Origin of the sequence: Methanosarcina sp. 2.H.A.1B.4, from assembly GCF_000979385.1 — an archaeon.
Taxonomy (GTDB): Archaea; Halobacteriota; Methanosarcinia; order Methanosarcinales; family Methanosarcinaceae; genus Methanosarcina.
On sequence record NZ_JJOV01000019.1, the window covers coordinates 1 to 48144 of the forward strand.

Annotated in this window: 42 protein-coding genes and 1 pseudogene; 23 read left to right on the plus strand and 20 right to left on the minus strand. The window is 42.8% G+C overall.

Going from position 1 to position 48144, the window contains the following annotated elements; all coding sequences use genetic code 11:
- Positions 1 to 110: 110 nt before the first annotated feature.
- A complete protein-coding gene (locus tag EO92_RS03405) occupies positions 111 to 650 on the minus strand; it encodes a GNAT family N-acetyltransferase (RefSeq protein WP_235283157.1) in 540 nt (179 codons plus the stop codon).
- Between the two features lie 261 nt (positions 651 to 911).
- Complete coding sequence (locus EO92_RS03410; protein ID WP_048169302.1) at positions 912 to 2186, minus strand: APC family permease; 1275 nt, start codon at positions 2184 to 2186, stop codon at positions 912 to 914.
- Positions 2187 to 2589: 403 nt separating this feature from the next.
- Between EO92_RS03410 and EO92_RS16615 the strand changes: the two genes are divergently transcribed.
- The 3 genes from EO92_RS16615 (at position 2590) to EO92_RS17475 (ending at position 5777) form a co-directional block, all read left to right on the plus strand.
- Complete coding sequence (locus tag EO92_RS16615; RefSeq protein ID WP_162197440.1) at positions 2590 to 4893, plus strand: PAS domain-containing sensor histidine kinase; 2304 nt, start codon at positions 2590 to 2592, stop codon at positions 4891 to 4893.
- A 305-nt stretch (positions 4894 to 5198) separates the two neighbouring features.
- A complete protein-coding gene (locus EO92_RS03420) occupies positions 5199 to 5504 on the plus strand; it encodes an MscL family protein (protein ID WP_048163347.1) in 306 nt (101 codons plus the stop codon).
- 135 nt (positions 5505 to 5639) lie between these two features.
- The gene (locus EO92_RS17475; protein WP_156161346.1) at positions 5640 to 5777 is read left to right on the plus strand and encodes a hypothetical protein; all 138 of its coding nucleotides are present in this window, start codon (positions 5640 to 5642) and stop codon (positions 5775 to 5777) included.
- Between the two features lie 81 nt (positions 5778 to 5858).
- Here the strand turns inward: EO92_RS17475 and EO92_RS03425 are convergent, their stop codons facing one another.
- The 5 genes from EO92_RS03425 to EO92_RS03445 form a co-directional block, all read right to left on the minus strand.
- Positions 5859 to 6992 carry an ABC transporter ATP-binding protein gene (locus tag EO92_RS03425; RefSeq protein ID WP_235283158.1) on the minus strand — a complete coding sequence of 378 codons (1134 nt, stop codon included), beginning with the start codon at positions 6990 to 6992 and terminating at the stop codon, positions 5859 to 5861.
- A 40-nt stretch (positions 6993 to 7032) separates the two neighbouring features.
- A complete protein-coding gene (modB, locus tag EO92_RS03430; protein ID WP_048169306.1) occupies positions 7033 to 7716 on the minus strand; it encodes a molybdate ABC transporter permease subunit in 684 nt (227 codons plus the stop codon).
- 49 nt (positions 7717 to 7765) lie between these two features.
- A complete protein-coding gene (gene modA, locus EO92_RS03435) occupies positions 7766 to 8494 on the minus strand; it encodes a molybdate ABC transporter substrate-binding protein (RefSeq protein WP_369793112.1) in 729 nt (242 codons plus the stop codon).
- A 233-nt stretch (positions 8495 to 8727) separates the two neighbouring features.
- Positions 8728 to 9558, minus strand: coding sequence for a YihY/virulence factor BrkB family protein (locus tag EO92_RS03440; RefSeq protein WP_048169310.1), 831 nt, complete (start codon positions 9556 to 9558; stop codon positions 8728 to 8730).
- Between the two features lie 287 nt (positions 9559 to 9845).
- The gene (locus EO92_RS03445) at positions 9846 to 10529 is read right to left on the minus strand and encodes a hypothetical protein (RefSeq protein WP_048169313.1); all 684 of its coding nucleotides are present in this window, start codon (positions 10527 to 10529) and stop codon (positions 9846 to 9848) included.
- A 553-nt stretch (positions 10530 to 11082) separates the two neighbouring features.
- Between EO92_RS03445 and EO92_RS03450 the strand changes: the two genes are divergently transcribed.
- From EO92_RS03450 to EO92_RS03465, 3 genes are all read left to right on the plus strand, one after another.
- A complete protein-coding gene (locus EO92_RS03450; RefSeq protein ID WP_048169315.1) occupies positions 11083 to 12009 on the plus strand; it encodes a pirin family protein in 927 nt (308 codons plus the stop codon).
- 580 nt (positions 12010 to 12589) lie between these two features.
- Positions 12590 to 12976, plus strand: a complete 387-nt coding sequence (locus EO92_RS03460; protein ID WP_048169320.1) for a hypothetical protein — start codon at positions 12590 to 12592, stop codon at positions 12974 to 12976.
- Positions 12977 to 12996: 20 nt separating this feature from the next.
- Complete coding sequence (locus EO92_RS03465; RefSeq protein WP_048133245.1) at positions 12997 to 13203, plus strand: helix-turn-helix transcriptional regulator; 207 nt, start codon at positions 12997 to 12999, stop codon at positions 13201 to 13203.
- A gap of 131 nt (positions 13204 to 13334) precedes the next feature.
- Here EO92_RS03465 and EO92_RS03470 read toward each other — a convergent pair whose 3' ends face one another.
- Positions 13335 to 13616 (minus strand): winged helix-turn-helix domain-containing protein, encoded by a 282-nt coding sequence (locus EO92_RS03470; protein WP_048133276.1) that lies wholly within the window; start codon positions 13614 to 13616, stop codon positions 13335 to 13337.
- A complete protein-coding gene (locus tag EO92_RS03475; RefSeq protein WP_048169322.1) occupies positions 13613 to 14395 on the minus strand; it encodes a hypothetical protein in 783 nt (260 codons plus the stop codon). Before EO92_RS03475 ends, EO92_RS03470 begins: the two co-directional genes overlap by 4 nt.
- Before the next feature lie 184 nt (positions 14396 to 14579).
- Here EO92_RS03475 and EO92_RS03480 point away from each other — a divergent pair, with 184 nt between their 5' ends.
- From EO92_RS03480 to EO92_RS03500, 5 genes are all read left to right on the plus strand, one after another.
- Entirely contained in the window at positions 14580 to 15155 is a 576-nt protein-coding gene (locus tag EO92_RS03480; protein WP_235283159.1) for a DUF4013 domain-containing protein, read from the plus strand.
- Between the two features lie 247 nt (positions 15156 to 15402).
- Complete coding sequence (locus tag EO92_RS03485) at positions 15403 to 16116, plus strand: ABC transporter ATP-binding protein (protein ID WP_048169325.1); 714 nt, start codon at positions 15403 to 15405, stop codon at positions 16114 to 16116.
- A gap of 143 nt (positions 16117 to 16259) precedes the next feature.
- A complete protein-coding gene (locus EO92_RS03490; protein WP_156165717.1) occupies positions 16260 to 17510 on the plus strand; it encodes a COG1361 S-layer family protein in 1251 nt (416 codons plus the stop codon).
- A gap of 97 nt (positions 17511 to 17607) precedes the next feature.
- A complete protein-coding gene (locus tag EO92_RS03495) occupies positions 17608 to 18936 on the plus strand; it encodes an ABC transporter permease (RefSeq protein ID WP_048169327.1) in 1329 nt (442 codons plus the stop codon).
- Between the two features lie 316 nt (positions 18937 to 19252).
- Positions 19253 to 19753 (plus strand): phosphate-starvation-inducible PsiE family protein, encoded by a 501-nt coding sequence (locus tag EO92_RS03500; RefSeq protein WP_048169329.1) that lies wholly within the window; start codon positions 19253 to 19255, stop codon positions 19751 to 19753.
- Between the two features lie 243 nt (positions 19754 to 19996).
- Here the strand turns inward: EO92_RS03500 and EO92_RS03505 are convergent, their stop codons facing one another.
- Complete coding sequence (locus EO92_RS03505; RefSeq protein WP_052734256.1) at positions 19997 to 21193, minus strand: Acg family FMN-binding oxidoreductase; 1197 nt, start codon at positions 21191 to 21193, stop codon at positions 19997 to 19999.
- A gap of 355 nt (positions 21194 to 21548) precedes the next feature.
- Between EO92_RS03505 and EO92_RS17480 the strand changes: the two genes are divergently transcribed.
- From EO92_RS17480 to EO92_RS03515, 3 genes are all read left to right on the plus strand, one after another.
- Positions 21549 to 21710 carry a hypothetical protein gene (locus EO92_RS17480; RefSeq protein WP_156165718.1) on the plus strand — a complete coding sequence of 54 codons (162 nt, stop codon included), beginning with the start codon at positions 21549 to 21551 and terminating at the stop codon, positions 21708 to 21710.
- 253 nt (positions 21711 to 21963) lie between these two features.
- A complete protein-coding gene (locus tag EO92_RS16620) occupies positions 21964 to 25749 on the plus strand; it encodes a PAS domain S-box protein (RefSeq protein WP_052734257.1) in 3786 nt (1261 codons plus the stop codon).
- Positions 25750 to 25838: 89 nt separating this feature from the next.
- Positions 25839 to 26555: an endonuclease III domain-containing protein gene (locus tag EO92_RS03515; protein ID WP_048169374.1), complete on the plus strand. Its 717-nt coding sequence runs from the start codon at positions 25839 to 25841 to the stop codon at positions 26553 to 26555.
- Between the two features lie 226 nt (positions 26556 to 26781).
- Here EO92_RS03515 and EO92_RS03520 read toward each other — a convergent pair whose 3' ends face one another.
- The gene (locus EO92_RS03520) at positions 26782 to 26994 is read right to left on the minus strand and encodes a hypothetical protein (RefSeq protein WP_048133254.1); all 213 of its coding nucleotides are present in this window, start codon (positions 26992 to 26994) and stop codon (positions 26782 to 26784) included.
- A gap of 402 nt (positions 26995 to 27396) precedes the next feature.
- Here EO92_RS03520 and EO92_RS03525 point away from each other — a divergent pair, with 402 nt between their 5' ends.
- Complete coding sequence (locus EO92_RS03525) at positions 27397 to 29340, plus strand: histidine kinase dimerization/phosphoacceptor domain -containing protein (protein WP_048169331.1); 1944 nt, start codon at positions 27397 to 27399, stop codon at positions 29338 to 29340.
- A gap of 614 nt (positions 29341 to 29954) precedes the next feature.
- On the opposite strand, the gene EO92_RS03530 is transcribed toward EO92_RS03525, so the two are convergent.
- Complete coding sequence (locus tag EO92_RS03530; RefSeq protein WP_048169333.1) at positions 29955 to 30305, minus strand: DUF2173 family protein; 351 nt, start codon at positions 30303 to 30305, stop codon at positions 29955 to 29957.
- A 693-nt stretch (positions 30306 to 30998) separates the two neighbouring features.
- Between EO92_RS03530 and EO92_RS03535 the strand changes: the two genes are divergently transcribed.
- The 4 genes from EO92_RS03535 (at position 30999) to EO92_RS03555 (ending at position 35065) form a co-directional block, all read left to right on the plus strand.
- Positions 30999 to 31583: a M23 family metallopeptidase gene (locus tag EO92_RS03535; RefSeq protein ID WP_048169335.1), complete on the plus strand. Its 585-nt coding sequence runs from the start codon at positions 30999 to 31001 to the stop codon at positions 31581 to 31583.
- A gap of 443 nt (positions 31584 to 32026) precedes the next feature.
- Entirely contained in the window at positions 32027 to 32494 is a 468-nt protein-coding gene (locus EO92_RS03540) for a DUF3795 domain-containing protein (protein WP_048169337.1), read from the plus strand.
- Between the two features lie 476 nt (positions 32495 to 32970).
- The gene (locus tag EO92_RS03550; RefSeq protein ID WP_048169341.1) at positions 32971 to 33660 is read left to right on the plus strand and encodes a DUF72 domain-containing protein; all 690 of its coding nucleotides are present in this window, start codon (positions 32971 to 32973) and stop codon (positions 33658 to 33660) included.
- Between the two features lie 322 nt (positions 33661 to 33982).
- Positions 33983 to 35065 carry a hypothetical protein gene (locus EO92_RS03555; RefSeq protein WP_048169343.1) on the plus strand — a complete coding sequence of 361 codons (1083 nt, stop codon included), beginning with the start codon at positions 33983 to 33985 and terminating at the stop codon, positions 35063 to 35065.
- 141 nt (positions 35066 to 35206) lie between these two features.
- Here the strand turns inward: EO92_RS03555 and EO92_RS03560 are convergent, their stop codons facing one another.
- The 4 genes from EO92_RS03560 to EO92_RS03575 all read right to left on the minus strand — a co-directional run bounded on the left by EO92_RS03560 (position 35207) and on the right by EO92_RS03575 (position 40805).
- On the minus strand, positions 35207 to 37195 hold the full coding sequence (locus EO92_RS03560) for a hypothetical protein (RefSeq protein WP_048169345.1): 1989 nt from the start codon (positions 37193 to 37195) through the stop codon (positions 35207 to 35209).
- 568 nt (positions 37196 to 37763) lie between these two features.
- The gene (locus EO92_RS03565; RefSeq protein ID WP_048169377.1) at positions 37764 to 38810 is read right to left on the minus strand and encodes a PAS domain-containing protein; all 1047 of its coding nucleotides are present in this window, start codon (positions 38808 to 38810) and stop codon (positions 37764 to 37766) included.
- Between the two features lie 40 nt (positions 38811 to 38850).
- Positions 38851 to 39225: a response regulator gene (locus EO92_RS03570; RefSeq protein ID WP_048133270.1), complete on the minus strand. Its 375-nt coding sequence runs from the start codon at positions 39223 to 39225 to the stop codon at positions 38851 to 38853.
- 773 nt (positions 39226 to 39998) lie between these two features.
- Positions 39999 to 40805, minus strand: a complete 807-nt coding sequence (locus EO92_RS03575) for a YbaY family lipoprotein (protein ID WP_162197441.1) — start codon at positions 40803 to 40805, stop codon at positions 39999 to 40001.
- 255 nt (positions 40806 to 41060) lie between these two features.
- On the opposite strand from EO92_RS03575, the gene EO92_RS03580 reads away from it, so the two are divergent.
- Together EO92_RS03580 and EO92_RS03585 are read left to right on the plus strand one after the other, a co-directional pair.
- On the plus strand, positions 41061 to 42497 hold the full coding sequence (locus EO92_RS03580; protein WP_235283160.1) for a tetratricopeptide repeat protein: 1437 nt from the start codon (positions 41061 to 41063) through the stop codon (positions 42495 to 42497).
- 216 nt (positions 42498 to 42713) lie between these two features.
- Positions 42714 to 44108 (plus strand): DUF2252 domain-containing protein, encoded by a 1395-nt coding sequence (locus tag EO92_RS03585; RefSeq protein WP_235283161.1) that lies wholly within the window; start codon positions 42714 to 42716, stop codon positions 44106 to 44108.
- Positions 44109 to 44197: 89 nt separating this feature from the next.
- On the opposite strand, the gene EO92_RS03590 is transcribed toward EO92_RS03585, so the two are convergent.
- Positions 44198 to 44767, minus strand: a complete 570-nt coding sequence (locus EO92_RS03590; protein WP_162197442.1) for an RDD family protein — start codon at positions 44765 to 44767, stop codon at positions 44198 to 44200.
- 298 nt (positions 44768 to 45065) lie between these two features.
- On the opposite strand from EO92_RS03590, the pseudogene EO92_RS03595 reads away from it, so the two are divergent.
- Positions 45066 to 45314: pseudogene (locus EO92_RS03595) on the plus strand (tetratricopeptide repeat protein); the annotation flags it as partial.
- Positions 45315 to 45487: 173 nt separating this feature from the next.
- On the opposite strand, the gene EO92_RS03600 reads toward EO92_RS03595, so the two are convergent.
- Positions 45488 to 45925, minus strand: a complete 438-nt coding sequence (locus EO92_RS03600; RefSeq protein ID WP_048169355.1) for a CoA-binding protein — start codon at positions 45923 to 45925, stop codon at positions 45488 to 45490.
- 247 nt (positions 45926 to 46172) lie between these two features.
- Complete coding sequence (locus EO92_RS03605; RefSeq protein ID WP_048134524.1) at positions 46173 to 46373, minus strand: hypothetical protein; 201 nt, start codon at positions 46371 to 46373, stop codon at positions 46173 to 46175.
- A 267-nt stretch (positions 46374 to 46640) separates the two neighbouring features.
- On the opposite strand from EO92_RS03605, the gene EO92_RS03610 reads away from it, so the two are divergent.
- Positions 46641 to 47417, plus strand: coding sequence for a winged helix-turn-helix domain-containing protein (locus tag EO92_RS03610; RefSeq protein WP_048169357.1), 777 nt, complete (start codon positions 46641 to 46643; stop codon positions 47415 to 47417).
- 176 nt (positions 47418 to 47593) lie between these two features.
- Here the strand turns inward: EO92_RS03610 and EO92_RS03615 are convergent, their stop codons facing one another.
- Positions 47594 to 47824: a ferredoxin gene (locus EO92_RS03615; protein ID WP_048169358.1), complete on the minus strand. Its 231-nt coding sequence runs from the start codon at positions 47822 to 47824 to the stop codon at positions 47594 to 47596.
- Positions 47825 to 48144 lie beyond the last annotated feature (320 nt).

The window sequence follows — 48144 nt, forward strand, 5'->3', positions numbered from 1 at the left end:
ACAATTGACAGAATCAATAACGGTTAACAGTTTAGGTTGACGCTTATATCCCCTGAGCTAAAGACTCAGGGGTTTTACGCTTCGTAATATAAAAAGACTTTTAACAGGGATCAGGGACTTCCGTTTTCTCTTTGAAGTTCATAAGTTATTATTCCTTCTTCAGGCCCAGCTCCTTTAAAAAGAAAACCGTTCTTTTCCAGCACACGGATCGAAGCCTTCAGGTGGGGATACGTATGAGCTATGATACAATTTATTTTGAGGCTGGAAAAAGCCCACTGCAACATCGATCGGACAGCTTCTGTTGCATATCCTTTGTTCTGGTAGTCAAAAAGCATGGAATACCCTATCTCAAGGATCCCATTCTCATGAACAAGAAATCCCCCATTCCCGATCAGTACAGGCAGTTCCGATCCTTTCTGACTCAGGAGCCAGTAGAAGGTCCAGATTTTTCGGTCTCTTGCCTGCATCCGCCCTATAAACTCTTCAATTACTTCAGGAGTAATCTGGTCAGGGGGCCATTCCTGCGGAACATGCGCATTGAGGGTAGAAGCAAATGCCGGGCGGTCATGCAGCTCCAGAAGATAAAGCTTCATAGTCGCAGGGACCAGAGACATCCTTTCTGTGATAATAGGAAAAAGAATCAGGGGCATGCAATGGATTTGTGTTTTTATAGAGATAATCTTTTTGGTAAGTTACCTCTAAGATCTGGAGATGAGAAAAGAATGTGGGGGATGGGCATCTGAAAGTTTGGAGTGGTTTGGAGTGGGGGTGTAAAAGATGTTGGGGGTATGAAAAGAGTGTTTTTCAGATGCCCTAATCATATAATAATATTCAATATTATATAAAATTATTGATATATTGATTTATCTTAAATTCTCTGGAAGTACTGTGAATTATACTCTGTTTCAGGTTTAGCTTGTCCTTTCTTTTATCACTCTGCCGGAATATCTCCTGTAAACCCCTTCGGCAGCAAAACAGGAAACAATTGTGAGTGCGAGCAGTCCCAGGGTGGACTTTGAATGCACGAATTCATAGTATGTCAGCACCACAAAGAAAATAAAGCTACTGAGGAGGGAAGCCCAGATTATATAGGATTTTGCCCCGGTTTCCTTTAGCAGGTGGAGATGGGAAACGTTAACTGCTACATAAATTATGAGACTGGAAGCGCTGGCAAGCATACCGATTCCTTCAAGCCGGAGAAAGTTTGCACAGAGGATGACAAGCCCCGAAGTGATAAAGAGCCCTTCAGTGCCCCTGTTCCAGAGTTTCCGTTCGAAAAATTCGGGCAGTTCTCCTTCTCTGGCAAGCAGGTAACTTACGTTTGCCCCTCCGTAAAGGGTAGCATTGATTGCGGAAGATGTAGAAAAAAGGGCAGCCAGAGCCATTATCTTGAAGCCAATGTCCCCAAGGAAAGGCTTTGCAGCAGCCGCAAGAGCATAGTCCTGTGCACTTTCAATTTCTGGAATTGAGAGGTTACCCATCACTGCGAAGCTGACGAGCACATAGATAATAATGACCAGCCCTACACTTAAGTACAGGGCTCTCGGGAGATTTTTTTCCGGGTCTTTCAGATCTTCTGCTGCGTTGGTTATCAGTCCGAAGCCCTGGTACGCAAGGAAAACCATTCCTGCCCCGAAAAAGAGATTTTTGGGAGCAGGCCAGGCCGAAACCGAGAGGTTTGTCGGGTCCATATAAAAAATGCCTGCAATAGCAAAAAGCAAAAGGATGCCCACTTTTATTGAAACAATAAAAAGTTCCGATTTCCCCACGGCTTTTGCCCCTACAAAATTAATGACCGTAAAAACAAGGATAATAGCTGTGGCAAAGACATTGTCCCAGACCGAAGCCGAACCTGCCGGCAGGAAGGTTACTGCATAGTACGAAAAGCCTTTTGCATAGAGGGCAAGCCCGAAAACATAGCCCACCCAGAGCAGGAGGTTGAGCCCCCCGCTTAAAATCCCGTCTCCGAACCCCTTCAGGAGAAACTCCACCGGCCCTCCTGCCGAAGGGTACCTGACCCCCATTTTTGCATAGGAATAAGTGCTTAAAAGGGCAACAGCTCCTGCAATGATGAAAGACATGTATACCGCGTTTCCGGAAATCCGGGCAGCTGTCCCGAAAATCGAAAAAATGCCTGCTCCCACCATCGCCCCGACCCCGATTGAAGCCGCCGCCCAGAGCCCCATTGATTTCGTTCCTGCTATTTGAAAACCCCTATCTTTTCTTTATCTCCTCGCTCTTTTATATTTATCCTCGCTCTTTTATTAGTCTCCTCCCTCTTTTTTCTCATTTTTCTTTTAAAAATCAATCCTTTGCGATCAGGCAGCTTATACAGCCTAACTTTTTACAGATCAACTTTTGACAAATAATTTTTAAAAAAATTACATGACACGGTTCATACCAGACCCGTATTTTCCGCATGCAGGGAATTTATGGATTGAAGAATTAAGAAATTGCAAAATAAATAAGATATGTAGAAACAGGCAAGTCATACTTAGAAGTGTACGTCTGTACCCATTTCTGCACAGTACATATATTTTTATATTATATTTTCCGATTTTATATATCAAATTTTATTTTCAGGGTTTTTTGAAAAAAGGTGAATTCATGGGTTTTCTGGCAAAAGATTCAGGTCAGTACAAAGATCCGCACACAAAAAGAGAGGGATCTCCAGGAGACGAGAATCGCCTCATCTATTCGGTTTTCGAGCAGATCCGAATAGGCATTGCAATTGTGGATGCTGAAGGTATTTGCCTCATGGTTAACCCATGGCTTTGCAAAATACTTGATCACCCTGAACCCGAATTACTCGGGCCTGGTTTTAAGAGGGTAATAAATACCAATGGACCTGAACTCAACGCAGGGATCTTTAATGAAATTCCCGACGGAAGTTCAAAAATTCACTATGAGGAAAAGCTCTGTCTCCGAAAAGACGGAGAGAAAGTCTGGATAGGAATTTCAATCACTCTTGCCAGTGATTGTGATAATAGTCCTCAACATTTCATTTTTCAGATTGAGGACCTGACCCACCTAAAGGATACCGAGCTGGCTCTTGAAAATTCGGAACAAAAATTCAAAGTCATATTTGAAAATGCAAATGACGGAATCACCATAAACGAGCCTGGCGGCCGATTCCTGGAAGTAAACCATATTACCTGTGAAAAACTTGGTTATAGCCGGGATGAACTACTTCAAACAAATGCCAAAGATGTTATTAGCTCAAAGTCCTCAAAACTGTTTATTGAGCATATGAAAGAACTTTACCAGTACGGACATACAGTAACAGGGAGTGAGGTTGCCTGTAAAAATGGTACATGTTCGCCTGTAGAGCTGAGTATGAGTTTCATTGAATACAGGGGCAAACCGGCCATACTTTCAATTGTCAGGGACATTACAGAAAGGAAAAAAGCCGAGCAAATGCTGAAATATGAAAGGGACTGTGCACAGAACTACCTCGATATTGCAGGGACAATCATCGTGGCTCTTAATGCCGAGCAAAAAGTTATGCTTATAAACAAAAAAGGTTCAGAACTTCTCGGCTTCCCCAAAGAAGACATTCTCGGCAAAAACTGGTTTGATGCCTTCATACCTGAGAAGTACAGGCAGGCAACAAAAAAGAGTTATGTGCAGTTAATGTCCGGAAACATTGAGCCCGTCAAACACTTTGAAAATTTTATTATGACCAAAAGCGGCGAAAAACGGATAATCAAGTGGTATAACAGCATCTTAAAGGATGAAGAAGGCAGGATTACCGGGACCCTGAGTTCAGGGGAAGATATCACCGAACGTAAAAAAGTAGAAGAAGAAATGAAGGTCAGGAGCGCTGCCATGGCCTCTTCCCTTACTGCCATAATCATAGCCAATCCTGAAGGCTATATTACCTATGTTAATTCGGCTTTCCTGAAACTCTGGGGCTACTCAAGTGAAGAGGAGGTCCTCGGAAGATCGGTCCGAAATTTAGGGTTTTCGGAAGTGAAGGCCACTGGTGTTATAAATACGCTATTTTCCAGAGGGAGCTGGGCAGGAGAATTTGTTTGCAGGAGAAAAGACAGCACCGAGTTTCATGTCCACCTTTCAGCAAGCCTTGTGGTGGATGAGGCTGGAAAAACTATCTGCATTATGGGCTCGTTTCTGGACATTTCCGGGCACAAGGAAGCAGAAAAGATGATGATCGAGGCCAGGATGCGGGCTGAAGATGCAAACCGGGCAAAGAGTAACTTTTTAGCTTCTATGAGTCATGAGCTCAGGACCCCCCTGAATTCAATAATAGGTTTTGCAGATGTATTGAGGGAGAGAACTTTTGGTCCCCTTAATGACAGGCAGGCAAAGTACCTTAACAACATTTCGATAAGCGGGAAACACCTTTTAAAACTTATTGATGATATCCTTGACCTCTCCAGGGTCGAAACCGGAAAGATGGAGCTTAACCCGAAAGAATTCTCCGTGCCCAAAATGTTTGAGGAAATAAAGGTGACTCTGGCACCTCTGGCCTTAAAGAGAAATATCAAAATGGTATGGAAAACAGAAGGGGAACTGAAAAGCATAAGGGCTGACAGGACCAAGTTCAAGCAGATCTTATATAACCTCATAGATAATGCCATTAAGTTCACCCCGGAAAACGGACTCATAAAAATAGATACAGGGGTTTCAAAGGAGAATATATCTATCAGTGTTACGGATTCAGGCCCTGGAATCTCAATAGCCGACCAGAAAAAACTTTTTGAACCTTTTACTCAGCTCGGCAAGTTCGAGTCCAGAGAACAGCCAGGCACAGGCCTGGGACTCGTGATTGTTAAAAAATATGTGGAAATGCATGGGGGAACCGTCCGGGTGGAAAGCAGGATAGGGGCAGGCAGTAAATTCAGTTTCACTATCCCTCTTATCCCGGAATAATTATTTATCTTAAGGGACACTTTTTCCCTGAAAATAAGGTAGATTTTTCTAACCTTTATTTCTGATTTCTAACCTTTATTTCTGATTTCGAACCTTTATTTCTGATTTCGAACCTTTATTTCTGATTTCGAACCTTTATTTCTAAATTCTAACCTTTATTTCTTATTTTCACCCTTATTTTGCCTTAATTCGGATTTCCAACCAGTAATCATTGTTTCCTACAAGTCATTTCTGATCAATGTTTCTTGTCTTCTTAAAAACTTACCCCGACAATTTATATTATTTCATTTATACGGAGGAAAAATATGGGACTTCTAAGTGAATTCAAAGAGTTCCTTTATGAATACAAGGTAATTCCGCTTGCAATTGCCTTTATCATGGGTATCGCATCCACGGCTCTTATAAAGTCACTTGTGGACAACATCATCATGCCGATAATTACAGCTTTTGTTCCTGGAGGGGCCTGGAAAACTGCAACAGTTGAGCTGGGGCCGATAGTGATAAGCTGGGGGGCTTTTCTCGCAGAGCTGGTAAATTTCATTATTATCGCATTTGTGGTCTTTATCATTGCAAAAAAGATGCTTAAGGAAGAAAAGGTTGAAAAAAAATAACTCCCGAAAAGTATGTGTAAAAGAATTGGGGTAAACGATGACCAGCGCAAAGGGAGAAAACAGCACTTATCGTCGTGGATGCACAAAATTTGATATGTCATGAAAAAGGGCTCAGTTCGGAATGGGGTGTGCTTTTTGACAGGAGATACAATACCATATACTCAGCAACTGCACAGCATCTCTGAATGCAGAGGTTCAAAAGTTTTCTATCGAGATGATCTTCCGATGCTCGGGGAAGTCTGTACAGTGGAGGAACTGGAGATTGTTTCCTGACACCTACCAGATTTCTAAAAACTCAATATTTCTTTTTAACCTTTAACTCTTAATTTAGAATGCAACTACTTTACTCACATTTCAGAATGCAACTACTTTACTCATATCCATTTTAACCAGGCATAAATCCCCTGTATTCAGGTTAAGAGCATCAGCAAATTGTGCAGGCAGTTCTGCAGTCAGGGACTTTTCATGCTTTGTAAGTTTAAGTACGATTCTTTTCTTTGGACCCTTGCTGATGATGCTGTGGACATATGCAGGATAGATGTTTTCGTCCTGGTCCTCAGAACCGGAGCCCGGAAGGAGAAGTGTTATATTTTCCGGATGGATCCCCCAGGAAACTTTATCCCCTTCCTTCAGGCTCAGGGGCTTTACCGTGATCCGCATGCCTCCGCTCTTTAAGACTGTGCATTTTGGGCCTGCGTTATGCCCCTCAACCTGCTCCTCAACCCATGCATCACAAAAAATATTTGACATACCGACGAGTTCTGCTACGTGCATGTTCTTCGGGTTATAGAAGATTTCTTCAGGAGTCCCGAACTGCTGGACTTCCCCTCTGTACAAGATAAGAATCCTGTCAGCTAAAAGGAAAGCTTCGTCCAGACTGTGAGTGATAAACAACAGAGGTATCCCGATTTTTTTTTGTAAATGTTTTATTTTTTCTGCAAGTTCGGTTCTTATTACCCTGTCGAGTGCGGAAAACGGTTCATCAAGCAGCAGCAGTTCAGGTTTCGGCGCAAGAGCTCTTGCCAGGGCAACCCTCTGCTTCTGCCCGCCTGAAAGCTGGGAAGGATAGCGGGTTTCCAGTTCTTCGATATGCAGGAGGTCAAGCATTTCCCGGACTCTTTTTTCCTTATTGCCTTTTTCCCACCCTTTAAGCCCGCATTCTATGTTTTTCCTGATATTCATGTGGGGAAACAGGGTATAGGTCTGAAAGACAAATCCAAGGTTGCGTTTCTGGATTGGGAGGTTTATTTTCCGGCCGCTGTCAAAGTAAATTCGATCGTTCACCGAGATATTTCCGCTATCCGGCTGCGTGATTCCGGAGATGCATTTCAAAAGCGTAGTCTTTCCGGACCCCGAAGGCCCAAAAAGCACCACAAGTTCGTTTTTCATTTCAAAATTGACATCCAGAGAAAAAACATTCATTTTTCCTTTTTTTTCGCTACCTTCAGCTTCATGATAGCATTTTTTTAGTTCAACTCTGGCACCCAAGATTATACCTCGATTTATACCTGAAACTTATATCTCAAAATTATACCTCGAACTTTTCTCGGTCGATAAATTTTCCGGTCAGAGAAATGGACAGCAGGGACAAAATTACCAGGATCAGGACCAGCAACTGGGCAAGTTCGTTATTTCCTGCCTGAAAAGCGCTGTATATTGAAATTGACATTGTATTCGTTTTTCCCGGAATATTTCCTGCCAGCATAAGGGTTGCTCCAAATTCTCCTACCGCCCTTGCAAAACTCAGCACCAGCCCTGCCAGTATCCCTTTTTTCGCAAGGGGGAGGGTTATGAGCAGAGCAGTTTCAAGCTCACTTCTTCCAAGGATATAAGCGGCATGTTCAAGCTCTTTATCCACTGCTTCTATGGCTGCTTTTGCGGTTCTTACCATGAGGGGGAGGGAAACCGTATAAGCCGCAATAACTGCCGCCTGCCAGGTAAACATGATCCCGGTCCCCAGAACTTTGAAAATCAATTGCCCGATAAACCCATTTTTTCCCACCAGGACGACAAGGAGATAGCCAATTACAGTAGGAGGGAGGACAAGGGGAAGGGTCACGAATAACTCTGCGAGTCCTTTTCCCCGGAAATCACGCCTTGCAAACACATAAGCTATAATTACGCCACTGCACAGTACGAGAAGAGACGATATGGTAGCTATCCAGAAAGTAATGAGTATTGGGAACCATATCTTGTCCAGCATAGGGATCATTTCTTACGCTTTAATTTTATGCTTTTATCTTATGCTTTGATTTTATGATTTATTCGGATTCGGGGGTGAACCCGTATTCTTCCAGTATTTCCTGTCCTTCTTCTCCAGCTACGAAATCAAGGAACTCCTGTGCTTCTTCTTTGTGCTCGGAGGAGGAAACCACAGCTATCGGATAGCTTACAGGGGTACTTACAGGCACACTGGCAATGATTTTGATGGTTCCGGGCTCTGCGGTCTTTGCGTCGGTCATGTACACAAAACCTGCATCTACCTCTCCTCTCTCAACATATACAAGGACCTGTTTGACATCTTCGGCAAGTATGGTCCTGTTTTCGAGCTGGTTCCACAGGCCTGCTTCGGTAAGTGCGAAGTGTGCATATTTACCTACAGGGGCAGTATCAGGGTTTCCAATGCTGATTTTATCAACTTCGGGGGCTGTCAGGTCTTCTAGTCCTGTTATATTAAGGGTACTGGTTGCAGGGACTATGAGCACAAGGGAATTTTGAGCGAAGTCTTTTCTTGAGCTGTTTTCGATCAGCTCTTCCCCGGAAAGGATATCCATGTGATTCTGGTCAGCCGAAGCAAAAACATCTATCGGAGCCCCACCTTCGATCTGCATGCGCAGGTTTCCGGAACCTGCAAAGTTCATTTTCACGTCTATGCCGGGGTTTTCGGCTTCAAACCGGGATTCCATATCCGTAAAAGCTTCGGTAAGGCTGGCAGCTGCAGAAACGGTCAGTGTATCAGGTCCCTGCTCGGCAGCCGGTGATATCGCCATTGCCAAAATCAATATTCCTAAAACAGCAGCGGCATAAATAACTATTTTGTTTTTTTCCATAATTATTTCCTCTCACCTATTTGATACAATTTTATGAATAAACCGTTGTGTTTTTAAAAACATAACGATTCTTTCTGTATTTTAATAGTATAAGAAGATTCCCGGTGTCGGTCTCAGAAAGGCTTTAAAAGCAAATAAATGATTCTCGGACTTTTTTAACAGAAGCTCACACTTTACAATTTAGAATAGACCTTCGTGAACTCCGCACCAATAGTAATTATAATTGAGATATAATAAATCAGGAGAAATAGCCCTACAATTGACCCGACTGCTCCATAAACGCTTGTAAGGTTGACGTATGTGAAATAAAGACCAAGGGCATATTTGCCTATGGTTATGAGAATTACTGTTACCAGCGACCCTACAAAATCAGGTTTCAGATCAAGCTTTGTATCGGGCAATACCCTGTAGACAAGCATGAAAAACAGAACAAGGATAAGGAAACTGGCTATGGAGCCAGCGTATTGGGCAAGAACCGGGGGGAAGGGGAAAATCCCCTGGAACAATTTTGAAGCTGCATAAAGAACCCCTTCAATAATTATGCTAAGCGCAAGGAGCCCTCCAAAAACAATCACTACGAAAAAAGACACGATTGAATCCCTTATAAAGTCTTTAACCGTACTGGACTCAGCAGGTTCAATATCCCAGGCACTCTCGAGGAATTTCTTCAATTGTCGGAAAACATTGCTTGCACTCCAGAGAAGAATCACAAAACCAATCAATGCGCCTATTGAGAGGGAATTAACTTCCGGGATGTATTCGAAGAGCGCACTAATCATATCAATCACCCTCTGATCAACGAGTCCCTGCAGGTTATCGATTATGTTGTCCTGAATCCGTTTTGACCTTAAAAAAAGACTTCCTACGGATACAGAAAATAACAGAAGAGCAGGAAGGCTTAACACAAAATAATATGCCAGCGCAGCACTGTAAGTCTGTGCATTATCTTCCACCCACTCCTTTATCGTTCCGGTGACCAGCTTTCCTATATACCCCAAATTCATATTTCCCCTTAATTCATAATATATGGCTCTTTTATTAAACATCTCTTATCAAAATTCTGCAAAATATATTTTCTGCAAGTAAACAGAAAATACGGGTCGAATTCAGGATTTTAAGCCGGAAATTGGTTTTTTGATAAAGAACATAAAATATGGTAACTCTGGATTACTTAAAGGATAGGAAGTAACTGTGGATGACCTAAAGGAGAGGGTTTAAAAAATTATTAAATAAGAGAGATTCCTCAAATGGCAAAACTTCAGAGTTCAAATGGAAGAAAACTTCGGGGGCTTTATATAAAATCCCTCAAATTCGGAATATACGCATAAAGTTGCATTGAAAATGAACTGACTTCTCCAGCTTCTTTTTGCCTGAGATACTCCTGGAATTTTTCGATCGCCTCTTTCCGCACATCTTCAGGCATACCGCTGCTTCTTGCCATTGAAACAAATGCATCGGAACCCCTTTCCTCCATTGTTCGGATTAACCAGCATAAAATGTTGTACCTTGTAGTATCATTAGGATGATCCAGCAGCTCAAACATTGTGGAGGCGTCTTCAGAAGAGAGATAATCACAGATGCTAACCGAAGCTCTTGCCGAAATAATCCCTCCCGAGGTTTTGAGGGTAAAAATCAAACTTTCCTTAATCTCATTTCTCTCATCTTCTGAAAAGCTTGTGGGATCAATGCCCTGAAGCCCGACTGTAGAAGCCAGGACATAATACGAGTTTTTCTTTTCTCTCAACCCTTTAAGGAGACAACTTCCCCTGATATCTTCAGGGATCAGGAAAGGGTAAAGAAGCAGATTTGATACTGCCTGAGGGCTGTTCCACTTCTGGAGTATGGAGCGAATCTTCTTAACATCTTTTCTATTTAATTGCCTTAGTTTCGATCTTATTTCCATTAATCCATCCAGATCCTCTGCCTCAAGAAAAGCTTTCAGATCCGGACTTATTCTCATAGAAAAAATACCCATATACTGCATCTCCAAGTGTTATGCCCAAACTGTGAAGTGAAATTTGAATGAAAAACCCTTACACAGTTAGTTTGCATAGCCACATGTTTGAGCATAGATCTACGTAAATGTCTATTTATTGTATAACTTTAATCTTATTATACTTAAGTTTATTCTTTATACCATTTCTTGACTATTTGGTTTAGGGGCTTTATTAATATCAAGCGGTAACCGGATAAAATATAAATTGGTTTATATAAAAGTTTGTACTAAATATTACAGACTTAAAACCAACATTTTTCCAACAAAACCAAATACATCGACTTCAATACTTACGTAGGGGATCAGCGCGGGCAAGGTTATGAGAGTTGGGAGAAGCCTCGCCCGAATTGCGCCTCGGGATCGCAGGAAATAGGAGATTTCCTGGGAGTTGCGACTCTGCAGTACGCTGCCCTTTTCGCTGCGCTCAAGAGGACTAATTATGGTTTTAGTGGTGAGCTTCGCTCAAGAGGACTTAGATTTTTTGTTATTATAAGAAAATTGAGGGATTATTTTTAGAGGGGTGATAATTATAATGGCTAATCCTAGAAGAATAAGGAAAGTAAGGAAGAGTATGCCGACAATTGAGGGGGCAGGAGTACATCTGAAGAGGGCTTTTGGGTTCAAGCATGTGCCTGAACTGGATCCTTTTTTGTTGCTCGATGACTTTCATTCGGAAAAGCCGGAGGAGTATAGTATGGGGTTTCCCTGGCATCCTCATCGGGGTATTGAGACTATCACTTATGTCCTGCAGGGGGAGGTAAGGCATGAAGACAGCCTGGGAAATAAAGGTATAATCCACCCAGGAGAGGTGCAGTGGATGACTGCGGGGAACGGGATTATCCATCAGGAAATGCCACAGGGGGATGAGAATGGGACTCTGTGGGGGCTTCAACTCTGGGCAAACCTTCCTGCTTCACACAAGATGATGAATCCGCGCTACCGGGAGATCAAAAGCAGCCGGGTGCCTGAGCTTTTCATGGAAAAAGGGCTGAAGGTTAGGATTATTTGTGGGGAGGTAAACGGGGTTGAAGGGCCGGTACGGGAAATAGTAACCGATCCCGAATACCTGGATGTGACAGTGCCTGCAGATGAAAAATTTTTTCATATAACAGTTCCAGGGTACACTGTCTTTGCGTACGTGATAGAGGGCAGCGGAAATTTCGACAGGGAAAAAGACCCGTGCGCCTTTGAGTTTGAAGGAGAAAGATATCTTGACCCGGCAGAGGATTGTGTGATAGATAAGGAGACCCTGGTCCTCTACGGGGATGGGGATTCGATCGAGGTTACTGCAGGAGATAGAGGTGTAAGGTTCCTTCTTGTATCGGGAAAACCCATTGGTGAACCTGTTGCCTGGTATGGGCCAATTGTCATGAACACACAGGAAGAATTAAAAATAGCTTTTGAAGAATACAGGAAAGGCACATTTATCAAGCATCCACGAAGCATCAAGCCCCTATGAAGTATCAAGCCCTCATGAAGCCAGAGAAAATCTCGCAACTGAGAAACGAAGCAAGAAAGGCTCCTTCGCAACTTCAAAAGATATCTGGCAGTACATAATGGACAACTTTGGAATGGAATTTAGAGAAAATTATGTTCCAAAATTGCAAATAAAATTGGATTATTAATAAAAAGATAAAATCAGTTACAGGAAAAACACCATCCTAAGAAGTTCAAAAAACAATAGAAAAATAAGCGGGTACATTGACCCGAAAACACAGAAATATTTTTTTGATTTTTTTCCCCGAGTTTACATCTTCTTTCGATCCTGAAACCGATTAGATAAAACTCTATCCTTAAGCAGGAATTCTGAAAATTTTTGTTAGATATAAGGCACATTTTGTTACATGTATATCGCATTATGTTAGCAATTTATAACTTAAACTTCCATTGAAGGCGAAAAATAGAAATAATAGAAGATGTTAAATATATCTAACTTAATGTTTGAAATATCGAATAATATGTTACAAATAAAGAACAGACTTTCGGTAATCTGCGAAAAAAGCATGGAAAAAAGATACTGAAAAAAGAGGATAAAAAGCATGGAAAAAAGATACATGAACAAACTGGTCCCTGGAATAATCATTATGCTTGCCGGGATGCTTTCGGCAGCTTTTCATACGTTTGATATGTCTATCTCTATTTTTTTGATCAACCTGGGTCTGATCCTCTTTATTATAACAGCCTTCAGACTTTTCAGGCTGCGGGGCCTTCCGGACAGGGATGAGAGAACAAAAAAACTGGCAGCTTACGGGATAACTTATTCCTGGCTTCTAACGTTAGTGCTCATTGCAGTGCTCTACTGGGTGGAATACTTCAAACTGGTTGAACTTACTGTAGGAGGCGTGCTTGGTATACTTCTCATTTTCATGAGTATCTCCGCAAATGTTTTCAGGTGGCATTTCATGCAAAAGGGCGATGTTGAGTAAGGACCTCCGGAGGATAAAGAGTGAAAACAAGGATCAAAGAGCTTCGAGCCAGGCATGACCTTACTCAAGAAGCCCTTGCAAGCATGGTAGGGGTTAGAAGAGAAACAATAGTTTTTCTTGAGAAGGGAAAATATAACCCCTCACTCAAGCTTGCATACAAAATAGCCAGCCGCCTGGGAACAACGATTGATGAATTATTTATATTTGAGGACTCGGATCTCGAATGAATACCGGGTTAGAAGGAGCATTAATGATTGAAATAATGGGATCGGATCTAATATGAAATAATGGGATCGGATCTTCTCAGATATTGGAGAAAAGTACGGGGAATTTTTTGATACCTGGAGATCAGGGGCATTTATATCCCGAAATCTCTTAAAAAAGATACGAAGTCCTCATATTTTTCCAGAAACTGTTTACCTTTCTGGGTCAAAGCATACACATTCCTTTTCCCTTTATACTGCTTTAATTCGACCATCCCTTTGGATTCAAGTTCCCCCAGATATTCTTCAAACATCTGGTAGGAAAGATTGGAAAACCTTTGAAGTTTTGTAGGACTGATTGTACTATTGGAGTCGCGGATAACATTAAGAATATCCCGGATAATTTCAAGCCTGCTTCGTTTTTGAAAAGGCTTCATTTCAGAAGAATACGGCTCCATTTTCTTATTCCTTTGAGAATTATTACATAAGCGAGAAGGGTCAATAAATCAAAGCCAGAGCTTATCAGTTCTGCGGACTTTCCTTCGAGAAGTGTTGAAATATTACCCAGGAAACTCAGGGTAAAGAGCAGGATCAGGCCCAGATAATATGGGTTGGTTATTGGTTTTGTTTCTCCACCCGAACGCATATTTGACCTGATCAATAGCAGTATAAACACAAAAATAAAGGCCTTGTAGCCAAAGGCATAATATTCTCCCACAATTACTGAGATGAGTATGTAGACTAACGTATCCATCAGCGTGAGAAACATGAGAAACATGAAATAAAGGAACTTATAGAATCTTTTTCCCAGGGTTCCCTCTACCATTCTCCAGCTAATCGAAGAGAGCAGGTTTACCTTGGCAAACCAGAAGCAAACCCCGGCTAAAAGAAAAAGCGGAATCATGCTAATGGCTAAAAGGTATAAAGACGCTACAGTTGAGGATTTGGCCAGCAGGAACACAAGGTCCAGGACAAGCAGAAAAAAATTAGCGAGCCCGTAGAAAAAAAAGGTATTTTTAAAGTATCTAAGCCCTTCGTATTCCATGAATGAATAGATCTTCGAAGTTTCCCGAAAGATCTGTAGAGCTAAGCCTACCATCAGAGCATATAAAAAAAGATCGAATATGATATCGGACACGCTGGCAGAAGCTACAGCTTCTGAGACCTGATTAAGGAGTTCTTCACTTAAAGTTGCATTGAATAAACCAGCGGTCATCCATCACCTTCAACAGTCCTGTATTATATATATTTTTTGAAAAATGGAGGTAAACTATACTTTTCAACTAGCTCCCATTTTTATATATGTGCCCTGTATAGAAGGCTGTGTTAAAAGAGTCTGTTTGAAAATAAGGAGTTTCTTCTCATAAGTTAAAAGAATAAGCAATTTTTCAGGTGATCATATGGAAACAATTGGTTTTATTGATGCTTTAAAATATCCATTCAACAGACCTAAAAGGCTTCTATACGCTCTATGGATGCTTGTCCCGGTGATCGGATGGCTTGCACTTTTTGGTTACGTTGTCAGAATTGCCAACGAATTTATCGAGGGTAAGTACGAGGAACTACCCCAACTTCACTTCACAGATGATTTGACATTCGGGGTTTCGATGTTCCTGAAATCACTGCCTTTCTACATTGTGTATATCGCTCTGATAACTGGCATAACCATGCTTGACGAAGACATAGCGAATATCCTGGGCCTGCTCATCGGGTTCTTTGTGCTTCCGGTCCTTAATGTAAATTTTTACAGGAAACAGACTGTCGGGTCTTACTTTGATTTCGGGAAACTCGGTTATGTCATGGATAACATCGGCGACTATATTGTTATGATGCTAAAACAGTATGCAATTTCCATTATATTCCTGGTAATTAGTATTGTACTGGTAGGTATACCTGCCCTGTATGTCACAAGCATGATATTTGCTGCAAACTTTTATGGTCGGTTTATTGAGGAACAGGAAGTGCAGGTTCTGTGAAGATTTCCGGTTTTATGCCAGAATTTTTGGCCAAATATATTTATAATTTTTTGGGGGCTTTGTTACAAAGCTCTTATTTCATATTATTATTTACCAGCGTTGCGACCTCTTCTTGTAATTTGTTGCGAATTGCCTCTCCATGTAAGGGAAAATCCCAGCCCTTCTATAGAAGGGCAGAAAAAATGGAGGTTAAATATATTTTTCAACTACACCATATTTTTATATAAGTGAGTATATAGGGATGCGTATGGAAAAAACACTGATCGCCTTTCAAAATGTCTGGAAAACCTATCAAATGGGTGAAGTTGAGGTCAATGCCCTGAAAGAAGTGAATGCAGAGTTCAAAAAAGGCGAGTTTACCGCAATCATTGGCCCCTCAGGCAGTGGAAAGTCCACAATGATGAACCTTGTGGGCTGTCTTGATGTCCCTTCAGAGGGGGAAATTTTCCTGAAATCCAAAAACATTGCCAGTTTAGAGGAATCGGATCTGGCCGCGTTGAGGGGAAAAACAATTGGATTTATCTTTCAGCAGTACAACCTGATTCCGGGAATGACAGCCCTTGAAAATGTGCTTTTGCCCCTGGAAATTCAGGAGATTGACGATGATATTGCGGAAAAAAGGGCAAAGGAATTGCTGACCCTGGTAGGGCTTTCCGATAAGATGAAGAACAGACCCTCCCAGCTCTCCGGAGGCCAGCAGCAGAGAGTCTCGATTGCAAGGGCTCTTGCCAGCAACCCTGATATCATCCTTGCCGATGAACCCACGGGTGCCCTGGACAGTGTTACCGGAAAAGAAGTAATGACGATGCTTTACAGACTGTGGAAAGAAAACGGGAAAACCGTAATCATGGTTACCCATGACATGCACCTCGCACAGTACGCCCAAAGGCACATTGAATTAAAAGACGGAGAAGTGGTTCGGGACGAACCAAACCAGGACCAGTTCTGTCCTGAGTACTGAAGGGAATTACAGAGGAATTAAAAATGTTTCTTGAAAAAATAAGACCTGAATCAGTTAATAGTAAAAAGATTATGAGTCAAACCTTGACTCGTAGAGGAATTGTTAATAAAAACCTGATTTGCAGACAGCTTTTTGGATTCTTCATGGTACTGCTGATAAGTACAACTGCTTTCAGTTCTCCTGCCTTTGCTCTGAGTACTCAGGAGAAAGGAGTAACTGTTGACCTGCTTAACCAGGACCCTGACCCTGTAAAACCCGGAGACATTCTGGAAGTCCGGATTTCTATCCAGAATATGGGATATGAAGCAAACGATAACTGTATCGTTAAAATTGAACCCAAATACCCCTTCAAGGCTCTGCCAGGAGAAGAACTGTCAAAAAACATTGGTACTCTGGGAAAACGATCTACAGATGACCGCGAGAAGGTAGTAAAGTTCAAGGTGGGAGTGGAAAACGATATCAATAAAGGAAAATATCCCTTAAAGGTACTCTTTTATTCAAATGAAGGAAAAGACAAAGTTTCCCTTACAAAGGATCTCATGATCGCTGTTGACAGTGAATCAAATGCTGAGATTGAGTCCATCAGCCTGGAGAGACTGGTTCCCGGGGAAAAGACAAACCTTACTTTCGGGATCAAAAATGTAGGCAATTCTCCCCTGAAAAATGCGATGTTTTCCTGGGACTGTGCAAACGACGTTATCCTTCCCGTGGGTTCGAGCAATGTAAAGCATATCAACCTTATCGATGTGGGGGAAACTGCAAATGTCACCTTTGAAGTTCTTACAAACGTAAATACTGTTCCAGGCCTCTACAAACTGGATATGACTCTTACCTATGATGATGTTGAAGCACTCAAGACCATCACGGAAGCCGGTACACTTGATAACGAGAAACGGAAACAGATAAAAAGCAAGGCGGGAGTCTACATCGGGGGCACCACTGATTTTGATATTTCTTACATGGAAAGAAGCCTCACAGGATCATACACCTTTTCGGTCTCGAACATCGGAAACAACGCCGCAAATTCCGTGAAAGTTTCCATTCCCCAGCAGGCAAACTGGACCATCGCGAACGGCGGCAGCAATTCTGTAGTTCTCGGCAACTTGCAAAAAGGGGACTATACGATTGCGGATTTCAATCTCAAACCAGCTGCATACGGTAAAGAGCTGCCTCTCAAATTTGAAATTAGCTACACCTCAAGTGACGGGCAGAGACAGAACGAAAAACAGGAGCTTTCACTTTATACAACAGAGTCCCCTACAAATGAAAATTCAGGGTCTGAAGAAAGCTCAACTGCTTCATTCTCATATAAATTAGTTCTCATAGTTGTTTTGGGAATTGCAGGTGTCCTGGTATACAGGAAAGTTTCCAAAAAGAGAAAAATGAATGAGTGAATCCCGCGAAATGTGAACACCCAGATAAAATGAGCCATTTAATGATCGGATTCGGGAAGAGACGAATTGAAGATTAATATCCGAAGGCTGTGGTGCAATGAAACCTGCAAAGATACTCAGAATCGCCTTTAACATGGTCAAAGCCAACAAACTGCGTAGCTGGCTAACCATTGTAGGGGTAATCATAGGCATTGCCTCGGTAATGGCCATTGTCACAACCGGGGAATATTTCCAGGAACAGGTAACCAAATCCCTCGAAGAACTGGGAGGCGATACGATCACCATCGTCGCCTCTGTCCCATTTAATTTTGAAGAGGTAGATTACTCCCAGGAAAGTGTAAATGTAGAAAGTGAAAATGAAAGTGATAGCGGAGGCGGTTCTGGAAGTCCTGTGAATTATGAAGAACCGAAAAGCCCGAAACTAACAAAGATGGATGTGTTCACACTCCACCGCATTCCCGGAGTCCAGTATGTCAACGTTAACGTAGATAGCAGCGCTACACTGGAATTCGGAGGAAAGAAGACATACGTCCGCATCAATGGTGTGGACCCGCGGGTCTGGCCTGACATCACCAAGAAAAAGGTAGGAGAAGGACGGATGCTGCAGCCCGGAGACCGTACTTCAGTTGTCATATCCAGTGAACTTGCTGACAATGAAGAGCTGGGACGGAAAATCATGGTCAATCAGATGATCCTCCTCAACGGCAAGTCTTACAGGGTAATTGGGATTCTGGCAGATAAAGGAGGGCTATTTGGAGGCTTTGGATTTGGAAGCAGCATCTACATGCCTTATGAGGAAGTTTATTCCCTTCCAACCGATGAAGACAGTTATTATAGTGAAAAAGAGAAGGATGTCTATGACTCTATTGAGATAAAACTCTATAAAAACGCCGATTACGACGCCACACTAAAAGAAATGGAGGAACTTCTGAGGCTTTCAAGAAGAGTTAATGAAAAGAATCAGGACTTCTATGTTTACTCAGGAAAAGAGGAAATGGAAAGCGTCGGAAAGATTATTAGCGGGCTTACTGCTTTTCTGGCGTTTATTGCAGGCATTTCTTTGCTTGTAGGCTCTACAGGGATTGCAAACACAATGTTTACATCCGTCCTCGAAAAAACTAAAGAAATCGGGATAATGAAAGCAATTGGAGCACAGAACAAAGATATCATGCTTATCTTTCTCTGCAACTCCGCAATGATCAGCCTTGTAGGCGGAATAATAGGAATTTTACTTGGCACAGCTGTCGTACAGGCGATATTGCTCCTGATCTCAATGAAAATGCAAACCCCCTTTGAATTTGCCCTCAGTATAAAAGGGACCATTATCGCAACTCTTGTCTCAATCATCGTGGGCCTGATTGCGGGCCTGGTGCCGGCAAAGAATGCTTCGGAACTGAAGCCAGTGGATGCACTGAGGTATGAATAAGGAACTCCGGACTCATTACGAAATAACCTGGTGCATCGATTCCAAATTCTGGACAATGAGTTGTCCATAAAAGAACCAAAGATGGACACGGATAAAAATGGATTGAGGCCATCTGTGTTTATCCGTGGTTCATTCATGATAAACGGGATCGATGAACCAGGCAAAACAAAACTATTTTGGAATTAACCGACGAAACACAGGAAGGATGCAGAGAAATGAGAATATATATTTTTATTTTTAACTATAGATAAAAGCATCAATAACTCTATATAATTAAAAAAGTATGTGCATGGTAAAATTATATGAAGTGAGAAAAATGGATAGTATAAAATTGTTTAAAAAGGTTACGGATGCGATTACTACAATTATCCTTTACGTACTGCTGCTGGCTTTAGTTGTGGGAATGGCAAAAACCTTACTGGATATTCGCTTCATTATTTTTGAGTCCCTTGAAAGCGGATTCAATCACATGGTAACAAGTGTACTGACAGTTTTTATTGTTATTGACCTTTTCAAAGCTTTTGCTGATTACCACGAACACGACCGGATCAAGCTTACGAGTATAACGGATGCCACAATTTTAATAGTCCTGCGTGAGATCGCTGTGGGCCTTTATGCCCAGAAGTTCGGGTATGAATTTGTTTTGAGCCTTTCTGTACTGCTGCTTGTGCTGGGCATAATGAGAGTGCTTACTATTACATATTCCCCGGAAAAACCCCAGGGATCTTATACTGCTGTGCAGAATGAAGGGCAACCTTCAAAACAGGGCATAAGCGCCGTTATTGATCGATGCAAGCCTGCTTCAGAAAGCAATTAATCTCTTTTGAAGGCGATTCAGCAATTTTCCCTCTGCCTCCCATAAGGCAGATGAGAAAAATATTTATCTTTTTTTTGATTCAGACGGATTATGGGAAATTCAAAAATCAAGTTGTTCTGGCGCACCCAGTGGCAAGCTACGGAGTATTCGACTGAAATAAAACAAAAGGGGAAAAGGGCTCTGCAGGGATCACTACAGAGCGCCAAAAAAACTTTGGAGCACTTCAAAGCCTTATGTAGCTCTTTATACTTCGATGATATCCATCACATCAAGCCGCATCGTCGGAGGGACCTCTTTTTCCGGCACCCCCATCCTTATAAGCATCTGGATTGTTTCGTTTTCCCCGGCGTATTCTTCATGAATCTCCTTATATAGTTCAGCCATTTCCGGATACTCTTCAGTAGCCTGGCTCAGGGGCTGCATGGCATATCCCATGTCTGCGGCTGTTAACAGGAAGCGACTGTAGAGGATACCGGATTCAACCTGGGCCGTGCAGCTGTTGCCTTTTGTGATTATCAGGGCATATGCGGGAGTGTTTTCCACGGCAGATTCGGTCTGGCTGAGGAAAGAATCCCTTGAGGCTTCAGGGCTGTTCATTGAGGGAAAAAGGGATACGAGGCCCTGGAGTACATGAACTTTGAGGGGCGAAAGCCCCTGGCCTTCCATGGTAAAACCGTAGCGAAACTCGTTCTTCTGCCATTCGTTGGGCCTGAAAAGTTCGGAGCCTTCAACCTGGATACGGTCAAGCCCCGCCTCGACCTCAGCCGCCCTGAAAGCAATGTCCCCGAGTTTTTCAAGGTCCTCAGGAGCCTGGAAGATGACTATTGTGACATTTTCCGTGCTCAGGGCTTCGAGTTTCTCCACATCTTCTGCCTGAAGTTTTGTTTCTTTATAAGGAACTCTGTATGTGTCCGGAACGAACATCGCATCATAGAGAGGCGAATTTTCAGTCCCTGCGCCGGTTTCATTTTCCCTTAACTTTTGCAGGGCCACCCTGGCAACAGGTTTACTTCCCAGATTTGCTGCCGTCCCATCAGGCCCGTATTCCCCTTCGGGGAAAATCTGCATGCCAGTTTCATACCCAAGCTCTTCTCCGGCAATCCTCACGTATTCAAGGAAGGTCCCCTGGCTAATTGTCACCTGCCTGCCCGGTGGATCGGCTTTGGGGCTGAGCCTGTCCGAATCGACGTACAGGAGAAAGCTGTCATTTCCCTCAAGGACCACCCTCCAGGACTGCAGGTTATGGGAATTCGGGGCAAGCATCCCGTGGGCCAGGACCTGAACCCTCGGGTCTTCGAACTGCGTGTGATAGGTCCCCGACCAGGGCTCAAGATATTTCTTCGGAAGAAAGGCTCCGTCTACCATAACCAGTGAAAAAATGCCGATTACGAGAATCCCTAAAACTACAATTACAACCTTATGTCTGGTGATCAAAGCCAAAATTTTACCCCCGAATTGGAGTTTTCATTAAAATCGATAAACTTCGAATCATAAGATGCCAGCTCATGATATGCCATATTTTTTTCAATCTCCTCTTTGGGCAACTACCTACCTATGGAATTGCTTCATTTCGAGTTTTGTTCCTTCTTATCATTTTTTACGTTCTCGATCTTAAACGTATGGCTTCTACCCATAGGAGCTTGTTTAAGAAAAGATCTCCCGAACCTAAGTACAAAGAAACAAAGGAAAGGTCACCAGGTATGCACTATTTATTTTTAAAAAAATAAGATATAATACTGCGGGAACCTGTATATATCAAAAAAATATGAAAGTCTTTGTTCATCAGGAGGGAAAAATGGATAGTATAAAATTATTTAAGCAGGTTACGAATGCGATTACTACAATTATCCTCTACGTACTGCTGCTGGCTTTAATTGTGCAGAATGAAGGGCAACCATCAAAACAAGGTATAAGCACCGTTATTGATCGATGCAAGCCTGCTTCTGAAAGCAATTAATCTTTTTTGAAGGCGGTTCAGCAATTTTTCCTCTGCCTCCCATAAGGCAGATGAGAAAAATATTTATCTTTTTTTTGATTCAGACGGATTATGGGAAATTCAAAAATCAAGTTGTTCTGGCGCATCCTGTGGCAAGCTACCGGGTATTCGACTAGAAAAAACATCCGTAGATATATATAAATGATGTACATATTTTTATAGAGATTGAAGTTTTGTACAGGAATATAGAAGGCCATTTTTTCTAAAAACGGATGTGATTTGCATTAGAGACACGCAGGAGTTCATTTTTTCGTTCCTTGATGGTTTCCTTGAAGGGGCTTGCATAGTCAATTCTGAGGGGAAAATTGAGTTTATTAACGCTCTTTTTTTTGGTGCTACCGGATGGGACCGGACAGATCTGATGGGAAAGCAGATCAGTGAGCTTCCGGTCCTGGACAGTAATGGAATTGAGGTTAACCTGTTTAATCGGATAAAACATGGCATGGATGAAAGCTTCAAAGCAAATATCGTAACAAACAGAAACACGATTAAGAAAGCTATTTTCAGCTGCAAAAAGTTGAAGGTTGGGGAACAGCTGAAATACTGTGTTTTTGTGAGGGAGCAGGACCATCCCAAAAGTAACAATGAAACTCTGAAAATAGCAGAAATATGCAATTGCCCGGTATTCGAGCAGTTCCCGATAGGCATAGCCCTTGTGGGAATAGGTGGCAAATGGATCAAGGTAAATTCCACACTATGTGGGATTTTAGGATATTCCGAAGCCGAACTTCTGGAACTGAATTTTCAATCCCTTACTCACCCCGATGATCTTGAACTGGACCTGTGTCATTTCAATGAAATTATAAATAAGTCGGCAGGGGCCTATCAGATCGAAAAACGCTACATAAAAAAAGAAGGAACCCCTATCTGGACCAGGGTTTCAACCTTCATGATCAGAACTCACGAAAACAGGCCTCTATATAGTGTCTCCCATATTGAAAATATAGACGAGAAAAAAAAAGCGGTACTTGCCCTGAAAGAATCCCAGGAACAGCTGAAAGCGATATTCGAAAATGCCAGCGAATGCATCGCTATCATAGAACCCAATGGCTGTTTTCTGGATATGAACAAGATGACATATGAGATTCTGGGTTATTCCAGGGACGAAATGTTGAAAATGGAGCCTCATGACATTGTTGCTCCCGAATCTGCCGGTAAGTTAGCCACAGGTCTCGAGGCACTGACGGAGAACCATGCAATCCTTGATCTTACCGTTACTCGCAAGGACGGGACTCCCATTCAAGTTGAACTGAAAATGCAACTTATCGATTACGGGGAAAAGAAAGCCATACTTATGGTTGCCCTGGACATGACCAAGTGCAAGAAGGCTGAAGAAGCTCTTCTAAACCAGGTACAATTTTTGAAAACTCTGCTTGATACTATTCCTGCCCCTGTTTCTTACAAAGACAGGGACGGAAGGTACCAGGGCTGCAATGAGCTCTTTGCCAGCACGATTCTGGGCCTCCCGGCAGAGAAGATTATCGGCCGCACCGTGGATGAGTTTGCTCAGGAAATCCCGAAAAACCTGGCTTCCATTTACAGGGAAAAGGACCTTAAGTTGCTTGAAAATGGAAGGACACAGTATTATGAGGAAGAGGTCCTATGCGCAAACGGAGAGTTCCGGAATTTTCTCTTCAATAAGGCAGTATATAGGGATATATCAGGTAAATCCACCGGGATTGTTGGAGTGATGCTGGACATAACCAAACGCAAGCAAGCAGAAGAAGCCCTGAGAGAATCTGAAAACAAACTCCGGATTATTTTTGAAAATATCAGTGACGGAATTGCTCTTCATGATATTGAAGGCCGTTTCTTTGAGGTCAATCAGGTAGCATGCGAGCAGAGTGGTTACAGCCGGGATGAAATGCTGCAGATTACCCCGGAAGTCCTGGTAAGATCAAAGAGGATTTATTTTGAGCACCTTGAGGAGATATACCTGAAAGGGAGTGCTATTTTTGAAGTAAATTACATGCATCAGGACGGGGCTGTCATCCCTCTCGAAATAAACAGCCGAATTATCGAATATGAAGGGAACCCGGCTTTGCTTAGCGTTTCTCGAGATATAACCGAGCGCAAGCAGGCTGAAAAAGCCCTCATGGACTATGCGAGGCAGCTTGAGCACTCCAATAAGTTAAAAGAAGAAATGGAACAAATAATCAACAACAGCCCTGTAATTGTCTTTTTATGGAAGTATGAGGAAGGCTGGCCAATAGAGTTTGTATCGGAAAACATTACAAGGTTTGGGTATGAAGTAGAGGATTTAATCTCAACCTCAAAAAAGATTTTCTACACGGACATTGTCTATCCGGAAGACCGTGAAAAAGTGGGGGATGACGTTGCCAGAAATGTGGAAGCTGGCTGTGACGTCTATACCTCTGAATACCGGATCTTTACCAAATCCGGAGAAGTCCGCTGGGTGGATGAAAGAACTTTTATCCAGAGGGACGGAAAAGGCGAGATCCATCTTCAGGGTATCATCCTTGATATAACCGAACGCAAGCAGGCTGAAAAAGCCCTCGAGGAGAAGATCCAATTTTTAAAAATCCTGCTTGATACAATCCCTGCTCCGGTTTTTTACAAAGGCAGGGACCTGAAATATCAGGGCTGCAATGAACTTTTCGCCAGTAATGTCGCCTGCCTCTCGAAAGAAAGGATCGTCGGGCACACAATAGAAGAACTCCCCGACTCATTTTCAAAAAAGATGGTTTCTTTTCATAAAAAAAGCGATCTTAAGCTGCTTAGATACGGAGGAACAAAGTGTTATGAAAGCAAGGTTATATGTAAAAATGGGGAGCAGCGAGATTTTGTATTCAGTAAGGCAGCATACAGGGATGTATTAGGGGAGGTTGTGGGAATTATCGGGGTGATGCTGGATATAACTGAGCTTAAGCAAGCCGAAGAAGACCTGCAAATTAAGAACACTGCTATAGAATCCTCCATAAGTGCCATAGCTTTTGCTGACCTTAACGGAAACCTGACTTACGTGAACCCTTCTTTCATGAAATTGTGGGGATATGGGAATAAGAAAGAGTTGCTGAGAAAAAACAGCAAATGCCTCTGGGAAAAAGAGGACAAAACAGCAGAAATTTTCTGGAAGACGTTTTCCGAAGAGAAGTTAGAAGGAGATCTGGTTGCCAGAAAGAAAAATAACTCATTTTTTGATGTCCATCTTTCGGCAAACCTGCTCCGGGATAAAAATGGCCGCGAAATAGGGATAATGGGATCGTTTGTGGATATCACTCAAAGGAAAAAAACAGAAGCAGCTTTAAATGAGGCAAAGCTGAATGCAGAAACCGCAAACCGTTCCAAAAGTGAGTTTTTAGCTACTGTGAGCCACGAACTGAGGACCCCGTTAAATGCCGTAATCGGTTTTTCAGACCTGCTGCTCAGCCAGGTCTTCGGCCCATTAAATGAAAAGCAGCTAAAGCACGTTAATAATATTTCAAAGAGTGGAAAGCACCTCTTAAGGTTAATTAATGATATCCTCGATCTCTCAAAGGTTGAAGCCGGAATGACAGAGCTTAACCTTGAGAACTTATCCCTGCAGGAAGTGGTCGAGGAAATAAAGACAATGCTGATACCACGTTCGGCTCAGAAGAACATCCGTATAATGTGCCAGATCAGCCCGAAAACACCTACCCTGAGAGCCGATAAGACCAGGTTAAAGCAGATATTATATAACCTGGTGGGCAATTCCTTAAAGTTTGCACCCAAAGAGAGCACTATTAATATATCCTCCAGGTTTTCGGAAGACAAGGTGCTTATCAGTGTTGCAGACTTTGGACCTGGAATTCCGGAAGCAGCCCATCAAAGTATTTTCCAGCCCTTCGTGCAACTTGAAAAATTCGAATCAAGAGAGCAGGAAGGAGCAGGTCTTGGCCTTGCGCTTGTTAAACGCTTTGTGGAGATGCACGGCGGAGAAGTTTGGGTTGAATCCGAAGTTGGGAAGGGTAGCATTTTTACTTTTACCATGCCTATAATACACAAAAATGAAAACTGATACTTCAAGGGTAGCATTATTTAAGCCTGATCTCTAATTCCGATGTGCCAAAAATGGAGAACAAAAATCAGAAAACCATTTTTAAGAATATGAGTATCCATAATCCGATTATCCTGAAAATTTACGACTATCTCCTTGATTCCTGCGGCCCGCAGGGCTGGTGGCCCCTTATCGAGCTTCATGACAAAGGCGGGACAAACCCCACAAAAACCGGCTCGGTTCAGGGATATCATCCGGGGGACTACAGCTATCCGCAGACGGGAAACCAGCAGTTTGAGATCATATGTGGGGCACTGCTTACCCAGAACACAGGCTGGCAGCAGGTTGAAAAGGCTCTCCTTAACCTCAAACGGCTAAATGTCCTTGACCCGGAAAAAATGATTTCCCTTGACCTGGAGACCTTAAAAGAAGCCATCAGACCAGCAGGTTACTACAACCAGAAAGCTGAACGCCTCAAAATCCTTGCCGGATGGTTCTCAAATCTGAACGATAGAACCCCGACCCGGGAAGAACTCCTCTATTTAAAAGGTGTGGGGCCCGAAACTGCCGATTCAATCCTGCTCTACGCCTTCAAACAGCCTTCTTTTGTGGTCGATGCATATACAAGGAGAATAGTAACAAACCTGGCTCTGGTAGAAGAAAAGGCAAAGTATGATGAAATAAAGGCCCTTTTTGAAGAAAATCTTCCGGAAGACCTTGTTGTGTATCAGGAGTATCATGCCCTACTGGTGGAACATGCCAAGAGATATTATCAGAAGAATAGAAACTTTGTGAAATGTCCGCTTCTGGAACTTGCCGGGAACTAAAAGAGTTTTTGGGGAAAAGAAGTTATTTACGGGCGAAATTTCAGTTGAAATTCCATCTGTATAATTTTCTTTATCCTTAGCAAGTATTTGTTTTAAATTATTTGTTTTGCAGTTAAATACTTCTTACTCAATCCAATTTGTCGTCGTGCAGTGTTTTGTGATTTTCAGTTTATTTCTTCCCTTTATCGGAAAGAAGCAATATTCCTCTTAACGCCTTATTCCGTACTTATAAGAGCTTTATTCCATCCCAATCGGAAAGTTCTGCGTCAAGAACTCCTTCATGAACCATCTTCTCAATCTCGTTTTCTACCTGTCCGTAAGTGAACTGATAGTCGTATGAGATCGCTGAGATTACATCCGGGCTATGGCAGAACCTGTCCGGAAATGCCTTATTGAACATTGCCACGTTCTCGATAATTAAGTTTCTGAGTTGTTCCATTTTTATATCACCTGTTTTTATTTTAATTTATATTTTATTTTTACTTTTGTCTGGTTTCGGTTTTCTCTTCGACATAGTATAGTTGCCGAGTATCTATAAATAGATTACCCCAGTAATATATGTATGGCATAGTTATCTATATATTTTTAATGTATCTATTTGAGTATATTTCTTTTAATATAAATTACTCGCACCGAATATTTACTCAGTTAACTTATATAACTTTTGTGCTCAGTGAAATAAAAAAGCATAGATAAAATACCCGGAGAAAACAATTAATTAGAGTTAAAGTATACTATAATATTATAGTTTATTTCGAAGTAGCGAATTTTCTGGTTTGCAAGTATCGGCTTTCGGGCTGAAGGTCATAAGAAGGGAAATCCCGAAAGGAAAAGGAGAAAAATGGACCAATTTCCATCAACGAACCCGAATCCTGTGCTCCGTCTGGATAAAAATGGGACAGTTCTTTACTCAAACAGCGCAGGTGAATCCCTGCTGCAAAAATGGAGTGTGGGAGTTGGAGAAAAACTACCTTCCTGTATCGGAGATTTTGTGCAGAGGGTACTTTCTCTGAATAGCCCGGAAAAAATGGAAGTTAAAGTGGGAAAAAAAGTATACCTGATCACGTTTCACCCTTTGCCTGAAGAATACGTAAACGTTTACGGATTTGATATAAGCGGTCAGAAAGAACTGGAAGAAAAACTCCGTATCAAGGAAAGACAGCATGATGTTCTTTACAAGATAGGGAGGATAGCCCTTGCGTCTGAAAGCCTTCAATCCTTCATGGACGAAAGTGTAAAGCTGGTTGCCAGTACCCTGAAACTCGAATACTGTAAAATCCTGGAACTTTTACCCGATGGAAATTTCCTGCTCAGGGCCGGAGTAGGGTGGAAACCCGGACTTGTGGGAAAAGCTGTCATTGAGGGAAAAATGGAATCCCAGGCAGGATACACCCTTTATTCAAAAATCCCCGTTATCGTAGAAAACCTCAGGGAGGAAAAGCGTTTCAGTGCCCCCCCACTTTTGAAAGAACATGGTGTGGTCAGTGGGATGAGTGTCGCCATAGAAAACAGTGAAAACCCCTTTGGAGTGCTGGGAGCCCACAGTACTAAAAAAAGGAAGTTCACGGGAGAAGACACCTATTTCCTCAATTCGGTGGCATTTATGATTGCAGAAGTAATCAAACGCATGAGTGCAGAAGAGGAACTGAAGCAGCACCGGACACAGCTTGAAGAATTGATTGAAGAAAGGACCTCCGAACTTACAAAAGCAAATGAGCAGCTTTCCCGGGAAATTGCAGGGCGCAAGCAGGTGGAAAAAGCCCTTCAGAATAACGTTATTTTTCTGGAGACAGTTCTTGATGCGATACCAGCCCCCATTTTTTACAGGAACCTGAACTACATTTACCAGGGCTGCAATGAGATGTTTGCCAGCTATATCCTGGGCCTTCCGAAAGAAAAAGTCATAGGGCATTCAATAGATGAGTTTAAGGAAGAGTTTTCGGAAGAAATGATCCGGGTCTCAAAATATTATGACCGGATACTACTAAAAGAAGGAAGAAGCCTGCCTCATGAAATACAGATAAGATGCGCCGAAGACGGAATATTCAGGGATTTTTTAGCCCATAAAGCTACATACAGTAATATCGCAGGGGACGTAATCGGGATTGTAGGTGTATTGATCGACATTACCAAACGCAAAAAAGCAGAGCAGGCACTTTTAAAAACCGAACAAATTCGCAAAAAAGAGATCCACCACAGGATCAAAAACAATCTGCAGGTAATCTCCTCCCTGCTCAGCCTGCAAGCTGAACACTTCAGTGATGAAAAAGTTAAAGAGGCTTTTCAGGACAGCCAGAACCGGGTCATATCAATGTCCCTGATCCATGAGGAACTCTACAAAACTGGAGACTCTGAAAACCTTGATTTTACAGCCTACCTCCGAAAACTGGCAAAAGAACTTATCCAGTCTTATAAAATCGGGACAGAGGACATCCGTTTAAAGCTGGACCTTGAAAACGTATCCCTTGGAATGGACACGGCAATCCCCCTCGGGATCATTGTCAGTGAACTTGTTTCCAACTCCTTAAAACACGCTTTTCCCAGGGGAAGAAACGGAGAAATCCTGATCAAATTCCACCGGACAGAAAATGATGATACCTCTCAGTTTACGCTGACCGTTTCGGATGATGGAGTAGGCATGCCGGAAAATATCGATTTCAGGAATACCCCCTCCCTGGGACTTCAACTTGTAAACGCCCTGGTGGAACAGATAAATGGGAGTATTGAACTAGAAAAAGGGGTGGGAACAGGATTCAGGATAAAATTCAAAGAAAATTCAGGCTGAAGAAACAAAAAGTGATCAGAAAAAAGTTTGAGGGTCCCAAAAACCATTAACATTTGTTTTTTAAATTCAACTGCCTTTTTTCAAATTTTAGACCCCAGGTCATATGCCAGGTGCTCCGGAGTCAATTAGCCGGGATTATTCCAAAATAAGCAAAATGTAATCTCCTGTTTTGTTCCTGCCAGGCGCCGGGTGCGGCTTGAGGCGGTGGGCTTCGAGAAGATGAAAACAAAATCTTCAACGGCACTGGAAAAATCGAGAATCAAAATCTCGGCTATTTAGCAGTGATGACCAAAAATTCATGGAAAATTTAACAGCTCAGGAATTATGCTGAAAAATGCTTTTACGAGCCATACTGCGAAAATCAGGAATAAAATGTAGACAATAGCTTCTGCCATCTGTCCCATAGATTTAAATTAGGCTTATGGTACATAACATTTTTTATTTAAAAGTTGGTTTTATTTTTTTAATTTTTATAGTTTCCCTTTTTGAGAGATTTCTCTGTATCAACAAGGTCTTCCAAATCGAATGAATTCGAAAAGTATTGTTTCGTAAGAGTATTGTTTCGTAAATGATTGGCTAACCATAGATGGTTAGCCGGGCTTATTAAAAGAGTATTAACACATCCCCAGGGCTTTGAGGAGCTGTTTTAAATCTGCCTTGGAACTCTCGACGAAGACTCCCCTTGTCCCCGAGATCATAACGGTCCAATCGCCGCCGCTGTACATCCAGTTGTGCTGAGGTATCCAGCTCATCTTGTAGAGCTGTGTGTAGGCACTGGCCAGAGCATCGAACATCATGTTTACGGTTCCGCAAAATTTGGCAGTCGTCTCAGCCATCTCTTTGGGCATCTCGGTTTTGGATTTATACTCCACAAGCTTTCCTTCCGGGCTGAAAATCCCGGCTGCTGCTACACCGTCAAATTTCAGAAGCTCATCTAACGATAGGTTGCATTCTTTTTGGTTCATACACTAACCCCCACTAAATTCAGTATATATTTTCAGTATAATCGGTGAACCTTATTGGTGAACCTGCTTCTTTTCTGGAGCCACTGTCCACAGGTCCACAGGCTCTTCTCCTTGTCCATGCACAAAATTAGTTCAGTGAAATAATTGTTCCTCCGTGCCTGATTTTTGCATAGATGACTAAAAATATTTGCATAATAATATATAAATATATCAAATTAAAAAAAGAAAATTTAAAACTAAAAAATTAAACATTTTCCATTTACTGAAAATCTACTCTCTTTGAGTTTTTTTAGTGAATCGTGGCGGTTTTTGAATCCGATTCTCTCAGATCCCGAGATACTCACCGACCGCATGCTGGCCTTCCCTTGACAAAACTTGAAAAGAAAAAAATAGAGAACAAAAGATGAGTTTTTGTAGTGATCACTGGCAGCTAGAAGAAAAATCAAAAAGGCTGAAATAAAGTGAAAAAATATGTTTTCACCTACAACTGTTAGAGAATTGTTACTGATGCCTGTTAGGATATATTTCCTTCATTTTATATCCATTGTTTTTGAAAAGGTCAACATCATCCATTGGCCATTGAGAACAAAAGGATCAGATAAAAGTGGATTAACAAGGATACCTGACATTATTTCTTTTCCGAATTAACAGATCAAAGAAAGTTTTTTAACTTCCGACATACACTGGAATCTTATGAGACAATGGCCTCTAAATCCGATAATCCCAGAAGAAACGGTTTCGGAAGAAACATTTCTGAAAAAAACAGTTCCCGGAAGAATCCCGCAAAATAGAGACGCCGGCTCTTTCTGGGAGGACAGGGGAGACCGATACCACTGCGGGGTTGACCTTTATGCCCCCGAAAATACTGAGGTCCTTTCAATTGAAGAAGGAGTCGTTTCGGAAACCGACCTTATGACTTCCCCCGAGATCCTGCCTTACTGGAACCCGACATATTACGTGATAATCAAAAACACATCAGGGACGTTTTGCAAGTATGGGGAACTTGCAGAGTGCACAGTGAAAAAAGGAGATAAGGCAGGCTCCGGACAGTTGATAGGGCGCGTGGGAATGGTCCTCAACTGTGCGAAAATAAATGAATCCTCTCCGTCTTATATCCGGAAATTAAAGAATAAAAACCCCAGCATGCTGCATTTTGAACTCTGGAAGGATAAACCCATTACCGCCAATAGAGACTATCTTGGAGGGAACTGGTTTTCAGAAGAAAAACCAGAAAACCTCATAGACCCTACGGAATATCTGGTATCAATAAGGAACTGAATGAAAAATCAGGCTGGTGGCCACGGTTTTTTGCGGCGGATTAAGTCATTTATGTCATTTCCTTTTTTATAGTCCGGGCATGCAAACTTTAAGAAGAAGATAATTCCCCGAGAGAAGGAGAAGTAACATTGATATATATCGACTGATGTGAATTTATTTTGAAAAGTTAACCAATATTTTTCTCATCTGGTGCTATGTGTCTTTGATACTTTTCACCTTAAAAAGCCTACCAATACTACAGGTTAAAATAATAAATAAATATATTAACATAATAAGAAAATGTACGTTTTGATAATTATAATTAATAACATACCACACAATAGACATATTTAAGAAGGTATTGAAAGAACTAACCCTGGTTTGAACATTGTAACGAAAAACAAATTCCCATGCTGGATAACTTTACTACCCCATTTATATAAAAGGACGTCAGATTTTTCCGTATGCGGGAAGGAGAAGAAAAAGAACTCACAGCTTATTGCGGGCTTTACTGCGCTGACTGTATCCACTTTCAGAATAAACACAGTAAACTTGCGGGGCAGCTGAAAGAGGCACTTGAGAATATAGACTTTCAAAGCTACGCCAGCGTAAAAAGTCCTTTTGGTTCGGAGTTCCAGCAGTATGATGTGTTTCTTACAGTGCTTGAAGCTCTTATAAGCCACTCCTGCTCTGAAGGCTGTCGAACAGGAGGAGGGTGCAGTGAAGAGCCCTGCCAGATAATTCAGTGCTGTAAGGAAAAAGGCTACGAGGGGTGCTGGGAATGCGGGACTTTTGAAGCATGTGAGAAGTTCGAGTGCTTAAAACCCCGCTGTGAAGCTTCGGTAATGCATAACCTCAAAGAAATCCGGGAAAATGGTTTTGAAGGCTGGAGCAAGCTCCGCAGGCCTATTTATAACTGGCAACAGATGTGACCGAAGAAGCGTCTGAAGAAGAGTTTGAACATAAAATGAGCCGCAAAAAACATAATCAAATTTGATTACATGCTGCTTCCATCCGATGAATTAGCCTGGTTTCTGAAAAAAATATTTTTGTGGGATTGATATGGTGATTCCATATGAGAAAACATCCCGATATGATAAAATATCCCAAAGCGATGTAAAAATCGAAGCATTCAAGAAACTGCCTGTAATCAAAGATAATTACATAGATAAAGGTGATGGAAAAAAAATTGTCACAGACTTTTTCGATATGAACGGGAGAACAGGTTTCCCTTCGTGCTTATTATAGATCGGGACGAAAATGCGCATGCATCAAGGAAAAGCTCAAGTTCTTAAAACCGGGAGCGAAACCACAAATCTCCTGAGGGAAAAACCAAAACTATAGACCAAAGATACATAGACCAAAGATACATCTGTTAGCAGACCCGATACCTGTGCAGGGGGGTTATATGCAGGCATTTGTAGGCACAAGCGGCTGGTACTACGAGTGGAATGAGGAGAAAAGCCTGGACTGGTTCGTAAGGAATTCCAAACTGAATGCTGTAGAGCTAAATGCAAGTTTTTACAGGTTTCCTTCTCTCGATACGATAAAGAACTGGTCAGTAAAAGGAGCCGGGCTGCGGTGGAGCGTAAAGGCCCACATGTCGGTTACCCATAAACATCAATTCAATGAAAGAGCCTTTGAAATATGGAACAATTTCAGGGAACGTTTCGAACCCCTTGATCCTCTGATTGATTTTTACCTCTTCCAGACACCACCAAAGTTCAAGGACATAGGAAAAGTGCTGGACTTTGCAAAAGCCACAGGCCTGGGGAAGAGGTTTGCTTTAGAAATCCGGAACAGAGAAATGCTGGGAGACGAGGAGCTGTGTGCGACAATTGTGGAAAAAGTAACTCCCGTATCTGTAGACTCCCCAGACTTCCGAGACCGGATCTTTCCCGGCAAAATTGTTTATTTGCGGATGCATGGGCGGGACGGCTGGTACTGCTATGCTTATTCAGGAAAGGAAATGAGGGAAACCGCAAGAAAAATCCTTGAAGCAGGCCCGGAAAAAGCCTATGTCTACTTTAATAACGACCACAATATGCTGAAAAATGCAAGAATGATGCTGGACATCGTCAATGAATTGTCAACCTGAGAAGAGCCCTGTGCAGCACTTCAAACATCCCCTCCAACCGGGATCAGAAACTCAGATTCGAGTGATCTTCGGCTCCTGGAAAGCCCCCTGCAGCGGAGTGAAATATCTGTATACGTAAACCAGGCATTAGAAAAAGATTATTATATTAAGAATATATATTCACAATTGACAAGTTAACTTTAGAAGGTCAAAAATAAGTTTTATCTAAATTATAATGTCAAATTTTATGAAAATTGATCTCCGGTAAATAGGTACCGAGTGAATAACTTATATTATATATAATAACAGAAGTTATAATTCCGGGTAAAAAAGGGGAAAAAACATGTTCTGGAGCAAGGACGATATTGTAGAAAGGCTTGCCAAAATCCCGCACACACTGGAAGACATCTCAGTAGAGATCTTCGAAGGCGTACCCTCAACAAATGATTTCTTGCACAGGGTTAGCCTATCGCGGGAAAACAGCCCCGATGCACCATACGTATGCAGACACCTGTACAAAAATGTGAACATAGAGCAGGAATTAATGTATCCTTACCTGGATAGTGCTCTTCCCAACGAATTTGCCATCCGTGCGACACAGTACAGGTTCATGCTGCCCTATGAGATCAGGGGTTGCAGCGTCAGGAAAGAATACCGAATCTTCCAGCCAGGAGAGCTAAATACAAAGTTTCCGATGGCATATGAAAGGCTTCTGGGAATCAAATCCAAATTAGGAACCGAGGGAGAAAAGCTTGATTCTGCCGACTGTTACCGCCTGGAAGATGAAAGGTTCTTGCAGTACATTAACACGCCCAAAATCATCATTACCGACCACTACCGTCTGCAGGCCTCGTACGATGCAGCCGGAAACCATGTGTTTGCTGGTGGGATAGGAGTAATTCTCGGCGACCCTTCCATGTACCATTACGTTACAGCCGTCCTTAATTCTTCCATATCAAGAGCCTTCCCGGAAATCTGGAACCGCGAAAAAAAGTGCACCGGCAACACCATTTGCCCTAAAATTCTGAAGAGGTTCCCTATAAAATTCCCAAAGGGCGAGCCCGTTGAAACCCTGATAAGCACAATCTCCCGCTATCTTATTTATCTCAACAGCCAGAAACATACGGCAAGTGTCTGTTCTTTGCCTTACTACCAGAAACTCATAGACTTCTACAAACGGATTATGGACCTCCTGATTCTGGACACCTACTTAACAAACGACCTGGACCCCAGGTTTCTGGAAATTCTTGCAGAAAACATCATCTCTCCCGAAGAAGGATTCGAATACATCACCGATATGAGCCTTCTTATTTCAATGCAGGCCGTAAAGAAAAACATCCTTGATTCCCCAGACTTCCGAAAATGTAAGTTCAACAATGAATTCACCAACATTCTGGCGACCCTGAAAAACAATGTCGTCTGGTAAAAACCAATTAAGATTCAAAAAGAGAAAGGGGAGAAAGATTTCCCCTTTTGTCAAAATCCTTTTCAGTCAAACTCCTGTTTTTAAGAGGCTTATTACTGGATATTAAATTTCACTTTGTCCATCTCATCTCTTTCTTCAGCGTTATGCATACCACGTTGCAGATGCCATCTCATAGGGCTCTGCCATACCGTTCTTCAGCCAGGCATCCAGTAGTTTATTCCCTTCTTCTGCAAGGAACGGGTTCGATCCGGTGTTGGCCTTATACAGGAAGAGTACATACTCCCAGCTGGTGGGCTGGTAGAGGAGTTGTATCTCCGCTTTTACAGCACCAGCTGGAGGGTTCAGGGTTATTTCGTCCCAGTAATTGTACTCCCCTCTTGGTCCGGGGTTTCCATACTGCTCTTCCGGAACCGGAAGTGCATTTCGGAGTTTTGCCTCATCGTAGCTCATTCCGTAGGGCGGAATGCGGTTATCCATTTCCATTGCATTGTTCAGGACAAAGTGGAACGTCTTATAGGTGGTTCCCCCAGGTTGTTCAGCAAGCTCTCCGAGAGTATAATCCGGCTCCCCTGTAAAGCGGTCATAGCTCAATGGCAGATCTACTGGAACATTAAAAGGTTGAGCCATAAGCTGGTTTGCCCATTCCTGTGTCATGGCGGGGTGACTCTCGTATATTTTGGTGTTTTTATCTTTGAGGTTCAGAATTGTATTAACAGTGTCATTCACGCCATCTCCATCCAGATCTATCTCAAGCTGGACCGGACCATATTTTCCGTCTTCCCTCACAATGCTATTGCTTTCATCATACCACTTGACATTTACCCACATCCGGCGCCCTTCGGGATATCCGGTAATGAGTTTGTGACCTGCAGTGTTTATGACTTTCAGGGTATTGCCATTTACCTCCAGGACAGCTGCATTCTCAAGCTGTTTCCCGGCTCGGAGCTGCCCGGCATCTATTGCCTGGTTCTGGGTGCGTGTAAGCCCTCCGCCAAGCCTGAGTTGTCCAATGCCATCCAGATACTGGATAGCATCCGGCACCCAGTAATTGCCGCCGGTAAAGTCATGAAGCGGCAGGTCGGACCTGAACTGAGTTCTGGGTTTATTGGCACCGTAACCCTCTACTGGAGGCTCGTGGCAGCTCTGGCAGCTGAAGTATCTTACAGTGCCATCTGCATAGTTTCCGCCGGTACCTGACGCAAAAGCACTGTCATAGGCAGCCTTGACCGCACCTGCCTGAAGGACCTCAGGAAGGCTATCGTAATCCGAAACCGGCGTCTGAGACAGAAGCCCTGCCTTATATTCACTCTGGGTCCTCTCCACAATCCCGTACTCATACGGGAAGTTGTTGAAAGCTGCCTTATCCTCGACAGGTGAACCGGGTTCTCCGGAAGCTACCACACCGGTTGGGTCCAGCGCTCCAGAATTATGGGCAAGGTCCCCTACAGCCGGGTTGGATACATCATGACAGGTGCCGCAGAAGTCGACGGAACGGTGGAATCTGGACTGAATAAACCGGTGCTTTGACGTAGCATCGCTATACGGCCCCAGTTTGTCAGGATTGTTCCACATGGCATACATTCCGGTTCCATAGTATCCTATAATATTATTAGGGTCCGAACCCTGATCGTTGAGGTCATTTGCCAAAAACGGGTCATTCTGTACACCAATCAGTATGGGATCGGAATTGTCCGGATTTGTGACCTTATGGCAGAAATCACACTCAACACCGTCAGAATCCCCAGCTGTCAGTCCTGAACCGTCTGTGGGTGTGGAATGACCGGCAAGCCATCCTCCGGGGCTGTGGCAGCGTATGCAGAGGTCCCCCGCTCCATTGAAGTCCTGTTCTGCAACTGCAAGAGTGGCCCAAAAGATCGGGTCGCGGCCCGCGTTTGCCATCATACTCCCGCGCCAGTTGAATGCGGGTTCAACGGCTTTGTCATATCCCCCATGACAGTTATCACACTTGTCAGGAGATTCAAGAAATTTCACTTCATTTGACTGTGTGCCAGGCTGCATGATATCAGTTGGCACAACATCAGCTGCAAGAGCAGCATAGCAGAATAAAAGCAGGATTGCTATCGAACTCACAAGAGGTTTATTTATTGCACATACCCCCAATATTTGCATTATTTACATACTTAATATTCATGAAACTGATCCTATAAGAAAATGTGTGTATAGATAATCATTTTTTATAAATTATTTTTAATCAGGGTGATTAATAATAACATATTTTTTTAAAAAAAATATAAAAAAAGAATGACATATTAATAAAAATTAATAGATAAATTTATAAATAATTAATATTTTTTAAAAAAGCTAATTGGATATATAGAACTCAAGTTTTTTTATTTAAAAAATAATTTTAAAAATAAATAATCCAGTTAGTCCCTAATTGAGTTGTATTCATACACGTTTTTATAAAACAAGCTTTGCTATAAAGCAACTCATCCTCCTTTTCAGTCAAATTAACCATAATTTTCCATCATAGAGGTCATAAGTTTAGCTGTCGGCTCCTGTCCATCCACACGGAGAGAACCTTCAGAGCCTCTGTTCCCATCTTTTCTTTTAAAGGGTCAAGAGCTGAATCAACACTGGCTTTTCAACCGGCTCGACGATGGGGTCAAATGCTCCGTAGACGATACTGCAATCCTTTTCATCATCTATGGAAAGTCTGACCCGTCAGGCTCAAAAATCAAATCTCGTGGATATTATTTTCTTCGGTAGCTGCAAGCTTTGCCTGCAGAAATTCTTCTTCAGCCTTTTTACGTTCTGAGAGGTCAATGAAACTTTCAACAAAATAACCGTTTCCTCCTATTGAGACAGGCACAACATTTCTGAGGATTGGTATGGGCTTTCCTCTGGCTTTGAAAAGAAAATCCTCCGAGAGGTCTCCAGCCGGGTCCAGAGAAAGGTCAGTACATCCTTCTTCCCCGCCCTGGCAGACTAACTGGTGGCAGACCATTCCTATAATTTCCTTTTCAGAATAACCCGTAGTTTTCAGTGCAACCTGATTTACATCCACAATTTTTCTGGAGGAAGCTTCGATCAGCAGGATACCGCAAAGTGTATTGTCAAGGACGGTTTGGAGCCTTTTCCGGTTCTCATGCTCCCATCTTTCTGCATTTTTCAGGCTGGTAATATCCTGAGCTACAATCTGAACAATATTGTTTTTCCTGTCGATAAGGGACAGGCTAACTTCGATATCAATAATTTCCCCGTCAGGTTTCTGGTGTCTCATTTCAAAGTGAGAAGAATCCTGCTTGAAGGTTTCCTTAAGCGCCTGTTGAAGTTCAGGAAGGTACTCAGAAGGAATGAAGGACAGTAGAGAAATATTACGTGGGCGCCTCTGCCCGAAACCGAAAGTTTCACAACCTTTTTTATTGATATCCAGAACCTTTTTTCCATCCGAAATAATAACAGCGTTATTGGACTGCTCAAATAGAGCCCTGTACATCACATCTTTTTCCCTTAGACCGTCTTCTGCTTCCCTGTAAAGTGTGAGGGTACTTTCGAGTTCCATCCATCTTCGGAGAGAAAATATTCCCAGTCCAAACGAGGTATATATCGAAAGAATGAGCAGGAGTCCCATTCCCTCATGAATGTAATTTTCAACAAACAATACGACAGATTCAAAAAGATTATAGCTAGAAGCTGCCAATGTAAATATAAAACCCAGGACCAGAATAAGCATGAGTTCGTTAGACCTTTTTGTGAACGGCGACTTTGAAATATTTTCCATCCATCATCCCCCTTAAAGGACCAGAACCTGTATAAACTCCTTACAATACCTGGCAACCTGTGCATGTATCTAATATTGATTTGAATCTGCCGATGTCAATGGGCTTTGATACATAGCCACTGCATCCTGCCTTTAAGAACCTGGCTTCATCCCCCTGCATGGCATGAGCTGTAAGGGCAATTACAGGCGTCCTCCGGATTTCAGGGATCTTTTTGATCTCTTTAAGGACTTCAAACCCGTCAAATCCTGGCAGCTGTGTGTCAAGAAGTATGAGATCGAACCTGTTTTCTTTAACAATTTTGAGAGCTTCAAACCCATCTATGGCTTCTCTACTCTCATAGCCAAAAGTAGTAAGAAGGAACCTGATAAGTTCCATAATTGCAGGACTATCCTCAACTACAAGTATACTTTTCATTTCCATGACCCCTCAATCTGCATATATAAAGAGACCTGGCAAAATACAGACGCTTCTGGCAAATAGACTATTATTCCAAACCCTGAACTGATATACGCAGTAGATGTTTCTACCAGCCGATATACTGACTCGTATCCATATTACGAATTATATCCATTAAGACGCCAGAGCTAAAAGTAACGAGTATTTTTGGCAGACTCGGTTAGACAATTGCATCAAGTACCCTATCGTTTTCCCCAATTCGAAAAACTTACCAGACAGTAAGTTAAGACAGTAAGTTAAATACCTTAATCGTTTTCCCCAAATACAATGGAATTTACTAAGTTTAAAAGTTAAAAAGTAATTGTGCTCAATACATATAAAAACTTTGTTTATTGTCAAGAAAAAACCTAATCGGTAGATATATGAAATACCTTTTCTTAAAAAAATGATGTTTCCCAGAAAACAGGAGAATACCCGGAGAATATTCCTCTAATATTTTCCTGTCATTTCCCTTCGTAAACGGCGAAAACTCTGCATACACAGGATAATGGTCCGAGACTGCGTCCGTTTCTTCAGGTGTCAGGTTATATGTCAGGTTATATGTCAGGCCATACCTGAATACCCCCGCATTTCCTCCAAAATGGGACTGTGGGATATCTGTAATTATGACCTACGGCAGATTCAATAAGTTTAATCGTTGTTGCAAAAATCACCTTATTTTTGAAAGGGGATCTAAATGTTAAAACGGGGGCATTTTGCAGCTTATTGAAACTTGCTGCCTTAGTTTAGTATCACACCGAGCTTACCGTCACGTCCAGCTGGACCTCTTCCTGACCTGCAGGCACCCCATTGTGCCAGGTTGTCACATAATCCCCTTTTGAAACTCTGCCGTCTCCGTCAACGTCTACGTGAACACGGAGGGAATAACTCCTGTTACCAGCGAGTTCCGGGAAATCCATGGTGAATGGTATAGAATTATTCCCCTCACGCCCCACGGACACGCCTTCAATTGAGGTTTCGGCAATAATGGTTGAAGGAGCATCTGCAAGGCTGACGTCTTCAAGCCGGATGTAGACAGTTACGTCCTCAACAGGTGCTTTCTGACTCTCGAAAAGGATATTCCCCTGAATAGTCCCGTAAGTTTTGGAGGGAGTTGAATCGTCCCCCAGCACGAAGCTTGCGTTTACCCCATTAACCGAGACCGTGTACTCCCCGGGTTCAAGCCCTTCGATATCTATTGGAACGTATTCTTCAAAGGGGACGAGGTTAAGGGTACAGGGCACACCGTTCTGGATAAGCGTGGGCAGATCCACAAGGAACAGGCTCCCTTCCCTTATAATGGTAATGTTTTCACTGTCGATATTTTCGCAGCTCCCTCCAAGCATCCCGGAAGCCACAACCTTTACCTGAGGAGGGATCGAACGGGTCATGATTATCATCACTTTCTCGACCGATGCCTTTCCGGCTACATATGAGCCTTCGGAAGCCTGCTCCTGCTCCTGCTCCTGCACATCCCCACCTTCGACCAGGGATTCATTTTCCGAAGAGGTTACATTCTTCCCACTGTTGTCAATACACCCGCTTAACGGCAGTATCATCAAAATTAAAGCTAAACTCAGTAGTTTTTTCAAAGTTTTCGTATTCATGTTACTCCTTCTTATTGTAAACGCCTGGTCTTCTACATTAGATATAATTTTTACTTTAGCTTCAACTCAATTCGAAGTTATCAGGACTGAACTTTGAGAATTGTAATGGATGCTGCTTTTGTGCGTATGATAGTGTAATATAGGAAGACTTTGAAATATTTAGATTTAGGATCTTTATTATCCTGTTTTTTCGTGAAGGAGGGTTAAATGACGATTAATTCGACAAATGGCTCTAAAAAAGAGGAAATTTCAGCCGCAAGTAGAGCTGATGAGAAAAACAAAAAGCGGGAAGATGAGAAACGGGCTCTGTTTGAGCGCTACGAGAAGCAGCTAAAGAACCTGGACCCTGAACTGGTCACCTCCGACGATGAGGTCGCACTGCAGGAGGCTTTCAGATATGCAAAAGAGGTAATGGGACCTGAGGAACTTGTGGAGTGGTTTACCTCCCTGGCTGAGCCCTTCTACAGGTCTGCAACCTGGCAAATACTTTTACCCATGTATGAAGAGCTGCTTGATACTGCGGAAAGGGAACTGGAGCCGGAAGATCCCGGAACTGCAGGTGTGTTGAACGGGCTTGCAGGGATTTATCGTTACATGGGAAAGCACGAAGAATCCCTTAAGTTATTTTCAAGAGCACTCAGCATCCGTGAAAAAACTTCAGGCCCGGAGCAACCTGAGACCGGCGATACGCTCAGTGAACTTGGAATTCTCTACTATGTTATGGACAGGCAGGAAGAAGCCCTTCTGTATTATAACCGTGCCCTTGAAATTCAGGAAAAGTTTCTGAGTCCGGAGAATCCGGGAGCTGTCAGGACACTTAACAGGATGGCTTTTTATTATAAGGGAATAGAAAGGCCGGAAAAAGCGGAAGAACTTTTCATCCATGCCCTCGGGCTGCTTGAAAAACTTGCGGAAAAGGAGCCCGAGAATAAAAAAGTCATGGCTTATACTGCCGGCACCCTGAACAATCTTGGAGTCCTGCTCTCGGAAATGGGAAAACTTGAGGAAGCCGAGGAAAGATACGGGCAGGCTCTGAAACTTCAGGAAAAGGTATACGGAAAAGAACACCCGCAGATAGCCCAGACCTTAAACAACCTTGCCCTGCTTTATTTCCAGACAACAAGGTATGAAAAAGCCCTGATTCTTTATACGCGCTCTCTGGAGATCATGGAAAAACTGGGAAAAACCGAACACGCCGGCTTTGCTACGACCCTGAACAACCTTGCAGGCGTCTATGTCCAGAAAGGCCGTCATGAAAAAGCCCTTGAACTTTACACGCGAGCCCTTGAAATCCGTGAGCGTGTCCTTGGGCCGGACAATCCCGAGGTTGCCAAGACCTTAAATAATCTTGGCGAACTGCACAGGATCCTCGGCCAGCACAAAAATGCCCTCCCCCTCTACACACGAGCCCTCAAGATCTATGAAAACACACTCGGCCCAACCCACCCAGATGTTGGAACGACCCTGAACAACCTCGCAGGCCTTCACGAAAGTATGGGCGAATACGAAACCGCAATCGACCTTTACGAAAAAGCCCTTGACATAATAGAAAAAGAATACGGACCCGACCACCCCTACTTCAAGATCACGCGAAATAATTTACTGGGCCTGTATGAAAAAATGGAGAGGAGCTGGCGGAAATAAGAATTATTCAACGCTCGCAGGTAGTCTATCTTCAATCGGTTAATTAGTCTGTCTTCAATCGGTTAATATTACAGAGAAAAATTAATTACAGATCTCGGTCGTTCCCCCGGATCCTGGCACAGCCGTTTTTATATTGGCGAATATATATAATAATTATTGATGTAATCGAAAAACGAGTTCGAAAAAAGGTAGCCAGATGATTCAGGGGGATTAGAGGTGTCAGAAAATCAAAGGATGACTACTATCCGAGATCTTCAGGACAGGGGCAGGGCCCTGAGAAAAAATGTACCCCGCAGAAACCACGGGATCTGGGTACCTGACCCTTCTCGATCCGACCCGATCCTCCTGCTTCAGGAACAGGACAAGAACCGTCTGAAACACCTTTTGCCCATCAAATACGGCCGCATGCTGGAGTCACCCTTTACCTTCATGCGAGGTTCGGCTGTTGTGATGGCTTCCGACCTGGCCACAACCCCGGTGACCGGGCTGCAGGTGCAGCTCTGCGGGGATGCGCACCTGTTAAACTTCGGAATTTTCGCCACCCCGGAGCGCAAGCTGGTCTTCGACATTAACGATTTTGATGAGACCTATCCCGGCCCCTGGGAATGGGACCTCAAGCGCCTGGCTGCCAGTGCGGTGGTCGCAGGAAGGGAAAACGGATTTGAAGATGATGTGAACCGGAAACTGGCAATGGTTGTCAGCAGATACTATCGCAGGGCCATGGTACGTTTTGCCCAGTCTGCCTTTCTGGACGTGTGGTATTACAACGTAGAGGTGGAGAAGGTCCTTGAGGTCTTTGAGAAATCCTCCAGGAAGGCTGGGAAAAGTGCTCAAAAAGTAGTCAAGAAAGCACGTGAGAGTACGTGGGAGCATGCAATAGAAAAGCTCACCGAGGTGGTCGACGGTAGGAGGCGAATTCGCAATGATCCTCCGCTCCTTGCGCGTCTGAGTGAGATCCTGCCCGAAGAACGAAAAGCCGAAATGACAGAACAGTATGTTAAAAAGCTGTACCAGGATTTCGTGAACACACTGCCCGAGGAACGACACCACCTCGTTTCACACTTTCGGATCTCTGACGGGGCTTTGCGGGTCGGCGGCATTGGAAGCATTGGGACGCGCTGCATTATATTTCTTCTCGAAGGAACTGAAAAAGATGAAGCTCTGATACTGCAACTGAAAGAGGCCGGCCCCTCGACCCTGGAATCCTATGTCGAAAAAAAGGATTCTGCCAGCCAGGCACGGCGCGTGGTGGTTGGACAGAAGCTAATGCAGGCTGCCAGTGATATTTTTCTGGGATGGATCGAGGACCCGGCAACTGGAATCCAGTACTACTGGCGTCAGTTGAAAGATATGAAGGGCTCGTTTGACGTGAATTCCCTGGACGAAGCCGGCCTGGAAACATATCTCAAGGTGTGCAGCGTGTGCCTCGCCCGGGCTCACGCCAGGACCGGTGATGCAGCCTCCATTTCAGGATACATTGGCAAGAGTGACACTTTTTGCGAGGCCGTAACCGATTTTGCTGTAGCTTACGCCGACCAGACAGAAAGAGATTATCAAGCACTGAAAGAGGCGGTAAAGTCCGGCCGCATTACAGCTGAAAAAGGCATATGAAAAAAAAGGAAAAATTTATCGAAAAAGATAAATTTATCGAAAAAGATAAATTTATCGAAAAAGATAGAGTGAAAGAATTATTCTTTGAATTACTCCTTATTTCCGGCTGAGCCTTTCACAACAACCGTACATGCCAGTATATCGTGAACGCCCATCCCATCTTCCATAAAAAGAATCGGGATATATGTCACGAAAGGTATGAAGAAGTACCAGACCAGATGCGCGTTAACTATGCCCACTCCGTTAGCGGCTACATCTACGACTACCAGGACAAGAGCCGGCATTCCTCTTGCAAAGTACCTGAAAAATGCCCTCACGAAAGAGATCCTCCTGCCTTCAAGGTCCACCACTTTCAGATTCATCCACATTTTTCCGGGTGTTGCCTGCCCTGCTGAACTTTCAAAGTAAACAAAATAAGCGAAAAGTGCCAGATTTGCAAAGGCTATGCCATATATCTCAGTCAGAGGACCGATAGTTAACGTGCTAGCTATAAGAACAAGAAAAGCAAACAGATTTACGATAAAGATGTCAAGTATATAAGCTGCACATCTTTTCCATACTTCAGTTAAGTCAACTTTTTCAACTGTTTTTGACTCATTGATCGATTCAAAACACTTACCGCTCTCACCGGTAATGTTAACGTTTTCCGTATTAACCATTCCCCCGTTATACGCAATTTTTTTGATGAGATTAAACATATCCCTCTGGGAAAACTTAAAAAGTTTTTGGTCGAGTTTTAGAAAAGGCTTTTCGATTTTTGGAATCGAAAGAATTCAGCAGAGTAATATAGAACAACCTCAAAACACACTCAAATATTGGAAATTTTTAGTTGACCTGCACTCCTGGCGGAGGAATTGATTGGCAGTTTGTCCTACACCTTTAATTGGGAAAAAAAGAGAGGCCTTTTGTTGACAGGAAAGAATTCATCGAAGCATTTGAAACCGCCTTTACGAAAAAGCACTCCCACTTTATAAGCGGGATCTAGAAATCAGTGAAAAGGTGCTGGGACCGGAACACCCATCAGTTGCCACCACGCCAAACAATCTAGCAGGACTCTATTATCGCATTGAGAAATATGATGAGGCTTTGCCCCTGCTTGAACGCTCCCTTAGGATATTTAAAAGTAAACTTGGTCCTGCTCATCCATATTTAAAGACAATCGAACAAAATATTCAGGCTCTTAAGGAGAAAATGAAAGAAAAATGAAATTTGCTTCACAGGATTGAATCGCTTGCATTCATGTGGTCTGTTATGCAGAGATTACTTCTCAGAGTTGCGTTATGAGAAAGCCGTTCACTGCGCGAACGGGGATAGGGACCGGGTTTTGAAACAGTGAACACAAAAAGGTTCATAATAGTGAATAAAACCCATCCTTTTTTTCAATATTTCCCCGTCATCTTTGCAATCGCCCTGTGCAGTCCATGTATGCTGAGCCCGCTTCCGAGGTACATCATGGGGCAGCGGCCTGCCAGGTATTCAAGTTCTTCATCTCTGCAGGTACTGAGAGCTTTTTCGGTTTCGGTTTTCCAGTGGATCCAGGCTTTTTTGGCGCCTTTTTCTTTAAGGACGGGGATCAGGTCTCCGGGTTCGGATTTTGTTATGCCGATGATGGCACGGTCCAGGCCGGTCGGAAGTTCGGAAACGCTTTTCAGGGAGCTGGGGTCGGGTTTTTCGGAGAGGTCAACGACATAGACTTTTTTGCCCTGCTTTTTGAGTTCCGAAGCAGCCCATCTCATGGCTGGCTTTGTATTGTCGGTAATCACTGCAAAACTGTTTGCATCCCAGAAGTTAATCCAATCTGAGGCTGTTGGTTCCATATTAAATTCCCCCTTGTTTCATAGTTTCATAATTTGATTTATACATTAAAATCTGTCATTCAGGCAATAAATGTGTTGTAACCCCCAGGTCTATGTAGCGGGTCTATATGGCAGATTTATTCAAAAATTGCGTAAAATGGTACGAAAAGCGTAAAAAGCAGCAGCAAATCCTATAATGCCTCAAAGCCGAAGAAGAAAATATGAAGGGGCAGCAGAACTCAAGTAGGAATTCTGCTTACTCTTTCAATTACTGGCCCTGAAGCCTCTGCCCGGCAGCCTGGAGTGCCCCGCCCAGTGCTTTTGCAAGCTCACAGTTCTGGTTGCACTTTGAAGGACAGGTGCAGTACTTTGGTCCGTTTTCCATCATCCACTGGCCAAGGAACCCGAAGGCTTTGAGCTGTTCTTCATTAGCAGTCTGTACGAAGTTGTTTATGTCCTGTAATTCCATTCATTATCACCGGACTCTAAAAAGCTGTATATATTTATATACTTGAGCGTCATAATTGTGTACAAACGTCCAATGGTACAGAAAAATAACCCTTAATAAAAAGGATCTGGAATTAATAAAAATAATATACAGTGGATAAAAATAATATGTCCTTCATATAAATGATTGTTGATTAGACCGACCTGATCGTTAATTAGACTAACCTTAAATAATTTACCTTTAATTTAACGCAATCCGGTTTTTCAATAGGCATAGAGGCTGATAAGAATGGAAACTGCGAGCGGAGATACTGACGTCTACTACAAAGAGGAACTGCACTCCATCAGGGAAGAGGTAACTTCTCTTCGGAATGAGTTCTCACGGTTTTTGCAGAGGGCAAACCAGCAGCACATTGAAGGGATGCTGGGAGAGATGAGGAAGAACTTCATGAAGCCCATGGTAGACTACCTCTGCGAGGACGCAAACGAGAGGATGCACAGCCAGATGACCAGGAACTGTAAGACGCGGGAACTCTGTGAAACGGCGTTTAAAGACCTTTTACAGGAAACTGCAGGGCTTGTTGGCAGAGGAAGGGTCGAGGCGGGAACTGTCAGGATGTACAGGGACAAGCTTGAAGAATTAAAGAAGGAAGCAAAAACCCCTCAATGCAGCAGGTGCTTTTCAGAAGCCAGCAATCTTTTTGATAAACAGGTAAAACTTATGCGCTCCCTTCAGATCTATGAAGACAGGGAAGAAAAAGACGAAAACGGGGATATAAGTGCAATCGAGCCTGAAAGGATAGTCTCTGAGGTCTGTGAGCCTGTAGCAAATAAACAGAGGCTTTTGATGCTAAAGGCACTTTCAGGGGAAAGCAAGACCTTCTCAGAGCTTTCGAAACTCACAGGACTTCGCGGTGGAAACCTGCTCTTCCACCTGCAGAAACTGCTTGATACGGGCATGGTTTTACAGAGGAATGAACGCGGGGACTATATCATCACAAGAAAAGGGTATTCCACCCTTCAGGGGCTCTCCAGAATCTATTCCGAAATTGAGTTGACAGAATAAAGAATATAATAACAGCTGTAAAAAACCTGTAAAAAATCTGTAGAAAAACTGTAGAAAAATTGTAGAAAAACTGTAGAAAAACTGCAAACCTGCAAAATAGAGAAGGAAATTGCTCGAACTAAAAATAGATATACAGAAAAAAATTAAGGAAATAAACTTAAATCGAACAGGCAATTTTAGCCGTCGTTTCCTATTGCCTCAACCGGGCAGCCTGCCAATGCCTCCTCACAGGCTTCCTTTTCCTCATCAGTGTCCGGCTGCTTATATACATAAGCGTTAGAGTCATCATCAGTCATTTTAAAGTTCTCTGGTGATGTATCCACACATAAGTTGCATGCGATACATTCATAATCTACATAATAAGGTCCGGGAATATTTTCCGCAACTTTATCTGTCTTATCAGCCATATTTCACTCCCCAATTGTGTTTATCTCACAATAAGAGTAATTAGATGATTTTTATATATATTTTAACATTCGAAATCGACTTTTTTAGCACACATCGTTCCTTGATTGGCCATGTGATTCTTTAAATCGTAATCCATCTCAAAAAAGAGAACAATGTCAGTAACTATTTTACGTTTCTTCAAGAAAAGTAATAATTTCTCTAAAAGAGTTGAATTTGCATGTGAACTACCACTCAGCTAAAGACTGAGTGGCTTCTTGGTTCATTCCTCCCTCTATTGAGGGCAAGTCCCCAAGCTCTTCCCCGCGTTCCGCAGGTGAAA

Excerpts from the sequence above, each read along its gene's own strand:
- EO92_RS17480 (WP_156165718.1), top strand. The coding sequence starts at position 21,549 with ATGGATAGTATAAAATTATTTAAGCAGGTTACGAATGCGATTACTACA.
- EO92_RS03450 (WP_048169315.1), top strand. The coding sequence starts at position 11,083 with ATGGCTAATCCTAGAAGAATAAGGAAAGTAAGGAAGAGTATGCCGACA.
- EO92_RS03550 (WP_048169341.1), top strand. The coding sequence starts at position 32,971 with ATGCAGGCATTTGTAGGCACAAGCGGCTGGTACTACGAGTGGAATGAG.
- EO92_RS03410 (WP_048169302.1), bottom strand. The coding sequence starts at position 2,186 with ATGGGGCTCTGGGCGGCGGCTTCAATCGGGGTCGGGGCGATGGTGGGA.
- EO92_RS03420 (WP_048163347.1), top strand. The coding sequence starts at position 5,199 with ATGGGACTTCTAAGTGAATTCAAAGAGTTCCTTTATGAATACAAGGTA.
- EO92_RS03540 (WP_048169337.1), top strand. The coding sequence starts at position 32,027 with ATGCGGGAAGGAGAAGAAAAAGAACTCACAGCTTATTGCGGGCTTTAC.
- EO92_RS03615 (WP_048169358.1), bottom strand. The coding sequence starts at position 47,824 with ATGGCTGATAAGACAGATAAAGTTGCGGAAAATATTCCCGGACCTTAT.
- modA (WP_369793112.1), bottom strand. The coding sequence starts at position 8,494 with ATGGCGATATCACCGGCTGCCGAGCAGGGACCTGATACACTGACCGTT.
- EO92_RS03560 (WP_048169345.1), bottom strand. The coding sequence starts at position 37,195 with ATGCAAATATTGGGGGTATGTGCAATAAATAAACCTCTTGTGAGTTCG.
- EO92_RS03555 (WP_048169343.1), top strand. The coding sequence starts at position 33,983 with ATGTTCTGGAGCAAGGACGATATTGTAGAAAGGCTTGCCAAAATCCCG.
- EO92_RS03495 (WP_048169327.1), top strand. The coding sequence starts at position 17,608 with ATGAAACCTGCAAAGATACTCAGAATCGCCTTTAACATGGTCAAAGCC.
- EO92_RS03520 (WP_048133254.1), bottom strand. The coding sequence starts at position 26,994 with ATGGAACAACTCAGAAACTTAATTATCGAGAACGTGGCAATGTTCAAT.
- EO92_RS03605 (WP_048134524.1), bottom strand. The coding sequence starts at position 46,373 with ATGGAATTACAGGACATAAACAACTTCGTACAGACTGCTAATGAAGAA.
- EO92_RS03565 (WP_048169377.1), bottom strand. The coding sequence starts at position 38,810 with ATGGAAAATATTTCAAAGTCGCCGTTCACAAAAAGGTCTAACGAACTC.
- EO92_RS03440 (WP_048169310.1), bottom strand. The coding sequence starts at position 9,558 with ATGAATTTGGGGTATATAGGAAAGCTGGTCACCGGAACGATAAAGGAG.
- modB (WP_048169306.1), bottom strand. The coding sequence starts at position 7,716 with ATGATCCCTATGCTGGACAAGATATGGTTCCCAATACTCATTACTTTC.
- EO92_RS03535 (WP_048169335.1), top strand. The coding sequence starts at position 30,999 with ATGAGACAATGGCCTCTAAATCCGATAATCCCAGAAGAAACGGTTTCG.
- EO92_RS03590 (WP_162197442.1), bottom strand. The coding sequence starts at position 44,767 with ATGGTTAATACGGAAAACGTTAACATTACCGGTGAGAGCGGTAAGTGT.
- EO92_RS03500 (WP_048169329.1), top strand. The coding sequence starts at position 19,253 with ATGGATAGTATAAAATTGTTTAAAAAGGTTACGGATGCGATTACTACA.
- EO92_RS03530 (WP_048169333.1), bottom strand. The coding sequence starts at position 30,305 with ATGAACCAAAAAGAATGCAACCTATCGTTAGATGAGCTTCTGAAATTT.
- EO92_RS03490 (WP_156165717.1), top strand. The coding sequence starts at position 16,260 with ATGGTACTGCTGATAAGTACAACTGCTTTCAGTTCTCCTGCCTTTGCT.
- EO92_RS03580 (WP_235283160.1), top strand. The coding sequence starts at position 41,061 with ATGACGATTAATTCGACAAATGGCTCTAAAAAAGAGGAAATTTCAGCC.
- EO92_RS03480 (WP_235283159.1), top strand. The coding sequence starts at position 14,580 with ATGGAAACAATTGGTTTTATTGATGCTTTAAAATATCCATTCAACAGA.
- EO92_RS03475 (WP_048169322.1), bottom strand. The coding sequence starts at position 14,395 with ATGACCGCTGGTTTATTCAATGCAACTTTAAGTGAAGAACTCCTTAAT.
- EO92_RS03600 (WP_048169355.1), bottom strand. The coding sequence starts at position 45,925 with ATGGAACCAACAGCCTCAGATTGGATTAACTTCTGGGATGCAAACAGT.
- EO92_RS03470 (WP_048133276.1), bottom strand. The coding sequence starts at position 13,616 with ATGAAGCCTTTTCAAAAACGAAGCAGGCTTGAAATTATCCGGGATATT.
- EO92_RS03525 (WP_048169331.1), top strand. The coding sequence starts at position 27,397 with ATGGACCAATTTCCATCAACGAACCCGAATCCTGTGCTCCGTCTGGAT.
- EO92_RS03460 (WP_048169320.1), top strand. The coding sequence starts at position 12,590 with ATGGAAAAAAGATACATGAACAAACTGGTCCCTGGAATAATCATTATG.
- EO92_RS03515 (WP_048169374.1), top strand. The coding sequence starts at position 25,839 with ATGAGTATCCATAATCCGATTATCCTGAAAATTTACGACTATCTCCTT.
- EO92_RS03570 (WP_048133270.1), bottom strand. The coding sequence starts at position 39,225 with ATGAAAAGTATACTTGTAGTTGAGGATAGTCCTGCAATTATGGAACTT.
- EO92_RS03485 (WP_048169325.1), top strand. The coding sequence starts at position 15,403 with ATGGAAAAAACACTGATCGCCTTTCAAAATGTCTGGAAAACCTATCAA.
- EO92_RS03575 (WP_162197441.1), bottom strand. The coding sequence starts at position 40,805 with ATGATACTGCCGTTAAGCGGGTGTATTGACAACAGTGGGAAGAATGTA.
- EO92_RS03610 (WP_048169357.1), top strand. The coding sequence starts at position 46,641 with ATGGAAACTGCGAGCGGAGATACTGACGTCTACTACAAAGAGGAACTG.
- EO92_RS03405 (WP_235283157.1), bottom strand. The coding sequence starts at position 650 with ATGCCCCTGATTCTTTTTCCTATTATCACAGAAAGGATGTCTCTGGTC.
- EO92_RS03445 (WP_048169313.1), bottom strand. The coding sequence starts at position 10,529 with ATGGGTATTTTTTCTATGAGAATAAGTCCGGATCTGAAAGCTTTTCTT.